Raw genomic sequence first — 42,725 nt, forward strand, 5'->3', positions numbered from 1 at the left:
GCGGCAACGGCTCTGGCGGCAACGGCTCTGGCGGCAACGGCTCTGGCGGCAACGGCTCTGGCGGCAACGGCTCTGGCGGCAACGGCTCTGGCGGCAACGGCTCTGGCAGCAATGGTTCTGGTGGCAACGGTTCTGATGGCAGCGGCTCTGGCGGCAATGGCTCTGGCGGCAGTGGTTCTGACGGTAACGGTTCTGGTGGCAACGGTTCTGATGGCAGTGGCGGCAATGGCTCTGGCAGCAGTGGTTCTGACGGTAACGGTTCTGGTGGCAGCGGCTCTAGCGGCAACGGTTCTGATGGCAGCGGCTCTGGCGGCAACGGTTCTGGCGGCAGTGGTTCTGACGGTAACGGTTCTGGTGGCAACGGTTCTGATGGCAGTGGCGGCAATGGCTCTGGCGGCAGTGGTTCTGACGGTAACGGTTCTGGTGGCAGCGACTCTGGTGGCAGCGGCTCTGGCGGCAGTGGTTCTGACGGCAATCGTGGTAAAGGCGATAGCAGTTCTCAAGGGGGAAATGACTCTCATGGAGGTAACCGTGGTAAAGGCGATAGCAGTTCTCAAGGAGGAAATGGCTCTCAAGGTGGTAACGTAAAAGATAACGCGAAAAAACAAGGCGATAAGTTACCGAATACTGCAACACATTATCCTGCATCTATTTTAATGGGACTTTCAACATTCCTAATTGGTATGTTACTATTCATTCGCCGTAAAAACGCAAAATAAAAACATATCCTTCCATCTTAAAAATACATGAAACAAATTGTAAAACTAAAAAGGACTTTGGATTGCATTTTATTATGCAGCCCAAAGTCCTTTTCATCCTTCCTATCCAAAAGAGCATTAATACGCTTTTCCCCAATACACCATTTGTTTAGCTTCTTTACCACAACAAATACATTCATCAGTTATATGTTCTTGTTCAAAAGGCATACAGCGAGAAGATACTCCGACTTCTTCTTTTAATTTCTCTTCACAGGCTAGTTCCCCGCACCACATCGCCTTAATAAATCCTTGCTTTTCATCAGCTACTTTTTTCATCTCTTCAAACTTCGTCACACTATACGTATTTTCATCACGAAATACTTTTGCTTTATTAAATAAAGAGTTATGAATTTCCTCAAGTAGTGCTGGAATGCGTTCTTCTAATTGATCCATTGCTATAAACTCTTTTTCTTTCGTATCTCTTCTTACGAGTACAACTTGATTCTTTTCAATATCTTTCGGACCAACTTCTAATCGAATTGGAATTCCCTTCATTTCATACTCATTAAATTTCCAACCAGGTGTTTTATTGCTAGCATCTATTTTTACTCGTGCAACCTTTTGAATATGTTCTTGTAACTCTGTTGCTTTCGCTAAAACGCCTTCTTTATGCTGAGCAATCGGTACAATAACAACTTGCACTGGTGCGACTTTAGGAGGCATTACAAGCCCATTATTATCACTATGAACCATAATCAGTCCACCTATCATTCTTGTTGATACGCCCCAAGATGTTTGGTGTACATATTGCCACTTACCGTTACGATCTAAAAACTTAATATCAAATGCTTCAGAGAAATTCGTTCCAAAGTTATGGGATGTTCCTGTTTGAAGTGCTTTCCCATCATGCATTAAGCTTTCAATCGTATAAGTCGCCTTTGCGCCCGCAAATTTTTCTTTTTCTGTTTTTTGTCCTTTAATTACTGGTATCGCTAAGTAGTCTTCACAGAAAGAAGCATATAGATTTAAAATATTTAATGTTTCAGCTTGAGATTCTTCTGCTGTTTCATGAATTGTATGACCCTCTTGCCATAAGAATTCCGTTGTACGAAGAAATGGCCTCGTGGTCTTTTCCCAACGAACTACTGAACACCACTGATTATATAACTTTGGCAAATCATTATAGGATTGCACAATTTTTGAAAAATGCTCACAGAATAAAGTTTCGGATGTAGGGCGTATACAAAGTCTTTCTGCTAACTTTTCATCCCCACCATGTGTCACCCATGCTACTTCAGGAGCAAATCCTTCTACATGATCCTTCTCTTTTTGTAATAAGCTCTCTGGGATAAACATTGGCATATACACATTTTCATGACCAGTTGCTTTTAACTTCTCATCCATCACTTTCTGCATATTTTCCCATAAGGCATAGCCGTACGGGCGTAGAATCATACATCCTTTTACACTTGAATAATCAACAAGTTCTGCTTTTTTTACAATATCTGTGTACCACTGTGCAAAGTCCTCTTCCATCTTCGTAATCGCTTGTACTTGTTCTTTTGCCATAGTCAGTCTTCCTCCTTCTAGAAAATACAAAAAAGCCCGCGCCCCTAAATAGGGACCGAGCTTTGCCGGCGTTACCACCCTGATTCATGCACAAAAATTGCGCATGCTCTCTTTTTGATAACGGGAAATTCCCGCTGCATATGCAGAACGCAAAGGTAGGTTCCATATCGCCTTTTTAAGAATCTTTCAGCCTGACGGATTCTCTCTCTGCTAAAAAGGTTGAACATGTACTAGTCCTTTTTCATCGTTATAACGAAGTAAATTTGTTGAATATCATAATATAAATTTCACCCTAAAACAAGAGTGAATTTTCTTATTTTTTATATATTCTTTTCATTTTTTACAGTTTTATACGTAGCTTTTTCTCGTAATTTTCACAAGTTGATGTGCAATCATACCGATAAGTGTACCAAGTAGGACGAAGAAACCAATAAATCCATATCCCATTCCTTCCCATCCACCAATAACCATCATTGTAACGGGAAAGGATGCTAAGCAAAGAAGTATTAAACTAAGTGCAAATATAATATCAAACTGCTTGTCTGGAAACCTTTTCTTTAGTAAATACGAAATAGCAAATACAAGAATAATCGTAATTCCGCCAATGATGTAAAAGATACTAAATCCATCTAGCAGATCCACAGTATTCCCTCCTTTCATTCATTCCCTTATACTTAATTATATGTTTAACTTTTCTGAAAATAAATAATAAATTTTATTTAAAAACATATTTTTATTACTAGGTATTAATAGTAATATATAGTAATAGGTTTTATATAATTAGGAGGATTACTTTATGGATAAAGCATTAACGAATCGTGTCATCATTTTATCATTCGACTGTTTATCAGCTTTAGATTTTCCTATACTACAAAAATTACCTCACTTCCAATCTCTAATCAAAAAGGGTACGGTTGTCGAAAAAGTAGAGCCCATCTATCCTTCTGTAACCTATCCAAGTCACTCAACAATCGTAACTGGTAATTATCCTAATAAACATGGTGTTGTTAGCAATACGTTACTTCAACCTGGACGTGAATCACCCGATTGGCATTGGTACCGAAAATCAATACAAGGAACAACATTATATGATGAAGCACATAAAGCAAATTTAACGACAGCTGCTCTTCTATGGCCTGTTACCGGCAGAGCAAATATTGATTACAATTTACCAGAAATCTTTCCAAATAGACCGTGGCAAAATCAAGTTTTAGTTTCATTATTTAGCGGTAGCCCGCTATACCAATTAGATTTAAATGGTCGTTTCGGTCATATACGAAATGGACTGTCACAACCTGAACTTGATGATTTCGTACTTGCTTCTGCTGTGCATACAATCCAGACAAAAAAGCCTAATGTCATGTTTGTACATTTCACCGATTTAGACACCCAAAGACACTATCACGGCTTTGAATCCAAAGAAACAATAGCCGCAATTCATAGACATGATGAGCGACTAGGGAAAATTATTCAAGCTTTAAAAGACAGTGGACTATACGAAGAGAGCACCATTATCGCTCTTGGTGATCATAGCGCTTTAAGTGAAAACAAAGCCATTCAATTAAATGTACTATTTCATCAAAAAGGGCTTATCTCTATAAATTCAAAAGGCAAATTAGTAGACTGGAATGCTTATTGCCAAAGTTGCGATGGATCCGCCTATGTATATGTGAAAGACAAAAACGATACCGATACAATTCGAGAAGTACAACTACTCCTTGAAGAACTGCTTCAAAATAAACAAAACGGTATTGAATTTATACTTCATGATGAAGATGCGAAGGAATGCGGTGCAGATGGTAACTGTTTATTTATGTTGGAAGCACGAGAAGGGTATTATTTCACTGAAAACTATACAGGAGATTTTATAAAAGAAATTACTGAAAAAGATGTTACGCCTAGTAAAAAATATACATTTGGTACGCATGGATACTCTCCAGCAAAACCTAACTATGAAACAATTTTTATAGCTGCCGGGAAAGGGATAAAAAGCGGCACTACCATACCGTATATGAGACTTATTGATGAAGGCCCAACTATCGCTAGACTACTCGGTTTACACTTAGGTGAAACAGACGGATCAATTGTAGAGGATTTACTCCAATTGTAAAGAACTGTGTATATATGTAAAAGTTATGTAAAATTCATCATTGTTTCTCTTTTTATAATTTTTATTTTTGTACACTGTTAGTAGAACAAATTTGAGGGGGAACATTATATGAAAAAAATGTCCAGACAAGAAAAAAGCTGGATATTATACGATTGGGCGAACTCCGTATATTCGCTCGTCATTACAACCGCATTATTCCCAATTTACTTTAAAGCAGCTGCAAAGGAAGCTGGGTTATCTGGTGCAACTTCAACAGCATATTGGGGATATGCAAACTCGTTCGCAACACTTTTAATTTCTATACTTGCTCCTATTCTCGGCACAGTTGCTGATTATAAAGGATTTAAAAAACGATTTTTCACATTCTTCTTTGGACTCGGTATCGTCTTTACAAGTATGCTAGCAGTCGTCCCAACATCTCAGTGGTACTTATTACTAGGATGCTATATGCTCGCATTAGTCGGTTTTGCTGGAGCAAATATTTTTTATGATGCATTTTTAGTAGATGTCACTTCTGAAGATAGAATGGATCGAATTTCTACGAGAGGTTTCGCTTTAGGCTATATTGGGAGTACTATTCCATTTATCGGTTGTATCGCTCTTATCATTCTTGCTCAAAAAGGAACTATCCCTTTATCAGTTGGCATTGCTAGTCAAATTTCATTTGCGATCACAGCTCTTTGGTGGGGATTATTCACAATTCCAATGCTAAAAAACGTAGAACAAACGCACTATATTGAACGTCACCCAAGACCAATTACAATGAGCTTCAAACGCCTTGCTGATACTTTTAAAAATATTAAAGAATATAAAACGGTCTTTATGTTCTTAATTGCTTACTTTTTCTATATTGATGGGGTCGATACAATTATTACTATGTCCACCGCTTACGGAACAGACCTCGGTATTAGTGCAACAAATCTATTAATCATATTATTCGTCACACAAATTGTAGCTTGTCCATTCGCTTTATTGTACGGAAAACTATCGGAGACATTTACCGGTAAAAAAATGCTATATGTCGGTATTATTATTTATATCATTATCTGCACATATGCTTATTTCTTAAAAACGACACTCGATTTCTGGATTTTAGCAATGTTAGTTGCCACTTCTCAGGGCGGGATTCAAGCACTTAGTCGTTCCTATTTTGCAAAACTAGTACCTAAAGAATCGGCAAATGAATTCTTCGGATTTTATAATATATTTGGCAAGTTTGCCGCGATTATGGGTCCAGTATTAGTCGGTGTTACAACGCAATTAACGGGAAAAACAAACGCCGGTGTCCTTAGTATTATTGTGTTGTTTATTATCGGTGGATTTTTATTAACTAAGGTCCCTGAAAATAATACATCCGTTACACCACCTAGTCCAAAAACTAAAATGCTATAAGAAGAAGATCCTCTTCATGCAAGAAGAGGATCTTTTTTATCTATAACGTCTTACAATTAAAAACTCAACAGCTGGCTTTACAACTATCGCAGCACATAACGCAAACAAAAGCGGTATGTTATGAAAATCAATCCATCTATTAAACCCTACCGATGCGAAAAACAAGCCAAAAATTAATACAACGAGTACATAATATGTAACATTGGCACTTGTTTTTAATACATGTTTTTCTAAATCCTCTTTCTCCTCAGTATCCCCTTCAACGCTATGTGATGCCAAACTTTTAAATAGATAATGTAACGCGATGCTACAAATAAATAGTGCATACCAGTTTACTTGAAGTTCAGTTAACCAATAGTAAAGTGCAAACACTAACGTACCTATAGCCACTAATACAGTAACGAAAAGGCTTATTTTCTCTTTCCCCAACAACTACTCCCCCTACTGCTTGTACAAAAATAGTTTATCAACAGTTGTTCCTAATACTTCCGCTAAACGAAAAGCTAATGCTAAGCTTGGATCATATTTATTATTCTCAATTGCATTTATCGTCTGTCTTGAAACTTTACACTTATCAGCTAATGCACCTTGTGAAATATTATTCTCAGTGCGTAATTCATAAATTTGATTTTTCACATCTTTTCTCCTAACATGTAAAATCGTTTTTACAACATTAGTATATAGTCGGTACATTTCATTGTCAAAAGACTGTCACAAGAAAAGGGAGCTATTCAGCTCCCTTACAATGGTTATTTCGAGGCTAATGAATTTGTTAGTTCCTCTTTATTAGCGACATCCCCTTTATTTATTTGCATGCGTAGAACTGGCCCTATCGCAAATAAAATAAGTGCCATCGCTATACAAAATACAGTAACTAATGAGGTCATCTCCTTTAATCCTCCAGCTATTGAAGTTCCGATTAACATTGCCCCCATAAACAGTGGTAAAATTGTTCCATTTACTCTTCCAATCATATTTTCTGGTACAAGTTGAATCATAAGCGTACCGACAACGATATTAACACAAGCTAGACAAATACCTGTTCCAAATCTCATGAAACTAGTAATCCAAAATGATGTAGATAGCCCTTCTACTAAAAACGATATCGCTAATATGCCCATACCGAATACGAACATCTTTTTCGGGTTCACTTTTGAAGTGAAAATCGCAGCAACAATACCACCAATTAACATACCTATTCCATCAGCTGCAGCTAAATATTGAACTGCTTCCTTTTCCATTCCAAGGCGTTCTATTACAAGAAACACCTCTAACGGATTCGTTAGTCCAACAGCTAAGCCCATAATGGTGAAAGTGATTGTAATCATACGTAAATTTTTCGTATGAAGAACGTATTTCCAACCCTCTTTTATATCATTTTTTAATGAATCTCTTGCCACTTGCTCTTGTTCAACCCATTTCGGTAAAAATGAAAGAGCGATAGCAGATAACAAAAATAAAATGATTAAACTATATAGCGACGTAAATAAACCAAGTTGTGTATACACAAGCGATCCTACCACTGGTCCAAAGATCAGAAATAATGACTGTAATGTTTGGTTAAATGCAATCGCATTTGCTATCTGTTCTTCTTTCACGTAGCGCTTAAATATACGCGAAGATGATGGCTGAGAGAACTGACCTACAATTGCGGAAATGAGTGTTGCAAAAAATATAGCCTGCCAATAATCCAGTTTTAACAACAGGACAATTCCTATAATAGACATTACACTTAATACATCTCCAGCGACCATTGTTCTTTTCGGATTCCAGCGATCAGCTAGCGCACCACCGATAAACGAGAAAATAAAAATAGGTGCATATTCCATAACCGATAACAATGAAACGGAAACTGGATCATTATTCGTTCGCTCCATTATGAAATACAAAAGAGCCATATTTCTAATCCAAATTGCAAATTGTTGTAAAATATCAGATGCCATAACGAGCATAAATGCTCGGTTTTTAAATAAAGTGTTCATTTTCATTCCCCTTTCATAAACCGACCGTTCGGTCTAATTTATTTTATAGAAAAGCAACTGACTTATTATTCAGCTGCCATTCCTTTTAACAATACATCTATTGCCTTTTTATAAATACGTTTCAACTCTTTATAATCTAACTCGTAGTAAAGTACTCCAAGCCCTGATAATAATCCATTCACAATATACATAAGATCGCGCGTATTATCTTCACGAAACTCTCCAGACTGTATGCCTGCTTCAATTAGTTTCTCAAACATAACATATGATTCTCTAGTTAAAGCTAATAGTTCATCCAAAATCTCTTTACTTACAACTTGGCTCATAGAGAATTCCTCTATTGCATTTGAAATTGGTTGCTGTATGTCCGCTACATGATATTCCGCGAGACCATATAATTTTTCAGTATTCGTACTATACGACTTCTCTTTTTCATTCCATTTTTCAAGCCAATCATACGTATGCTGTTTTACTACAAATAAAAATAATTCTTCTTTACTTTTAAAGTGATAATAAATACTTCCTTTACTTCGCTCTGTAATTTCACAAATCTCTTCCATAGATGTAGCTGCGTAGCCCTTCTGTGAAAACAGACTTTCTGCTTTATATGCAATTTCTTTCTTTATCTCTTCTGCACTTCTTCTCATATTCACACCTCTTTAAACCGACCGTTCAGTCTAATAATAACAAATTAAAAACCTCTATTACAAGAGGCTATATTTCTTATTTAAGAAAACGTACTCTCAAACCACGTTCGAATCATGTGTATTGTTCCAATTTTAAATCCTAATTTAACAAGAAATATGCCTCCCGCAGCTACTAAAAATAACATTACTTTCCCCTTGTTTTTCACTTTCGGTTCTCTTTCCATTTCCATTCCCCTTAGTATATTAAAAATATTTAATCAAACGTTTGTTTAACTGTTTTTATGCATATGTAAACCAACTAATCAAACGTTTGTTTAAAAAGAAATACGCCCCTTATAGGGCGTATTCTCATCAATCACCGCCACCTCCGCCACCATCGCAGCTGCCTCCGCTATCTCCACCGAAAGATCCTCCACAATCATGTGAACCTCCATGCGAGCTATCATTATCAGATCCCGCAAAGAAAAATAATGGTGATGAGTTGTTAGATGAGTTATGAATGTTATTTTGTTTTGTAAGATTTACCTTCTTTTTGTTTGATCGAACTGCTGTTAAGATTGTTCCAACTACAACAAATAATAGTATGAAAATAATAAATTCCATATAAAAGCCTCCCTTATTCCTCGAATAATTGAATGGTTCTCTCTAGATTTTCAAGCGAAATGAAGCGTGATTCACGAAGAATTTCTTTTCCATTATAAAATAATAAAACTGTTGGACCTGTAAATACAGCATATCGCCCCGCAATCTCTTGCATGTCTTGTAGCAATATCTCTATTTTCTCTACGTAATTATAATTCTCTAATACGTAATTTACTTTCCTTAACATAACATCACAAACACCACAATTTTCTGTTTTAATAAACAGAAGTACTAATTGTTGTTCTTCAATATATGTCGCTAATTCTTCTATCGTTTTAAATGTATTCATCTTATCCCTCTTAGCGTAATTTACGAAATACTTTATCTTGATACATACGAAAAGCTGAACTATCTTTAATCTTTCTCTTTTCCATTACCTGCTGAAAACGAAGCGTTTTTGCTGTTAACTCTTCTTGTAACTTTATTCTCTCTACTTCATCATAACAGCACGCAATTAAGTCTTCTATTTTTAATATATCTTTTTGTAGTTCCATTTCTGGTGGAATCATGCCCGCGTTTTTTAAAATTTTATAACTCATTCTAAGTTCTGGAGGTACCATTGAAAGGTCTTCTAATTGTAGTGGTTTTCCTTTTCCCGGAATATGATCAAGGTCTCCATTCCGTATTGCTTGTCGAATCTTTTCTTCGGCAATATTCAAAAACACATCCACAATACTCCCCCCCTTACATATTTTTACTATTATTTTACATGAAATTTCATTATCTTGCTACGCTATTACAAATTGACCTCATACAATTTTTTCTCAAATTTAACTCCAAGAAGCCCTTTCCTCCCTAATCGATATTTTATTTTCATGTGTAATCTGTATTAGAGCCATTTCATATTGAGAAAGTCTTTTCGAATTCAATAAAGCGTTTACACCAAATCTTACATTTGCTACGATTTAATCAGCTTCAGCTCCTTGTATAGACTTCGTGATGTCTGATCATTTTTGTCTAGATTCATTTTGATTTATTGGCGCATGCCTTTAAATATATCTTTTACTTTGAAAGGAGAAATGACTATGAAATCAAAAAAATTCACACTGCTATTACTATCCCTACTACTCTTCTTACCTCTTTTTCTCACAAACTTTATTACTCCAAATTTCGCATTAGCAGAGTCACCAAAGCAAGGTCAAAAAGTTGTTGGGTATTTTCCTTCGTGGGGCATTTACGGACGTAATTATCAAGTTGCAGACATTGATGCATCAAAACTAACTCATTTAAACTACGCTTTCGCTGATATTTGCTGGAATGGAAAACATGGAAACCCTTCTACTCACCCCGATAATCCAAATAAACAAACGTGGAACTGTAAAGAATCTGGTGTACCACTGCAAAATAAAGAAGTCCCTAATGGTACTCTCGTACTCGGTGAACCATGGGCCGATGTCACAAAATCTTATCCTGGCTCAGGTACAACTTGGGAAGATTGTGATAAATACGCACGCTGCGGAAATTTCGGCGAACTGAAACGATTAAAAGCTAAGTATCCTCACTTAAAAACAATTATTTCTGTTGGTGGCTGGACTTGGTCTAACCGCTTTTCTGACATGGCCGCTGATGAAAAAACAAGAAAAGTATTCGCTGAATCTACAGTCGATTTCCTACGCGAATATGGATTTAACGGCGTTGATTTAGATTGGGAATATCCGGGCGTAGAAACGATTCCTGGTGGTAGTTATCGTCCTGAAGATAAGCAAAACTTCACTCTACTCCTTCAAGAAGTTCGAAATGCATTAACAAAAGCTGGTGCAGAAGATGGCAAACAATATTTACTAACAATCGCATCAGGTGCAAGCCAACGTTATGCTGATCATACAGAGCTAAAGAAAATCTCTCAAATACTGGATTGGATTAATATTATGACATATGATTTCCACGGTGGATGGGAAGCTACTTCTAACCATAATGCAGCTCTATACAAAGATCCAAATGACCCAGCAGCGGATACGAAATTTTACGTAGATGGTGCGATAGACATTTATACAAATGAAGGGGTTCCAGCAGATAAACTCGTATTAGGTGTACCTTTTTACGGACGTGGATGGAAAAGTTGCGGAAAAGAAAATAACGGCCAATACCAACCTTGTAAGCCAGGTAGTGATGGAAAACTCGCTTCTAAAGGTACTTGGGATGATTATTCTACCGGTGATACAGGTGTATACGATTATGGTGATTTAGCGGCTAATTATGTTAATAAAAATGGTTTTGTTCGCGGATGGAACGATGCAGCGAAAGTACCTTATTTATATAATGCTACTACAGGTATGTTTATTAGCTATGATGACAACGAATCTATGAAATATAAAACAGACTATATAAAGACAAAAGGTTTAAGTGGCGCAATGTTTTGGGAACTCAGCGGAGATTGCCGTACAAGTCCAAAATATAGTTGTAGTGGACCTAAATTACTTGATACGTTAGTAAAAGAATTACTAGGTGGACCTATTAGTCAAAAAGATACTGAGTCACCAACAAACGTAAAAAATATTGCTGTTACAAATAAAAATTCAAACTCAGTTCAATTAAACTGGACTGCATCTACTGATAACGTAGGAGTTACGGAATATGAAATTACTGCTGGGGAAGAGAAATGGAGTACAACAACAAATAGCATTATAATTAAAAACTTAAAATCTAATACAGAATACAAATTTTCAATAATAGCAAAAGATGCCGCTGGGAATAAATCACAGCCCACTTCTATTATTGTAAAAACAGACGATGCTAGCACAACACCTCCTGGTGGAAATAACAATGCTACCTTTTCAGTCACTTCAAATTGGGGAAGTGGTTACAACTTCTCGATTGTAATTAAAAATAGTGGAACGACCCCTATTAAAAGCTGGAAATTAGAATTTGATTATAACGGCAATTTAACACAAGTTTGGGATTCTAAAATTAGTAGTAAAATAAATAATCATTACGTAATTACGAATGCAGGATGGAATGGTGAAATTCCTCCTGGTGGATCGATTACAATCGGAGGAGCAGGAACAGGCACTCCTGCTGAACTTACAAATGCATCCATTAGTGAAAACTAAACGTAACTTCCACTAATTATTTCACTAAAGTTTGAATTTAGGTTTGATTCCTCTCTCCTAAATTCAAACTTTTAATTTTATGAAAAATCACAAATAAACATTATAATAACCTATTATAATCATATTTAGTTTCCAATATGAAGTTCGCGTGAAGTTCATCTGAATTTTACATGAATTTCCTTTAAGCTCTATTGTCTTCCTATACTAATCACATTATCCTTTACATATAGGAATTATTTTCATTCCATTTCAAACTATCTATATATATAAAGAAAGATAGTCGCCTATTAGGGAAAGGCATCTAGTATTATTATAAATATAAACATAACAAAAGAAAAAGCACGCTTATAAGCGCACCATAAGAGTGCTTCTTCATACAATTCTCATGTAAAAGTTCTCGAAAATCATGTTAATCACAAAGAAAAGGCATTAGCTTATACAAGCTAATGCCTTTTCTTTATTCATATTGTTCAGCGTTCCATTCTTCTATATTCCATACTTTTGTTATCCATCCTTCATAAAAAGCAGGTTCATGTGAGACAAGTAAAACTGTTCCTGTATATTGTTGTAACGCTTCCTGCAAAGACTTCTTTGTTTCTATATCTAAATGATTAGTTGGTTCATCTAAAATTAAAACATTACTTTTCGTTACGATAAGTTCGCATAAACGTACTTTCGTTTGTTCTCCGCCGCTTAATAAACGAATAGGTTTTAATACGTGTTCTTCTTTTAATCCACACTTTGCTAACGCTTGGCGTACTTCTTTCATTGTCATATCTGGTCGCTCTGCCCAAATTTTCTCTAACGGTGTTGTTTCTAAAGCAAACTCTTCCTGTGCAAAATAAGCAGGATTTACTCGTTCTCCAACAGAAATGGAACCACTTAGCGGCTTTATTTGACCTAATAAAGTTTTTAACATCGTCGTTTTTCCAATTCCATTATGACCAACAATCGCTATCTTTTCTCCTTTTTTCACTTGTAAATTCAGCTCTGGAAATAACGGATCACTATAACCTATCCTTAGTTTCTTAGCTTGCAATATACGACTCACCGGCTCCTCATAAACATTGAAATCAAAACGGGATCGAGGTACAGGATGAATCTTTTCAATCCTTTGCATTTTCTCCAATACTTTCTCTCGACTTTTAGCCTGTTTCGCTTTACGAATTTTATTTTTTTGAATAAATGTTTCTAACTGAGAGATTTCTTTTTGTTGTTTCACATACGCCGATTGCAATTGTTTCTTTTGCACTTGATAACTTTGTACAAACTTTTCATAGTTTCCTACGTATCGCTTCACTTTCCCTCCTTCTAGATGAAAAATAACATTTGTAATACTGTTCAAAAATAATTCGTCATGCGAAATGATTACATAAGCTTTTTCATATAGTCTCAAATACGATTGCAACCATTCTATATGGGCTGTGTCTAAATAATTTGTTGGCTCATCTAGTAATAAAACATCAGCTTTTTCTAAAAGAAGCTTCCCAAGTAATAACTTTGTTCGCTGTCCCCCACTTAACTTCGATACATCCTTTTTCAAACCTATTTCAAATAAACCTAAACCGATTGCTACTTCTTCAACTTCTGTATGAATGTGATAGAAATTAGAGCTTTCCAATATAGTTTGTAATTCTCCATACTTTACTAACAGTTTTTCTACTTCTCCTGCTCCATTCATTTCTTCAGCAATTTTTAACATTTCGCATTCAATCACATACAAATCAGCAAATGCACTTTGCAAGTATCCCTCAATTGTAATTCCTTCTTGTAAATCTATATGCTGCTGTAAAAAACCTACCTTCACATGAGGAAACCATTCAATATTCCCCTCATCATGTATAAGTTCTCCTGTTAAAATCTTTAACAATGTTGATTTTCCAATTCCATTTTGCCCTACTAACCCAACATGTTCGCCCTTCAATAATCGAAAACATGCATTATATAAAATGGTCTTCTCACCATACGAATGACTTACATTTTCTACCGTTAATATACTCATTTTTTTCTCTCCTCTACTTATAGTCCATAAGCTAAATAGAGAGAGCAACAGTATAAAGCCTTATTTAATTGTGCATATAAAAAATGGGTAAGGTGAATACACCTTACCCATTACATATTATCGTAAAAAAGGATTAAGGTTCTTTACCTGCTGTCTTCAATTTAGCTTAACCGATAAAAATGGGCAGACTTCTCCCTTATCAAGCTAAAACCATTTGAAGAACAGTTGATAAAGTCATTTTATCCTTTCACTCCTTTAACATTCGTTATATTAAGAGTATAAACTACTCTTTTATATTCTATTCTCTATTGTTCTTTTTGTTCCTTCTACGTTTTATCGTTCTCTGCATAAATTTCTTTATACATCTTTTCTAATGCATATGGACTTGTAAAGATAATTGTTAACGATTTCCACATATAAATTCTTCTTTGTAATTCTATCCCATACTCTTTACTCACTATATTTTTCACTTCTGGGATATGATCTTCAGTTTGAAATTGTTGCACAGACTTCAATTCATTCGTTTTAAAATCTGTTAAAAATCCTATTACACTTCGCCCATGTTCCTGTGACCTTTCTTCTAAATCAAACTGAACCGAATGAATGAAACCTAAAACGTGAAAGATTTGAGCATGTAACCCGACAGCAGCACGCTGTTCCATTAAGTTGTAGCACTCTCGTTTCAACTCTTCTACCATTTCTAAAGAATTTCTATTAACTTTCCTTTTGCCAATAAACATAATTTTTACAATATGAGCGACTGCCCCCATACTTTTTAATACACTCTCTAGAATTTCTACCGCGTCTTCTACATAACCATTTAAAATTATTGAATGAATAAATTCATCTAATACCGCTTGAAACTTTTTAATTAAATGTAAATCACGTAATTCTGGAACATCTTTTCTCAATTGATCCCGGCCTTGAACCCACTTTAAAATTTCTGTCATTTCTTCTTCGTTTAATTCATGATGTTCCATACCATACTTCATTAATAAAATATGATTTTTTAATAAAGATTTTCCTTCTTCGAGATTATCTGCTGTTAATTCATCCACTATTTGCTCTATAGATTTCATCTTTCTCCCCCTATATAAAAAAGCCTCTTAACAGTAATTATACTAAAAACTGTTAAAAGACTTTTTCTATTTTTTCATATAAGGTGCTAATACTCTCAAAATTTCTTCCTTATCCTTCTTTAACTCAAGTGATGTTAACATATCCATCGTTCTCGGCCTAGGTAATTTCACTTGTACCTCACCAACTATTGATGCTGGTCTTTGAGATAAAATAAATACGCGATCCGAAAGCAAGATTGCCTCATCTAAGTCGTGTGTAACCATAACGATTGTTTGCTTCTCTTGGTGCCAAGAGTTTAAAAGCCAGCTATGTACTTCCATTTTTGTAAAAGCATCTAATTTACCAAAAGGCTCATCAAGTAACATAATTGGCTTTTCACATAAATATGTGCGCAGAAAACTAATTCTTTGACGCATACCACCAGACAATTCATCTGGATAATGGTCTGCATATTCATCTAGTTCAAACTGCTTTAATGCTTCCATTCCTTCTGTTAGCCTTTGTTTTTTGGGCTTTCCTTCAATTTCTAACGGAAGGACGATATTTTGCAAAGCTGACCGCCACGGTAGTAATAAATCCTGCTGCGGCATATAACTTACAACATCTTGCTCTTGCATTTGCTTATCGTTATACGTTACACTTCCACTTGTTGGATTTTCAACATTTGCGATCATATTTAATAGTGTACTTTTCCCGCAACCACTCGGTCCTACAAAAGAAACGAACTCTCCCTCTCGTATAGAAGCACTAATATTTGCTAATACATTCTTTCCATCGAAAGATTTCACAATATCTTTTATTTGTAATCCGCTCATTTTTCACTTGGAAGGAACTCATTTGTAAAGGCATCTTTCACATCAATTTTCTTCTTAATAACTTTGTTATCATATAAGAAATTCATGTAATTCGTCCAAACTTCTTCCTTCTGTACTCCCCATGCTTTTGCATCATCTTGATACTTCGTACTTAACCATTTTTGACTTTCTTGTACTAACTCTTTATTTACATCTGGAACGGCTTTAATTAAAATATCAGCAGCTTCTTTCGGTTCTTTAATTGCAAAATTATACCCCTCTGTCGTTGCACTCATAAACTTTTTCACAAAGTCTTTATCTTGCTTCGTATGTTTTTCACTCGTAATAATAACAGGACTATAGAAATCAAGCGCTGGGTCTAAGTCTTTCACCATAATCGTATTTAACTCTTTTCCTTGGCGCTTCGCTTCAATACCGTCCCATCCGTAATATATCCATTCAAAGTCTGCATCACGACCAATTGATTTAAAGAAATCTGTTTGTCCTAAGATGATTTTTTCCACTTTATTAAAATCGGCTTGATTTTTCTCCATAATTGTCTTTAATGTGGCTTCTTCCGCTGGTCCTCCCCAGCCACCATAACGTTTACCTTCAAAATCTTTCGGCGAAGTCATGTTATCTTTCTTAAGCGATGCAAAAGCTGAAGTATTATGCTGAATAATCGCTCCTACTGATACAACAGGAATACCTTCCACACGAGCCAACGTTACATTTTCTTGCGCGCTTATTGCGAAGTCAGCTTTTCCTGAAGCTATCATTTGCTCTGCCGTCACATTATCACCAGGCTGAATAATTTCTACATCTAAGCCTTGCTTTTTATAATAATCTTTCGCTTTCGCTACATATAAGCCAGTATGATTCGTATTTGGAAACCAATCTAGCACTACTTTTACTTTTTGATCTTTACTTGCACTTTCTTCTTTCTTCGCCGGATTACATCCAGCCACACCTACCGCTAATAAGGCAGCCAACATAACTTTTAAACCTTTTTTCATTTTCTGCCGTCCTTTCTATATATCCATGGTGCTGTTATTCTTGCCATAAACTCCACGATAAAATACAGACATAATGTCACCATTACAATAATTGCTGCAACACCAAATACTCGGGCTGTTAAAAAGGATTTCGTAGCCCTTGTAAGCATAACTCCTAATCCTTCACTGGCACCGAGCCATTCTCCAATAATCGCTCCCATTACGCTATATGTAACTGCAATTTTTAAACCGGAGAAAAAGTATGGAAGCACTGCTGGAAACTTTACTTTCTGGTAAACTTGCCATTTCGTTGCCTTCATCGTTTGCAACAACTTCAACATATTTTTATCTACCGTTTGAAAACCTTCTAAAATGCTAAGCGCAATCGGGAAGAAACAAACGAGTATGACTACCATTACTTTCGGTAGCATTCCATATCCAAACCAAATAATAAATAACGGTGCAAGTACAACGATTGGAATCGTTTGCGAAATAACAAGCAACGGATTTATTAAAATACGAAATAAAGGGATAACGTCCATAAGAATTGCAATGCTTGTCCCAATTAAAATCGCAAAGAACAGTCCAATTATAACCTCTTGCAGCGTCTGCATCGTATTCGGTAATAGTAAATCTTTCATTCCAATTAATTCTTGAACAATGGCAGAAGGCTTCGGTAAAATCCACGGTTCAATTTTAAATAATGAAACAGATCCTTCCCATATCGCAATGAGAAGGATAAGCCAAATTGCTGTAATTATTTTAGATTGCTTCTGGTTTTGCATATTCATCACGGTACTTCCAAACTTTTTCATCTATCGTTACACCAGTGCTTGGACGATAATGGATTTTAATAGAAGTAATCACTTCTTCTGCTCCAGCGTCCACACAAGCTTGTTGTGCACGTTTAATGATATCAAGAAGTACATCTAATTCTCCTTCCAGCGTCGTTTCCATTGCCCCTACTTCATAACGAACTCCCGATTGTTGTACAACCTCAATCGCTTTATCAACAACAGAATACACATCTTTGTTCTTTGCTTGTGGTACTACTGAAAACGAAATTGTAACTTGTTGTGACATAATAAAATCCCCCTTATGAAATTAAATTTTAAAACAAGAAAAGGCTTTCCTACTGCGTAGGAAAGCCTTGTATGCAAGTTATTATAGAATAACATATGCTACATCACTTTAAGTAACTCCCTACGCTGGCATTATCCAGATCAGGTTGAGGGTCGATGTTTGCTCACATCCTCTCAGCCAATTGGCTCCCCGGTCCTTAATTCGTTTTCATTGTAGCATGATTTATTTTATTGAACAAACAAAAGCATGTATAATCATTTCATTTAACTTTTGAATTCCCCAATTAACTCTTGTAACTCCTGTGAGAGCCAGCTTAAAGAACTGGCTAATTCAGCAATATCCTGTACAGACATTTCCTGTTCTTTCATGATTTCTTCAACATTACTACTACTATTCGCATACTTATTTGCAATAAGTGATAGTTCATTTACAACACGAACAATATTTTGGCTATTTTGCAATATATTATTTGAATTGCTAGAAACAACTCCAACTTGATTGGTAACAGTTTGTGCTGATTTCGAAATTTTTTCAAAGAAAGCACCACTACTTTCAACAAGTTTCATTCCAGACTCTACTTCTTTTGAGGTTTTTTGCATTGAAACAACAGCTTCTTCCGTTCCTGCTTGTGTTTCCCCTATTAATTTTGCTATATCTTTTGCTGATACTTCCGTCTGCTCTGCTAATTTACGCACTTCATCAGCAACAACGGCAAATCCCTCTCCAGTTTCCTCAGCACGTGAAGCTTCAATAGTAGCATGTAAAGCTAGCGAATTCGCTTGATTTGAAATACTTGTAATTACAGTTACAATATCACTAATTTCTTTTGATCTTACTTCCAAAGAATAAATGATAGAAGATAAATCTTGTACTGCATTTTGTATTATGTTCATTTGATTCATCGTCTTTTCAATAATACCATTTCCTTTTTCTGAATGATGCTTTGTACCTTCAGACTCTTTCGTCATTTGTTTTGCAATATTAGTTATCTCTTCCATCCTATTTTCCATTTCATATACAATATCTAAATACTTTGGTACTGACGTTTCTTGCAATTGAACGCCAGCCCTTAACTCAACTATAGAACTTACGATTCCTTGGACTGCCATGCTATTTTCTTTCGTACTCACTGACAATTCTTGTGAAGATGAGGAAACCTGTTCTGCTGTCTGCTTCACTTTATCTATAATTCCTTTAAACTTCTCGATGGTATTATTAAAATACGCATTAATAATACCAATATCATCTGGTCTTTCCTCTAATTTAATACTTAAATCACCTTCACCAACTCTGCGTAATCCTTCACGTAAATCCCGCAATGGAGCAAGTGCGTTACGTACGATTAAGAATTGAATAACAGTTGCAATTAAAACAGAAATACAAATAAACATTAAACCTTGTATAATGAATTTTTCCTTTGTAATAGGAACAATAGAAGCATCTACATCGGCTGCAACAATTGCCACAATATTTCCGTCTCCATCTTTAATTGGCTCTAATATCGTTACCCATGATCCTAATAGATCTTCATATACTACTGTCATGTTTGCTTTTTTCGTGCTCATTACCTTATCGTATGCTTTCATCCAAAGATCTGGTTGTTTATAATATTCTCCCGGCCTTACTTCAACAACATTTGCTAAGTCTGTAGACAAGTCGACGATTAGTAACTCACCTTTTTCATTTTTTTTTGCTCCAACAATGTACGTTTGTCCAACACTATTCAATTCTTCCGTTGCTTCATCTAATTTCTCTGTTAACTTCTCTCTCTTTTCTCTTTGTGCCACTGGGTCTTTTGTAACATCTCTCACTATTTCTTCGTCTAATTTATGTAATACCGTATCTCCTGTTTCAAAAGAATGCCTTTCAAATATAGACATCATGCTATTTTGAAACATGTTAAAACTTAACGCTCCCATAGTACCAACAAGCGTCAAAATAACTAACACAGTTAACAATACATTCTTTTGAAGAAATGATAGCTTGTGCCAATATTTTTTCATTCACATCACCTTTCTTAATTAACTTAATATAAAGGAAAACTATTAAAATAGAAACCTTATCAACAACTGATAAGGTTTCTCATTTGTTTGCAAATAAAAAAAGACCAATGAAAAAGCATTGGTCAAGACCAACCCTATCCGTCCGGTAACTGGCTAGCGTAGCCTTTCGGCCTTAGCTCCTGTAGTTTTGCGTCCTAATGTTTCCATCAGTTTGCCTTTCTCGCTGAACGAGTTGAACGATATGGGAGTTCTATGAGAATTACATTATTCTCTATCAAAGATTACAACATAAAAATTAAAATGTCCACCTATTTAGAGATACAAATGTAAAATTTGGCTGTATTATTTTTTCAAAATAATTTAACAAAGTACGTGAATGTTACATTTCTTGTGTTATATAATAAAAAATGTATATAACACAAGGATTGTTTTGAATATTTATTTTAATTTTCTTTTAAATTAAATTATTCGAATATATCTTAACTAATGAATTTCGGAGGTAGTTTATCATGTTTTGGCTACAATTTCTTACGTTACTACTCTGCATTTTTATTGGCGCACGTCTAGGCGGAGTTGGTCTAGGAGTAATGGGTGGCGTTGGTATGGCAATACTTGTTTTCGTCTTCCACTTACAACCTACAGCTCCTCCTATTGATGTCATGCTTATGATTTTAGCAGTAATTACAGCTGCTGGTGCACTCCAAGCCTCTGGAGGAATGGACTACCTTGTTCATCTGGCCGAGAAAGCATTACGAAAAAATCCAAAACGCATTACATTCTTTGCTCCAATTGTTACTTATCTATTTACACTTTGTGCAGGAACTGGTCACGTTGCTTATTCTGTACTTCCTGTTATCGCAGAAGTCTCTCGCGAATCTGGAATTAGACCGGAACGACCAATGTCAATTGCCGTAATTGCTTCCCAACAAGCAATTACAGCTAGTCCTATATCAGCTGCAACAGTTGCACTTTTAGCAATGTTAGCTGACTATAAAATCACCTTATTAGATATTTTAAAAGTAAGTATCCCTTCTACTTTTATCGCTTGTATGATAGCTGCATTTGTTGCTAGCAAAATGGGGAAAGAATTAAATAAAGACCCTGAATACTTAAAACGATTAAAAGAAGGAATGATTCCTAAGATTGAAGAGAAAAAAGAATTCGTTGGTGTAAAAGGCGCTAAATTATCAGTTATCCTTTTCTTAGTAGGAACTTTCCTTGTCGTACTTCTCGGTTCATTTGAAGCACTTCGTCCAGGATGGATAGTTGATGGGAAGTTAGCCCGTCTTTCCATGCCAAACACAATTGAAATGGTTATGTTAACGATCGCAGCTCTTATTATTATTTTCTGTAAACCAAATGTAGAAAGCATCGTGTCTGGTAACGTCTTTAAAGCGGGGGCAACAGCAGTTGTTGCTATTTTCGGGATCGCTTGGATGGGAGATACTTTCTTTAACGGAAACTTAAATATGATTCAAGGATCCATTCAGCATCTAGTAACAAGTGCACCATGGCTATTTGCCATCGCATTATTCATTCTATCTATTTTACTATATAGCCAAGCCGCAACAGTACGCGCTTTAATGCCTCTGGGATTATCACTCGGTATTCCACCAGCACTACTAATCGCGATGTTCCCTGCAGTAAATGGATACTTCTTCATTCCAAACTATGGAACAATCGTTGCTGCCATTAACTTTGATCGTACTGGTACAACTGGCATTGGTAAATATGTTTTAAATCATAGCTTTATGATTCCAGGACTAATCGCAACATTCACTTCTATCGGAATTGGAATGCTCTTAATTTCAATTATGTTTTAAAGAAAAAGCACAAACCTACAAATTTACAGGGTTTGTGCTTTTTTAATCAAACGTTTGTTTAAATATTTTTAACTGTCCATGCTTCCATTATGTTCTTTACTATTTGTGTGAAATACCCTTTTTCTACAAATTCTTACTTACTTCCTCTACTAGCTTCTTCGTACTTTCATACGCAGATTCCGCTAAACTAATCGCAGAAATAATGGAAACACCGTCCGCACCTGCTTCTATAACCGAAGCGGTATTTTCAATTGAAATGCCTCCAATTCCGACAATAGGTATTGTAATTCCTTGTTCTCTAAAATGAGCTAAACCTTTCGTTCCTTGCACTGCTTTCGTATCTTTTTTCGTACTCGTTGGGAAAATAGGGCCAACCCCTAAATAATCCGCTCCGTTTTCAATTGCCCAGCGCGCTTCTTCAATTGTATGTGTAGATACACCGATAATTTTATCCCCCATTTTTTCACGAACAGAAGTAATTCCTTCATCATCTTGCCCTACATGCACACCATCCGCATCTAACTCGAGTGCTAGTTCCACATCATCATTTACGATGAATGGTATACCATACTCCTTACAAATTGCTTGTAATTCTTTTGCGAAACAAATACGTTCTTCTCCTGTTAAAGCCCCTTCTCCCTTTTCACGAAATTGAAAAATTGTTATACCGCCTTCAAGTGCATCTTTCAATATTTGTAGTGGATCCTTCGTACAATTGTTACTTCCCATAATAAAATATACGGATAACAACCTAGACATTTCTGCCTTTGAAATACGCGACATTTATTTTCCCTCCTTACTATATAACCTCAATCTTCCCATACTTCTCTATATCACCCGAAGTAGTATTCGCTAACTGATTTAAAAATTCAATTTGGAAACTACCAGGTCCTTTTTCTACTGTCTTAGCAGCTGCTAGTTCCGCGGCTACACCATAAAACGTTAATGCCGCTACCGCTGCCTTTACATAATCCTTTTCTACCGCTACAAATGCTCCTATTACAGAAGTTAGCAAACAACCAGTTCCCGTAACTTTTGTTAAAATAGAGTGACCATTTTGAATAACAATCGTTCGCTCTCCATCTGTAACAACATCTTCTTCTCCAGTAATTACTGCAACTGTATTCAATTCATCCGCTGCCTGCTTTGCAATACTTACGACATTACCATTTCCAGCACCAGCGTCTACCCCTTTAATTTCCCATCTCTCATTAATAACGTTCGCTATTTCAGCTGCATTTCCGCGAATAATTGCTAATTCGATTTCAGCCGGAATATGTCTCGCAACTTCTGTTCGATAAGACGTTGCTCCTGCGCCAACTGGATCAAACAGTACTGGTACATTGTTCACATTTGCAGATTTACCAGCAAGTAACATCGCTTCTACTTCTTCAGGACGAAGCGTCCCCATATTTAATACTAGCGCTCCAGCAATACTAGCCATTTCTGCCACTTCTTCTTTTGCATACGCCATTACAGGTGATGCCCCTAACGCTAACAAACCGTTAGCTGTAAAATTTGTTACAACAACATTTGTAATATTATGAACGAGTGGATTAGATTCTCTCACCAAATCCACTACTTTACTAATTTCTTTCACATTCATCCTTCTCATCTCCTAACTATAGTGATGGGAGATACACAAAAAGGCACTTTGCGCGTACGCAAAGTGCCTGAACATGTGCTTTTACACTCTCCCTACGCTGGCATTATCCAACAGGTTCAAATGGTCAATGACGGACTAGTCATACTCTCAGTTTGTATCCACAAACTCCCATGTGTTTAGTATTCATCTACTTCAAAGTCTACTCTTATTCTAGTAAAATAACAAGTTCTTTACTTTTCTATTTAATATAGAAGCAACTGATAAAACAATAAGCATAATAACTATCTATTTCTCACAGTCTCATCATGGTGCATATTATGTTCTGTCACCATCGTTCACTTTCAAACAGATGTTATTCCATTAAAAAACGTTCAAATCTGGAGCGAAACTGAATCTCAAGAAGATGTATGCTATAGTTAACGTATGGAAATTTGAAAGGATGTTTTAAATATGTCAAAAAGCGTTGTAATCGCTGAAAAGCCTTCCGTTGCACGAGATATTGCACGTGTACTGAAGTGTGATAAAAAAGGAAATGGCTACCTTGAAGGTAGTAAATATATTGTAACTTGGGCTTTAGGTCATCTTGTTACATTAGCAGATCCAGAAAGCTATGATGTGAAATATAAAAAGTGGAATTTAGAAGATTTACCGATGCTACCTGAGCGTTTGAAATTAACAGTTATTAAACAAACAGGGAAACAATTTAATACTGTAAAAAGTCAGCTTCTTAGAAAAGATGTAAATGAAATCATTGTAGCAACAGACGCTGGACGTGAAGGAGAATTGGTTGCTCGCTGGATTATTGATAAGGTTCGAATTAACAAACCAATCAAACGTCTATGGATTTCATCTGTTACTGATAAAGCAATTAAAGATGGTTTCGCAAATTTAAAACCAGGTAAAGCATATGACAATTTATACGCTTCAGCAGTTGCACGTTCAGAAGCTGACTGGTATATCGGTCTTAACGCGACTCGAGCTTTAACGACTCGCTTTAATGCCCAGCTTAACTGTGGCCGTGTGCAAACACCTACTGTCGCTATGATTGCTAATCGTGAAGATGAAATAAAGAACTTCAAAGCGCAAACTTACTACGGCATCGAAGCTCAAACAACGAATCAGTTAAAACTAACTTGGCAAGATGCAAACGGCAATAGCCGTAGTTTTAATAAAGAAAAAATTGATGGTATTGTAAAAGTTTTAGATAAACATAATGCTACTGTTGTGGAAATTGATAAAAAACAGAAGAAATCATTTTCTCCTGGTCTTTACGATTTAACTGAATTACAACGTGATGCCAATAAAAAGTTCGGTTACTCTGCGAAAGAAACATTAAACATTATGCAGAAATTATATGAGCAACACAAAGTGCTAACGTACCCTCGTACAGATTCACGCTATATTTCATCTGATATCGTTGGAACACTTCCAGAACGTCTAAAAGCATGTGGTGTTGGAGAGTACCGTCCTTTAGCACATAAAGTATTACAAAAGCCTATCAAGGCTAATAAATCATTTGTTGATGATAGTAAAGTAAGCGATCACCACGCAATTATTCCGACAGAAGGATACGTTAACTTCTCAGCCTTCACAGATAAAGAACGTAAAATTTATGATTTAGTTGTAAAACGCTTCTTAGCTGTTTTATTCCCAGCATTCGAATACGAACAACTAACGTTACGCACAAAGGTTGGTAATGAAACATTCATTGCACGCGGAAAAACAATTTTACATGCCGGCTGGAAGGAAGTATACGAAAATCGCTTTGAAGATGATGATGTAACTGATGATGTTAAAGAGCAGCTTTTACCTCGCATCGAAAAAGGCGATACATTAACTGTAAAATTAATTATGCAAACATCAGGCCAAACGAAAGCACCTGCACGTTTTAACGAGGCTACTTTACTTTCAGCAATGGAAAACCCTACAAAATATATGGATACGCAAAATAAACAACTTGCTGATACATTAAAATCAACTGGTGGATTAGGTACTGTAGCAACGCGTGCTGATATTATCGACAAGCTATTCAATTCGTTCTTAATTGAAAAACGTGGTAAAGATATTCACATTACTTCAAAAGGCCGTCAGTTACTTGATTTAGTACCAGAAGAGTTAAAATCACCTACACTAACTGGTGAGTGGGAACAAAAGCTAGAGGCAATTGCAAAGGGTAAACTGAAAAAAGAAGTATTCATTTCAGAAATGAAGAACTATACGAAAGAAATTGTTTCTGAAATTAAATCGAGTGATAAAAAATATAAACATGACAACATTTCAACAAAGTCTTGTCCAGACTGCGGGAAACCAATGCTAGAGGTAAACGGCAAAAAAGGAAAGATGCTCGTTTGCCAAGACCGTGAATGTGGTCATCGTAAAAACGTATCTCGTACAACAAACGCTCGCTGCCCTCAGTGTAAGAAGAAGTTAGAATTACGTGGTGAAGGCGCAGGACAAATCTTCGCATGTAAATGTGGCTATCGCGAGAAATTATCCACATTCCAAGAAAGACGTAAAAAGGAATCTGGAAACAAAGCTGATAAGCGTGATGTTCAAAAATATATGAAACAACAAAACAAAGAAGAAGAACCATTAAACAACCCATTCGCAGAAGCATTAAAAAAATTAAAATTTGATTAAACAAAAAAGTTCCTACCTCTATCGGTAGGAACTTTTTATTTTAGTGAATGATTTTACTTCCTTTTGCATTCTCAACAAATTTTTCACTTGATTTGTTAATTGGTGTTTTCAATAATAACGCAGCAACAATCATAACTACTACGAAAGCACTTAACACAAGTAAATCTCGCGTTACAATATCCCAAAGCATTCCGCCTACTGTTTCACGAATTGCGCTAATTGCGTATGTGAATGGTAAGAACGGATAAATCGCTTGGAAGAACGCCGGTGTCATTTGAATTGGGAATGTTCCGCCCGATCCTGCTACTTGCAGTACAAGTAAAATGATCGCCATCGATTTCCCAACGTTTCCGAAAATAGAAACGAGTGAGTATACGATACAAACGAAGACTCCACCAATAAATAAACTAAATAACACAAACCAAAACTTATCGACTACGTACGTACCAAGTAAGAATATATCTCCCATTGATACGATAAACGCTTGTGAAAGACCTATCGTTAAGAATGTTAATAAACGTCCGAAGTAAATTTCATGGCTCTTATAATTCGCGCCCTCTTCATGTACTTCTACTGTTAATAATGAAACCATTAATAATGCTCCTACCCATAATGCAAGCACTGTATAGAATGGTGACATTGCTGAACCGTAGTTCGGCATTGCAAATAATTTATTCTCTTTTAAATTTACTGGATTCGCAAAATAATCACTTTGCTTCTCAACATCGTTTTTCAATAAGCGTATGATATCTTTTAAATCCTCTTCAGATTCAAAATCACGAATTTTATCTGCCAATTCTTTAATCTTTTTCTCAGTAGCTGGCATTTCAGCTTTAATGTCTGCTAATTTCTTTTTACCATCTACTAAGCCTTTTGATGAATCTTCTAGTATTTTTTTAACATCCGGAAGCTTTTTGTCTGCTTCTTTTAAAATTTGAGATGTGTTTTTAGACATCTCTTTCGTACGAGCAATAGCCGCATTGAAATTTGGAGTGATTTCTGAATCATATTTAGCTAAAATGTCACCAATTTGACCCGAAACACTCTTAGATACTTCATTAATACTCTCAATAACATCTGCTGCTGGTTTTTGCCCTTTATTAATAGAGTCAATTCCTTTATCAGTTAAATTGATTCCTTTTTGAAGACCATCTTTTACTTTATTTAATTTAGAAATAGTGTTATTCGTGTTCTTATCACTATTTACATCTGCTAAAACTTTATTTGTATTTTCCAGAACTGGAATCATATCATTAACTAAATTCCATGCTGCTTTGAACTGTCCATTTAAATCATTTAAGGCTACTTTTGTAGAGTCTAATCCATTAACACCTGCGTTGCTTAAGTCTTCTCTTGCTTTTCCAAGTTCTGTTTTTACTCTGCTGTAATCACTTACAGCCTTATCGTACTTTTCTCTACCACTGTCTAATGCCTCATTTGTTTGATTTACTAACTCATTCGCTTTTTTTATATCTTGATTTAAATTACCTCTAAGTTGTTGCGCATCTTCTTTTACACCTTCAGCCTTATCTTTCAATTGCTCGGCTGTACTTACTGCTTTTTCAAAATCAGTTACGAATGTTGCATTATAATCTGCTTCTGCTTGATTTACCAAGTTATTTATTGCATCTAACTTTTTATTAGTAGCATCTCTTACATCTTTTTTCACTTCTTGCCCTGTACCAATAATATTAGCAATATCTTTAACGCCACCATTTGCATTTTCGATAGCTGATTTAAGGTTTGTTAATCTTTCTATTCTCTTTTGGAAGAATTCTTTTCCAAAATCAGTTGATGCCGACTCTTTAAATTTAGTAAAGACATCAATTACATATGAAACACTATCCGCACGTCCTTGCAGCGTCTCAGAAACATTATTAAGATCTTGTTTCGCTTTTTCTGGATCAAAATTACCATTTTGTAACCCGTTTATAACACCTTGTGCATAAGTTGTTCCAACACGTATTGAGCTGAAAACATTATTTACAGTTTGATCAATATTTTTAGCAATATTCTTATACCCATCACCATTCACTTGCGGTAACGCTGGAATTTCTGGTATTTGCGGTATTTGTGGAAGAGTTATATTAGGTAACACTGGGAATTTAGCTGGATCTGGAAGTGTCAGATTAAAATCAAATGAAGGATTTTTTAAGTAATCCGTAATTTTCGCTGCAGCATCCAAGCCCTGCTTCGTTACAATTAAATTATTCTTAATAGTTCCCGGAGCACGATTCAATGTTTCATCATTTCTCGCAAAGAACGCATCTAAACTCTTAAGTGTATCCTGCCCATCATTAATAACACTTTCCACAACTGGCAACTCTTTCTGCGCTACTTTCACAACATCTTCTGCTCGAGTCGCATCATCTAACGCCTTATCCATCAGTGTATTCATTTCTGGGAACTGCGCTTCTAGCTTAAAGACAAGATCTTTTACTTTCTCGATACTTGGTAAGTTTGTTTCTAAATCGATTCCAAGGTCATTGAAGATTTTAAAAATCTCACCGTTCGCTGTTTTAACAAAGTTTTTACTAATTTCTTCTGTAATACCTGATGCACCTTTTGCTGTAATTTTCGGCGCAATCGCATTTACCTTTTCATTTACATAGTAATCAAGTTCTGGCTTCTGCGGATTTTCATCCAGAACAGTTGCAATCTTTTCAGAGAAATCTTTTGGGATTGTAATGCTCGCATAGTAATCCCCGCGTTCAACTCCATAAATTGCTTGTTTTTCATCTACAAATTTCCACCCAAGATTTTTGTTTTTCTTCAGGGAATCTACAATTTCTTTTCCAATATTAATATCTTTCCCTCTCAAGTTAGAGCCTGCATCTTGGTTAGAAACTGCAATGGGAACTTCTTTTGTATTTCCATATGGATCCCAAGAAGCCTTAATGTTAAACCATGCATATAACGATGGTAAAATCATTAACCCTAAAACAATAACAATTGCAGCCCAATGTTTAGCTACATTCCGTAAATCTGTCTTATAAATACGCCAAATTTGTTTCATAGAAGTTATCACCTAATTATATATTTTTCCTTCTTTAGAAAATGATACATACATTTTGCAATTATATCACTTTCTACACCGTGGATTAACCAAAAACGAACTATTTTTTCCCATTAACTTTAACTTACTACATTATATAACGAAGTAAGTCAAAGTATGAATACAAAATGACCAAATCGGTTTTACATTCAATAATAACAAATATATAGGAAATGTCATAAAAAATACAAGTATTTTCTCTTGGAAATACTTGTATTCCTAAAAAAATCCTCACAGCTTTTTATCATCTGTGAGGATTTCTTCTATTATATATCTACTTGTACTTCTACACCGAAATGATCTGAAATTACATTTCGGTTTGTACCATTAAAAATAACTTTTGAAGAACGAACTTTTTCACTTCGGTTACACAATATTAGATCGATTCGCAAATTATGTTTATTTTCATCCCAACCAGCAATCTCACCTTGGACAGTTGTTCCTTCATCCTTCTCTATTGCTAGTTCATATGTGTCATACAAACCTTTTTGCATCATATATTCATAACCCTCCCCTTGCAAACGGGCGTTATTATTAAAATCACCCATTAAAAAGGAAAGTTCATCGCTATCTACACGCTCCATCAAACGATTCACTTGATCTTTAAATGATTCTTCTTCATCATTCCACCAACCGAGGTGGCAAGAGTAAAACGTGATGTTCTTACCATTATAAGCAATTGTTGCACTTACAATCTTGCGTGTTTTCCAATACGTTGTATCCTTATTTTCTGAAATAAAGAACATATCTTCTTTTACAACATTATGCTTCGTTATAATCGCTAATCCTTCTTCATACACATCATAACCAATATGAGAGAAATCCCAAATAATATTGTAATCTTTTACATGTAACGCTTTTAACTCTTCTAATAGTAAAAGTCCAAAATTATCTTCTTTCTTGTTACCGCATACATTTTTAGCCCCTATCGACTGACTTACTTCTTGCAATGCGATGACATCGTACTCTTCTTCTTGAATGACTTTAGCAAGATATTTTATCTTTTCTATTTGATTGTCTTCTTGCCAAGAGTGACAGTTTAAAGTTAGCAATTTCATATTATTACGCACCTAACATATCTTGAATGTCTGACTTTAATACGTCAGCTTTCGGACCATATACAGCTTGTACACCTTTATCTTTTACGATAAGTCCTAAAGCGCCATTTTGTTTCCACTGTGCTTCTGGTGCAACAACATCTAAATCTTTTACTGTTACACGTAAACGTGTCATACAAGCGTCTACGTCAGCAATATTTTCTTTTCCACCTAATAAATCAATAACCTTTGTTGCTAATGAACCATCTTGTACATTTCCTGTCCCTTCTGATGACTCATCTTCGTTATCAATATAGTTACCTGCACGTCCTGGTGTTGGTAAGTTGAACTTTTTAATTAAGAAATTGAATAATGTAAAGTTCAGACCGAAGAATACTAATGAAACGATAACGAAATTGATTAAATCTCTAGTTAGTCCTGCATTCACCATCATCGGTGTACGAGTAATTAGCTCAATAAATCCGAATGCGTGAACACGTAAGTTAATTAAATCTGCTAATGCGAATGCAAGTCCTGTTGTAATTGCATATACAACATATAATACTGGAGCAATAAACATGAACATGAATTCAATTGGTTCTGTTACACCTGTTAAAAATACTGCTAACGCTGCTGATAAGAACATTGGTTTATATTTTGCACGTTTTTCTTTATCAACATTACGGAACATTGCGAATGCAATACCCATTAACGCTGCTGATGAACCGATAACTTGTCCAGCTTTGAAACGAGCTGGTACAACATTATTTAGTAGATCGTTATATGCTTTTGTATCCCCATTTGCTAATAAGTTATTTAAATCTGTAATCCATGCAAGCCATAAAGGATCTTGTCCTGCTACAACTTGTCCAATTTTTGAGCCAGTTAACATCGTATATGTTCCACCCAGCTCTGTATAGTTCATCGGAATCGTTAACATATGGTGTAAACCGAATGGTAATAGTAAACGCTCTAACGTTCCATATACAAATGGTGCAACAATTGGTGCACTATCTTTTGAAGCTGCAATCCAGCGACCAAATTCATTTAATCCACTTTGGATGAATGGCCATAAAAGTGATAATACAATTGCAGTTACTGTAGACCAAACAATTACAACGAATGGTACGAATCGTTTTCCGTTAAAGAATGCTAATGCTTGTGGTAGTTTGTTATAGTTATAATATTTGTTATATAAAGTAGCTCCTAAGAAACCTGTGATAATCCCTACGAAAACTCCCATGTTTAATGCTGGTGCACCAAGTACAGAAGTAAAGTAATCTTTTACAATTAAATCTCCTGCTAATACTGAAGAAACTTTCGCTTTTGAATCCGCTAACATTTCAGCGTTTACGCCAAATATAGCTCCTGTAATTCTGTTTGTTAAGACGAATGCTAATAGCGCTGCAAATGCACCACCTGCGCGATCTTTCGCCCAAGATCCCCCGATTGCTACTGCGAATAAGATGTGTAGATTTGTAATAATTGCCCAACCGATGTCTTCCATTACGCGAGCGATTGTATGAACTGCGTTAATATCCCCAGCAGACATCCCAATTAATTTACCGATAGAAATCATTAAACCAGCTGCTGGCATTACAGCTACAACAACTAATAACGCTTTCCCGAACTTTTGCCAAAAATCAAAAGACGTAATTTTCATCTGTTCTTCCTCCCCTTTATTTATAACAACATAATGATTTAAATTATAATTTCTGTTCCCTTTATGAAAACGATTCCCTATTTTAATTTGTTTTTATCTTTACGCAACCGTTTTCATAAATCTATTTTAATAAAAGCGTTTTCACTTTGCAATAGAAATTTATTTTTTTTCATAAAAAAAGATGCTCTTAGAGCATCCTTTTTTATTATGAAATACGATAAACCCTTGTTTCATAAGGCTTTAACGTGATTGTAGTTACTTGTTCATGTTCCGCAACTTCATAGTTATTTAAAAGCAAACGTTTGCGTTCTAATCCGAATGACTCCTCATTATATACAGCTTCCTCTTTTGAAATATTACTAATTACAATGATTTTTTCATCGTTTAATGTACGAGTATATGCATAAATTTGCGGATCATCTTCTAAAATTAAATCGTACGTACCGTAATTCAGTACATCGTGCTCTTTTTTCAAGGCAATCATTTTCTTATAGAAATTGAAAATAGAGTTCTCTTCATTCTTTTGCTTTTCAACATTAATTTCTTTGTAGTTTGGATTCATCCCAAACCAAGTTGTACCTGTTGTGAAGCCAGCATTCACCTCATCGTTCCACTGCATAGGTGTACGTGAATTATCGCGGCAAGAAGCCCATATAATTTCCATCATATCTTGATGAGATACACCTTCTGCAATTTTCTCACGATATAAATTTTTGATTGCTACATCATCGTAATCTTCAATATTTGGGAATTGAACATTTGTCATCCCAATTTCTTGTCCTTGATAAATAAACGGTGTACCGTGCATAAAGAAATACATCGCTCCAAGAGCTGTCGCACTTTCACGCCAATATTGTTTATCATCTCCCCAAGTTGAAACGATACGTGGCTTATCGTGATTCTCAATATATAAAGCATTCCATCCTTTATTTTCTAGGCCTTTTTGCCATTTCGTTAATACTTTTTTCAGCCCTACAACATCAAGATCTTTCTTCTTTTCTGCATCCCATAAGCTTAAATGTTCGAATTGGAATACCATATTGAACTTACCTTGCTCTTCTCCAACCCAAAGCTCAGCATCTTCAATCTTAACACCATTCGCTTCACCGACAGTCATAATATCGTACTTAGAAAATGTATTTTCTTTTAACTCTTCTAATAAAGGTTGAATACCATCTACATTCATATGTTTATCAAAAGATGGTACATACTTTAGTTCTTTTGGATTTGGCATATCTTTAAAGCCATCTTCTTTTTTAATATGGCTGATCGCATCCACGCGGAAACCATCAATTCCTTTATCAAGCCACCAATTAACTGTATCGTATAACACTTCACGGACTTCTTTATTCTCCCAGTTTAAATCTGGTTGTTTACGCGAGAATAAGTGTAAATAATATTGTCCTGTTACTTCGTCGTATTCCCATGCCGAACCATTAAAAATACTCTCCCAGTTGTTTGGTTCCGCACCATCTTTACCATCGTGCCAAATATACCAATCGCGCTTCGGATTGTCTTTAGATGAACGAGACTCAATAAACCATGGATGTTCATCACTTGTATGATTAATAACTAAATCAATAATAAGCTTCATATCACGCTTATGAACTTCATCTAGTAAAGCATCAAAGTCTTCCATCGTACCAAACTCATCCATAATATCTTGATAATCACTAATGTCATAACCATTATCATCATTAGGTGACTTATACATTGGACAAATCCAAATTACATCTATACCTAAATCTTTTAAATAATCCAGTTTTGCAATAATCCCTTGTAAATCCCCAATACCATCACCATTTGAATCCATAAAGCTACGTGGATAAATTTGATAAGCAACCGCTTCTTTCCACCATGTTTTATTCATAGTCATTCTCTCCTTTTGCATCCCATCGGAAATTTTATGCAAACGTTTTCGTAACACTATCATAACAAAATATGAATAGTTTGCAACTGTTTTCATTGAACTCTATGTAGTTTCTTCATTCTTATGCTTTATTTATTTCTCGCAAAGGCAAATCTCATTCCTCAACGGCTCTTGTCCACGCACGTTACACACACTAATTTATTTAATACTTAGGTAGGTTAAATAAATACGAAAAAGGAAGAACAAAATGCTGTTCTTCCTTTTTACATTGAAAATCGTTCAATTGTTTGTTTCAAGTTCTCTGCTTGTTGCTCTAAATCCTTTAATAATTGATCAATTACTACCATATTTTTAGATTGTTGCAACGTTACACGTGCTACTTCTTGTGAACCAGCTGACGTTTCTTCAGCAATTGCTGCTACAGCCTTCGTCTGTGCACCTGTTTGATGAATGTGACTCACTTGTTCATTCATATAGATACTAATTTGCTTCGTTGCATCCGCTACTTCCATAACACTTGATGACATTTCTTTTAAAATTAATTCGGTAGCTGCCCCACGTTTCGCCTCTTCTTTAGCTATTTTCACTTGTTCTGTCATTTTCGTTGCAACTTGTTGCACTTCCTCTTGCATATTCCGTAATAACTGCGATATATTTCTTGCAGAATGGTCACTTTCATCTGCAAGTTTACGTACTTCTTCAGCTACAACGGCAAAGCCCCGTCCATGCTCTCCAGCACGAGCAGCCTCAATAGAAGCATTAAGTGCTAATAAATTTGTTTGGCTAGCAATCTCACTCACAACAGATACAATATGTTCTACTTGTTTCATTCTTTCCTCTAACTTCTGTACATTTTGCATTGAATCTTCATTTTCTTTCGCCAATGTTTGAATACCTTGAATTAAAGACGTAAAGACACGCGTACTATGCCCTAAAGCTTGAACCATTTCTGAAGACAACTCATCAGACTGTTTTGCTTTCTCTTCTACTTCACTTGCAATAGAAGTTGTTGTATCAACAGCGGAAACAATCGCTTGAATTGATGCCGCTGATTGCTCAGCGCCAGAAGAAATCTCTGCAAGAGTTTCAGAAACACCTTGTGCTTGTTTCGTTGCTTCGCCAGTTTGTTTTCTAATTTGCTGTACTTGATTGTTTGTATACGAAAATGTTGTATCAATATTTTTTACCATGCCCCTTAAGTTCCCAAGCATCATATTAAATGCAACACTTAAAGATTTAATTTCATCATCAGTCTTCGGTAACGGAACATCTTCACGAATGTCTCCTTCAGCCGCTTTTCTCGCCGCCTCCTCTAACTTTCGAAGCGGTTTAATTAAAAATATGGCTGCTCCATATGCTAAAATTCCAGACCATACTACCCCTAATAACATAACGATAATATTATATGCAGTTTGACTTACATAACTTTGAAAATAATCATATATCACATAAATAAAAAATATACTTGTTGAATATGTAATTAAAGCTAAAACTGTAGTGAATAGCATAAGTTGTGTACGTAAGCCAAAGGAAAATGCCTTCCTTTCTTTTTCCATCTCTTCTTTCCCCCTTTTTATAAGTAATATAAGTACTACCTATATATTATTATCCATATTTTCGTTATAGAAAGATATAGGGATTTTAAAAATCATTATTCCCTTGAATATCAAATCAACTAAAAAAAATAAAGGATTCTGACAATTTGTGACTAATAACAGAAATAAGGGGCAACATTTGTAAAATATATTTTTGACTGGGGGTTTTGTATGATTCAGGTTCGAAATCTAGTAAAATCATTTGGCTCACTTGACGTTTTAAAAGGAATTGATTTAGAAGTACAAGAAAAAGAAGTTGTCGTTTTAATTGGTGCCAGTGGTTCCGGTAAAAGTACATTACTTCGCTGTCTTAACTTTTTAGAAATGTACGATGAAGGTGAAATTCACTTACAAGGTGAACGAATTGATCCAAAGCATTCAAATTTAAACAAAGTCCGCGAAAATGTCGGTATGGTTTTTCAGCACTTTAACCTCTTTCCCCATATGACCTCACTAGAAAACATCATAGAAGCACCTATTCATGTAAAAAAATTAGAAGCAGCAAATGCAAAAGAAATCGGAAATCTGCTTCTGCAAAAAGTCGGCCTACAAGATAAAGCAGATGTAACGCCCCATCTCCTATCAGGTGGTCAAAAACAGCGTATTGCTATTGCACGAGCTCTTGCTATGAATCCTAAAATTATGCTATTTGATGAACCTACCTCAGCTTTAGACCCTGAACTTGTTGGAGAAGTATTGCAAGTTATGAAAGAACTTGCTGAAGAAGGAATGACCATGGTTATTGTTACTCATGAAATGAATTTCGCAAGAGATGTAGCTGATCGCGTCATTTTTATGGATGATGGAAAAATTGTAGAAGATGCTCCGCCAGCACAATTCTTTTCAGCTCCATCACATGAACGAGCGAAACAATTTTTACGTAACGTTTTATAATATAACTTCTGTTTCAAACGAAAAGAAATACATTCATACGGTGCACAACTAATCATCTAAATAAAATATTTCAATAACATACTTAAAACCATCCGTATGATCAATATATAGGAGGGGTTTTATGAAAAGAAAACTATTAACCATTGTTGCGAGTATTACATTATGCACATCCTTTATACTAGGAGCCTGTAGTAAGGAAAGTGCTACTACTTCTTCAAATGGTGAAAAAGAATTTCGTTATGCGATGAGTGGCTTATATAAACCTTTTAACTATAAAGAAAATGACGGAAAACTTGTCGGTTTTGATGTAGAACTAGGTGAAGCACTTGCGAAAAAAATGAATATGAAACCAACCCCTATTACAAATCCATGGGAAACGCTAATCCAAGGTCTCAAAGCGAAAAAGTATGATGTAATACTGGGCAGTATGGCAATTACAGAAGAACGCTTAAAAGCTGTTAATTTCTCAAATCCTTATTATCGTTCTGGTGCCCAAATTTTTGTAGCTAAAAAGAATACATCTATCTCTTCTCCAGAAGATTTAAAGGGTAAGAAAATTGGTGTTGTAAAAGCTAGTACCTTTAAAGACCTCGTTGCAAAATATACAGATCAAATTACAGAATACGATAGCGATATTACTGCACTTATGGACTTAGAGCCTGGACGTATCGACGCAGTAATTACAGATCAAATGGTTGGTTTACGCATGATCAAAGAAGGTAAATCAAATATAAAAGAAGCTGGAAAACCACTAAACCTTGATGAAATGGGAATTGCTATTCGTAAAGATGATAAAGAAATGGTCGAGAAAGTAAATAAAGCTTTAGATGAAATTATTAAAGATGGTACGTATGAAAAGATCAGTAAAAAATGGTTTGGGCGTAATATTCTTGGTGAAGAGGAAAAAACGAAGTAATTTAGCCCTTCAAAGTTTCCATAAATCATGCCCCACTTTGTGTGGGGCATTTCATTCTCTACTAAAATCTATACAATATGAGGTGAAACGCATGTTTGAAATTTTTATCTCTACCTATCCCACACTCTTAAAAGCTACTATTGTCACATTACAATTAACACTAACATCCCTATTACTCGGTTCACTAATTGGATTACTATTCGCTTTCTTTCGAATCTCTAACAATAAAGTTTTAAATAGTATTGCTCACGTATATATCGCCATTATTCGTGGTACACCTTTAATTGTTCAAATCGCCATTCTCTATTTTGGGATTACATCCGTTGTTGTTTTTACTCCTTTTTGGGCAGGAGCCATTGCTTTAGCAATCCATAACGGTGCATATATTACTGAAATTTTCCGCGGCTCTATCCAATCTGTCGATCGTGGACAAATGGAAGCTGCTCGCTCTCTAGGGATGCCGTATTCTTTAGCAATGCGACGTATTGTATTACCGCAAGCATTTCGTCAATCTATTCCTCCTTTAGGAAATCAATTTATTATTGGATTAAAAGATTCTTCACTTGTTGCTTACGTAGGATTGTCCGAATTATGGGGGTCAGGTTTATCAATCGCTGCAGGGAACTTCCAACAATTAGATACATATATAATCGTTGGTTTATATTATCTCGTGCTCGTTCTCCTATTCACTTACCTTGTTAATCTTTTAGAAAAACGATTACAGCGAAAAGAAACAAACTCCGTTCAAATTAATACAAAGAATAAAAAAGAAGTCTCTTTATAAGAAAAAGCAAGCCTGAGATGGCTTGCTTTTTCACTGCAACATATATCAATTTTTACTGATTTACTTTTTTAATACTCTCTTCTTCCTCTATATGTTCCTCACGATATGAAATATTATGAGGATCTAGCCCATTTCCTAAAGAACCATAGAAATGCTCTCTATGCGGATCCACTAATTCACTTCCTTGATAATACACACGTGGTGTATTCCATAGCGCTGCCAAAGCTTTTGTCATCGGCATCTCATGATAGCGTTCCGGCCACATTTCTTTAATTTTCTCTTTTACTAACGGGTAGTATTTAGAGCTCATAGCAGGGAACAAATGATGTTCTGTATGATATGAGAAATTGAAATGTAAAACGTCTACCCAACGCGGCACTGTTACTGATAAACAGTTTGCTAACGGATCATTTACTGGAACAATTGGATTTAAGCGGTGATTTGTTGCGATATATGCCATTACAATAAAGTTAGCAATTAACAATGGAATCACATATGCAAATAACCATTTTCCAGGTCCCATAATAAACAATAAACTAATCCAAACAGTCCAAGGCAAAAGAAGTTGAAGCCATACAGATTTTTGATTGGATGACTTAAACTCTTTTATAAAATGAAAGAACATTCGAGTCGAATGCAATGTAAATTGAATTGTTAGTGACAGAAAACTAAAGAATGAACGTACATGAAGAGGCATGCGATATACCCAGCTCAAAAACTTACTCTTTTTAAGCTTCTCAAGTGTAGGCCATGCATCTGGATCATTCTCTTCATGTTGTGTATGAACGTGATGCGTTGCATTATGCCACTTTCGCCAAAGTTTAGGACCTGTTGATAATGGCATAAATGCAATCGCTCCTAGGAAATCACGAAGCCATGCCTTTCTTACAACAGTTCCATGTAAAATTTCATGCCCTAAAAACCCAAGTGAAGCAAAACATAATCCAAGAACGATCGCAATTCCTAGATTAGCCCACACATTCAATTCAAATACACCAATCGATATTAACCCCGCCAATGCCACAAGCAAATAAGCCAGTCCACCAAACAGACGAGTAGGAACTGGTTTAAATGCCTTTTTCGGCAAATGTGGTGATACACGTGCTGCATACCACCCAAACGTATGAAGCTCCTTCATCCTTTTGCCCCTTTCTTATGCCGCGCCTTGCGCAACTTACATATATCAATTCTTGCTTCCAGATTGATTTTACTAGGTGATTAAAAAAGCCTCTATTATAAGGAAAATATACTCACTCTATCGTCACTTACTTTTCGCTTTTATTATCAATGAAAAACATTTCTCTTTTTACTCTCTATCAACCTTTCCACATGATAAATCATATCAATAGAATTTCCACATTGTCAATAACTTTTATGACCTAGTAATAAAAGTTGGTTATATTTTTATAATTATACTTTATTTCACTAAAGAAAAAACATAGATTTTATAAGGTTTCATCCATTATGCATATACGTACTTTTCCATGCTATAGACTCTATCTTATTCAAGAACTCTCTATGTAAACAACAAATACACTCATCTAAATCTAGTTTTACACAACTTCTACCTCTTCATACCGACAACATCTGATAATTATATTAAGATAATTTCATCTTTCTTTTAAATAAAAATAGCCTCCCTCTCAAACAGCACACATGAATTTCATATCATATGGAAATATTAAAAGGAAAATTGTTCTAAATCAGGAGGTTTCCTTAATGACAAGCGATACATTTCCACAATTCCCATCATCTTATTGGATTGAATCTACTCAAATCCCGACTTTTCCCCCTTTATCTGAAAATATAAAGACAAAAGTTGCTGTTATCGGTGCTGGTATTACAGGTATTACTACTGCCTATTTACTTGCAAAAGAAGGCATCGATGTTGTATTACTTGATTCTGGTCTTATTTTAAACGGGACGACTGGGCATACAACAGCAAAGATAACAGCGCAACATGATCTTATTTATGATGAATTAATCAATCATTTCGGTATGGAAAAAGCCGGGCTTTACTATGAATCAAATAATCATGCTCTACAATTTATTAATGAAACTGTGCAAACATATAAAATCGACTGTAATTTCTCAAATGAAGATTCATATTTATATACAACTACCGATAAGGGATTAAGAAGTTTATCGAAAGAATATGAAGCCTATCAAAAATTAAATATACCTTGTGACTATGTTCAATCTCTATCGATTCCAATTCCAGTACAATCTGCACTTGTCATGAAAAATCAAGCCCAGTTTCATCCCCTTCTTTATTTGAAAACACTTTTAGAAAAGTTTGTGGAGATGGGCGGAAAAGTTTACGAACAAACGACTGCTATGGATGTAGAAAAAGGAGATTCTCCACAAGTCATTACAAAGGGCGGACATCGCATTACTTGTGAATATGTTGTCTCTTGTTCACACTTTCCTTTTTATGATGCGAATAGCTTTTTCTTTACGCGAATGTACGCAGAACGCTCTTATGCTCTTGCTATTAAAGCAAAAACAGATTATCCAGGTGGCATGTATTTAAGTATTGATGACCCAAAACGCTCCTTACGCTACACAACAAGCAATGGGGAAAAATTAATTTTAATTGGCGGAGAAAGTCATAAAACAGGACAAGGAATAAACACGATGCTTCATTACGAAGCACTTTATTCTTTTGCGGAAGCAACGTTTGGAATAGATGAAGTTCCTTATAGATGGTCAGCACAAGATTTAATTACGCTAGATAAGCTCCCTTATATCGGACATATTAACGAAAGTAATCCAAATATATTTGTTGCAACTGGATATCGTAAATGGGGAATGACAACTGGAACTGCTGCCGCTCATTTACTGAAGGATTCCATTCTAAAAGTAGACAGTCCATATAAAGAACTGTATGCACCATCACGCTTCCATGCAAATCCAGATATAAAAACGTTCCTCTCCCAAAACCTTGATGTTGCGAAACATTTAATTGAAGGAAAGATTGAAACTGCATTACGTAAACCAGAAGACCTCGAAGTTGGTGAAGGATCTGTCGTACATGTTAATGGGAAACGAGCAGGTGCTTATAAGGACAAAGATGGAAAATTACATATTGTCGATACAACTTGTACACATCTCGGCTGCGAAGTTGAATGGAATAATGGTGATTGTACTTGGGACTGTCCTTGCCACGGTTCACGCTTTTCAATTGAGGGAGATGTTATTGAAGGTCCGGCAGATCAACCGTTAAAACGAGTTGATAATGAGTAAACAAATAAAGAAGTTCAACAGAATGACTGTTGAGCTTCTTTATTTGTTATAAAACCTTTTCATATAAATTCCGATACAAGAAGGAAAATATTAACACCAAATAAAATAATATACTCATCTACAAATAAAAAGGGGGAATACTATGCAACCTTCAGCTCCACCTCATCTAGAATTTACAGAAACTATCTTTTCGAGCTCTATTACAAAACTTGTTGTTTTTATTTGTTGGCTAGCTATTCTAGCTGATGGATATGATTTAGGTATTTACGGTGCCGTTCTGCCAAAGCTCCTAGAAGACAAAAGCTGGGCACTTTCGCCGGCACATGCTGGTACAATTGCTAGCTATGCTTTATTTGGTATGTTTATTGGCGCTATTCTAGTTGGAACCATTACAGATCTAATTGGACGGAAATGGACGCTTATATGCTGCTTAGCACTTTTTTCTATCACAATGGGCCTAGCTGCACTTGCTCCTTCTCCCGAATTATTTGGTTTATCTCGGTTTATCGGAGGAATCGGATTAGGTGGTGTTATTCCAACAGCTTCAGCACTTACTGTTGAATATTCACCAAAAAAGCGACAATCTTTTATTTATGCTCTTATGTTTACTGGCTATCCTTTAGGGATCGTGTTAGGCGCTATTTTGTCGATGTTTATGTTAGAAGGTTTCGGATGGAGAACTATGTTTGGCATCGGAATGATTCCACTACTCCTTATTCCTTTCATTATTCGTTATTTACCTGAATCCATTCAATTTTTATTATCACGTAATCGCCAAAAAGAAGTTGACCAAATCCTTAATCGTTTTCAAATTGAATTCTATGTGAAAGATGAAACGCATCAACCCTCATCTAATATGCGAAAGAGAAATGGATTTCTTACTTTATTCTCAAAAGAATACAGAAAAGCAACGCTGCTCTTTTGGATCACTTATATAATGGGTATGTTTTTAATATACGGTTTAAATACTTGGTTACCTCAGATGATGCGACAGGCAGGATACCCTCTTGGATCTAGTTTATCATTCCTACTTATGCTAAATATTACTGCCGCTATCGGTGCATTATTTGCTGGAGCAATCGCCGATCGTATAGGAGCTAAAATTGTTATTAGCATCTCCTATCTTATGGCAGCTATATGTATTGGACTATTAACAATTAAACCATCTGTTACAATCATCTATCTTTTAATTGGTCTTGCTGGAATTGGATCAGTTGGCATTACCCAAATATTAAATGCATATGTAACACAATACTTCCCATCACATATCCGAGCTACTTCCTTAGGCTGGGGACTTGGACTTGGCCGAGTTGGCGCAATTACTGGTCCTATTCTTGTCGGTATTATTATGACAATGCAATATGACTTAGCATGGAATTTTTACTTATTCTCATTTGCAGGTCTTCTTGCAGCTATATCTGTTTTCATTATTCCTACAAAATAAAAAGAGCACAAACTTATGAACTGCACCTCCAATTGTTAGACACAGTCTAACAATTGGAGGTGCAGTTTTTCTATGGCTAAATTTACAGCTGATGAAAAAATACAA

The 42,725-nt window shown here is 35.6% G+C and carries 36 protein-coding genes, 3 riboswitches and 1 other annotated feature; of the genes, 11 read left to right on the plus strand and 25 right to left on the minus strand.

Going from position 1 to position 42,725, the window contains the following annotated elements; translation table 11 throughout:
• Positions 1-719: LPXTG cell wall anchor domain-containing protein (locus PDK19_RS25115; protein ID WP_270708166.1), on the plus strand; the 719-nt coding region annotated here is incomplete at its 5' end.
• 117 nt (positions 720-836) lie between these two features.
• Here PDK19_RS25115 and proS read toward each other — a convergent pair.
• Complete coding sequence (gene proS / locus PDK19_RS25120) at positions 837-2,267, minus strand: proline--tRNA ligase (RefSeq protein ID WP_001040949.1); 1,431 nt, start codon at positions 2,265-2,267, stop codon at positions 837-839.
• A 47-nt stretch (positions 2,268-2,314) separates the two neighbouring features.
• Positions 2,315-2,521: a binding site (T-box leader), on the minus strand.
• Positions 2,522-2,615: 94 nt separating this feature from the next.
• Positions 2,616-2,909 carry a YesK-like family protein gene (locus tag PDK19_RS25125; RefSeq protein ID WP_000364817.1) on the minus strand — a complete coding sequence of 98 codons (294 nt, stop codon included), beginning with the start codon at positions 2,907-2,909 and terminating at the stop codon, positions 2,616-2,618.
• Between the two features lie 154 nt (positions 2,910-3,063).
• On the opposite strand from PDK19_RS25125, the gene PDK19_RS25130 reads away from it, so the two are divergent.
• Together PDK19_RS25130 and PDK19_RS25135 are read left to right on the plus strand one after the other, a co-directional pair.
• Complete coding sequence (locus PDK19_RS25130; RefSeq protein WP_049114349.1) at positions 3,064-4,377, plus strand: alkaline phosphatase family protein; 1,314 nt, start codon at positions 3,064-3,066, stop codon at positions 4,375-4,377.
• 108 nt (positions 4,378-4,485) lie between these two features.
• On the plus strand, positions 4,486-5,769 hold the full coding sequence (locus tag PDK19_RS25135) for an MFS transporter (protein ID WP_000738823.1): 1,284 nt from the start codon (positions 4,486-4,488) through the stop codon (positions 5,767-5,769).
• Between the two features lie 36 nt (positions 5,770-5,805).
• Here the strand turns inward: PDK19_RS25135 and PDK19_RS25140 are convergent, their stop codons facing one another.
• The 8 genes from PDK19_RS25140 to PDK19_RS25175 form a co-directional block, all read right to left on the minus strand.
• Positions 5,806-6,198: a hypothetical protein gene (locus tag PDK19_RS25140; RefSeq protein ID WP_014893342.1), complete on the minus strand. Its 393-nt coding sequence runs from the start codon at positions 6,196-6,198 to the stop codon at positions 5,806-5,808.
• Between the two features lie 12 nt (positions 6,199-6,210).
• Positions 6,211-6,462, minus strand: a complete 252-nt coding sequence (locus PDK19_RS25145) for a helix-turn-helix transcriptional regulator (protein WP_001974760.1) — start codon at positions 6,460-6,462, stop codon at positions 6,211-6,213.
• A gap of 56 nt (positions 6,463-6,518) precedes the next feature.
• Positions 6,519-7,751, minus strand: coding sequence for an MFS transporter (locus PDK19_RS25150; protein ID WP_001093905.1), 1,233 nt, complete (start codon positions 7,749-7,751; stop codon positions 6,519-6,521).
• A gap of 65 nt (positions 7,752-7,816) precedes the next feature.
• A complete protein-coding gene (locus tag PDK19_RS25155) occupies positions 7,817-8,398 on the minus strand; it encodes a TetR/AcrR family transcriptional regulator (protein ID WP_088106326.1) in 582 nt (193 codons plus the stop codon).
• Positions 8,399-8,478: 80 nt separating this feature from the next.
• Positions 8,479-8,622: a hypothetical protein gene (locus tag PDK19_RS25160; protein ID WP_014893343.1), complete on the minus strand. Its 144-nt coding sequence runs from the start codon at positions 8,620-8,622 to the stop codon at positions 8,479-8,481.
• A 127-nt stretch (positions 8,623-8,749) separates the two neighbouring features.
• Positions 8,750-9,001 (minus strand): hypothetical protein, encoded by a 252-nt coding sequence (locus PDK19_RS25165; protein WP_000394354.1) that lies wholly within the window; start codon positions 8,999-9,001, stop codon positions 8,750-8,752.
• 13 nt (positions 9,002-9,014) lie between these two features.
• Positions 9,015-9,329 carry a thioredoxin family protein gene (locus tag PDK19_RS25170; RefSeq protein ID WP_001091337.1) on the minus strand — a complete coding sequence of 105 codons (315 nt, stop codon included), beginning with the start codon at positions 9,327-9,329 and terminating at the stop codon, positions 9,015-9,017.
• Between the two features lie 10 nt (positions 9,330-9,339).
• Positions 9,340-9,711, minus strand: coding sequence for a J-domain-containing protein (locus PDK19_RS25175; RefSeq protein ID WP_000382358.1), 372 nt, complete (start codon positions 9,709-9,711; stop codon positions 9,340-9,342).
• A gap of 354 nt (positions 9,712-10,065) precedes the next feature.
• Here PDK19_RS25175 and PDK19_RS25180 point away from each other — a divergent pair, with 354 nt between their 5' ends.
• Positions 10,066-12,090, plus strand: coding sequence for a glycosyl hydrolase family 18 protein (locus PDK19_RS25180; protein WP_270708167.1), 2,025 nt, complete (start codon positions 10,066-10,068; stop codon positions 12,088-12,090).
• 457 nt (positions 12,091-12,547) lie between these two features.
• On the opposite strand, the gene PDK19_RS25185 is transcribed toward PDK19_RS25180, so the two are convergent.
• From PDK19_RS25185 to PDK19_RS25215, 7 genes are all read right to left on the minus strand, one after another.
• A complete protein-coding gene (locus PDK19_RS25185; protein WP_074615470.1) occupies positions 12,548-14,092 on the minus strand; it encodes an ABC-F family ATP-binding cassette domain-containing protein in 1,545 nt (514 codons plus the stop codon).
• 326 nt (positions 14,093-14,418) lie between these two features.
• Positions 14,419-15,171: a hypothetical protein gene (locus tag PDK19_RS25190; protein ID WP_000835394.1), complete on the minus strand. Its 753-nt coding sequence runs from the start codon at positions 15,169-15,171 to the stop codon at positions 14,419-14,421.
• Between the two features lie 66 nt (positions 15,172-15,237).
• Positions 15,238-15,987 (minus strand): ABC transporter ATP-binding protein, encoded by a 750-nt coding sequence (locus PDK19_RS25195; RefSeq protein WP_049114345.1) that lies wholly within the window; start codon positions 15,985-15,987, stop codon positions 15,238-15,240.
• On the minus strand, positions 15,984-16,982 hold the full coding sequence (locus PDK19_RS25200) for an ABC transporter substrate-binding protein (protein WP_049114343.1): 999 nt from the start codon (positions 16,980-16,982) through the stop codon (positions 15,984-15,986). Before PDK19_RS25200 ends, PDK19_RS25195 begins: the two co-directional genes overlap by 4 nt.
• Positions 16,979-17,752: an ABC transporter permease gene (locus PDK19_RS25205; RefSeq protein WP_001057149.1), complete on the minus strand. Its 774-nt coding sequence runs from the start codon at positions 17,750-17,752 to the stop codon at positions 16,979-16,981. Before PDK19_RS25205 ends, PDK19_RS25200 begins: the two co-directional genes overlap by 4 nt.
• Positions 17,724-18,044: an MTH1187 family thiamine-binding protein gene (locus PDK19_RS25210; protein ID WP_000082897.1), complete on the minus strand. Its 321-nt coding sequence runs from the start codon at positions 18,042-18,044 to the stop codon at positions 17,724-17,726. The genes PDK19_RS25205 and PDK19_RS25210 overlap by 29 nt, the downstream gene beginning before the upstream one ends.
• Before the next feature lie 100 nt (positions 18,045-18,144).
• A riboswitch (TPP riboswitch) is annotated at positions 18,145-18,246 on the minus strand.
• 61 nt (positions 18,247-18,307) lie between these two features.
• Positions 18,308-20,047 (minus strand): methyl-accepting chemotaxis protein, encoded by a 1,740-nt coding sequence (locus tag PDK19_RS25215; protein WP_049122601.1) that lies wholly within the window; start codon positions 20,045-20,047, stop codon positions 18,308-18,310.
• Between the two features lie 141 nt (positions 20,048-20,188).
• Positions 20,189-20,273: riboswitch (cyclic di-GMP riboswitch) on the minus strand.
• A gap of 283 nt (positions 20,274-20,556) precedes the next feature.
• On the opposite strand from PDK19_RS25215, the gene PDK19_RS25220 reads away from it, so the two are divergent.
• Positions 20,557-21,870, plus strand: coding sequence for an anaerobic C4-dicarboxylate transporter (locus PDK19_RS25220; RefSeq protein WP_270708168.1), 1,314 nt, complete (start codon positions 20,557-20,559; stop codon positions 21,868-21,870).
• Between the two features lie 123 nt (positions 21,871-21,993).
• Here the strand turns inward: PDK19_RS25220 and thiE are convergent, their stop codons facing one another.
• Both thiE and thiM read right to left on the minus strand, forming a co-directional pair.
• The gene (thiE, locus tag PDK19_RS25225; RefSeq protein WP_048657131.1) at positions 21,994-22,653 is read right to left on the minus strand and encodes a thiamine phosphate synthase; all 660 of its coding nucleotides are present in this window, start codon (positions 22,651-22,653) and stop codon (positions 21,994-21,996) included.
• Positions 22,654-22,669: 16 nt separating this feature from the next.
• Positions 22,670-23,476: a hydroxyethylthiazole kinase gene (thiM, locus tag PDK19_RS25230; protein ID WP_062822013.1), complete on the minus strand. Its 807-nt coding sequence runs from the start codon at positions 23,474-23,476 to the stop codon at positions 22,670-22,672.
• 72 nt (positions 23,477-23,548) lie between these two features.
• Positions 23,549-23,658: riboswitch (TPP riboswitch) on the minus strand.
• A 268-nt stretch (positions 23,659-23,926) separates the two neighbouring features.
• On the opposite strand from thiM, the gene topB reads away from it, so the two are divergent.
• Entirely contained in the window at positions 23,927-26,116 is a 2,190-nt protein-coding gene (topB, locus tag PDK19_RS25235; RefSeq protein ID WP_062822014.1) for a DNA topoisomerase III, read from the plus strand.
• Positions 26,117-26,156: 40 nt separating this feature from the next.
• Here the strand turns inward: topB and PDK19_RS25240 are convergent, their stop codons facing one another.
• From PDK19_RS25240 to PDK19_RS25260, 5 genes are all read right to left on the minus strand, one after another.
• The gene (locus PDK19_RS25240) at positions 26,157-29,132 is read right to left on the minus strand and encodes a YhgE/Pip domain-containing protein (RefSeq protein ID WP_270700270.1); all 2,976 of its coding nucleotides are present in this window, start codon (positions 29,130-29,132) and stop codon (positions 26,157-26,159) included.
• 305 nt (positions 29,133-29,437) lie between these two features.
• Positions 29,438-30,229: an endonuclease/exonuclease/phosphatase family protein gene (locus PDK19_RS25245; protein ID WP_062822016.1), complete on the minus strand. Its 792-nt coding sequence runs from the start codon at positions 30,227-30,229 to the stop codon at positions 29,438-29,440.
• 4 nt (positions 30,230-30,233) lie between these two features.
• A complete protein-coding gene (locus PDK19_RS25250; protein WP_000705534.1) occupies positions 30,234-31,871 on the minus strand; it encodes a PTS transporter subunit IIBC in 1,638 nt (545 codons plus the stop codon).
• A gap of 205 nt (positions 31,872-32,076) precedes the next feature.
• Complete coding sequence (locus PDK19_RS25255) at positions 32,077-33,741, minus strand: glycoside hydrolase family 13 protein (RefSeq protein ID WP_062822017.1); 1,665 nt, start codon at positions 33,739-33,741, stop codon at positions 32,077-32,079.
• Between the two features lie 263 nt (positions 33,742-34,004).
• Positions 34,005-35,297 (minus strand): methyl-accepting chemotaxis protein, encoded by a 1,293-nt coding sequence (locus tag PDK19_RS25260; RefSeq protein WP_074615384.1) that lies wholly within the window; start codon positions 35,295-35,297, stop codon positions 34,005-34,007.
• Positions 35,298-35,507: 210 nt separating this feature from the next.
• On the opposite strand from PDK19_RS25260, the gene PDK19_RS25265 reads away from it, so the two are divergent.
• The 3 genes from PDK19_RS25265 to PDK19_RS25275 all read left to right on the plus strand — a co-directional run bounded on the left by PDK19_RS25265 (position 35,508) and on the right by PDK19_RS25275 (position 37,930).
• Positions 35,508-36,230: an amino acid ABC transporter ATP-binding protein gene (locus PDK19_RS25265; protein ID WP_000616942.1), complete on the plus strand. Its 723-nt coding sequence runs from the start codon at positions 35,508-35,510 to the stop codon at positions 36,228-36,230.
• A 121-nt stretch (positions 36,231-36,351) separates the two neighbouring features.
• The gene (locus tag PDK19_RS25270; RefSeq protein ID WP_000823738.1) at positions 36,352-37,146 is read left to right on the plus strand and encodes an ABC transporter substrate-binding protein; all 795 of its coding nucleotides are present in this window, start codon (positions 36,352-36,354) and stop codon (positions 37,144-37,146) included.
• A gap of 91 nt (positions 37,147-37,237) precedes the next feature.
• Positions 37,238-37,930: an amino acid ABC transporter permease gene (locus PDK19_RS25275; protein WP_000461543.1), complete on the plus strand. Its 693-nt coding sequence runs from the start codon at positions 37,238-37,240 to the stop codon at positions 37,928-37,930.
• A gap of 52 nt (positions 37,931-37,982) precedes the next feature.
• Here PDK19_RS25275 and PDK19_RS25280 read toward each other — a convergent pair whose 3' ends face one another.
• Positions 37,983-39,068, minus strand: a complete 1,086-nt coding sequence (locus tag PDK19_RS25280) for a fatty acid desaturase family protein (RefSeq protein WP_000661225.1) — start codon at positions 39,066-39,068, stop codon at positions 37,983-37,985.
• 581 nt (positions 39,069-39,649) lie between these two features.
• On the opposite strand from PDK19_RS25280, the gene PDK19_RS25285 reads away from it, so the two are divergent.
• On the plus strand, positions 39,650-41,176 hold the full coding sequence (locus PDK19_RS25285) for an FAD-dependent oxidoreductase (RefSeq protein WP_000199953.1): 1,527 nt from the start codon (positions 39,650-39,652) through the stop codon (positions 41,174-41,176).
• Between the two features lie 142 nt (positions 41,177-41,318).
• A complete protein-coding gene (locus PDK19_RS25290; RefSeq protein ID WP_001183071.1) occupies positions 41,319-42,620 on the plus strand; it encodes an MFS transporter in 1,302 nt (433 codons plus the stop codon).
• The last annotated feature ends 105 nt before the right edge of the window (positions 42,621-42,725 follow it).

Origin of the sequence: Bacillus cereus group sp. BcHK124 (assembly GCF_027712065.1) — a bacterium.
Lineage (GTDB): Bacteria > Bacillota > Bacilli > Bacillales > Bacillaceae_G > Bacillus_A > Bacillus_A pacificus.

What these genes read in the sequence shown, in the direction of transcription:
- proS (WP_001040949.1), bottom strand. Translation starts at nt 2,267, where the DNA reads ATGGCAAAAGAACAAGTACAAGCGATTACGAAGATGGAAGAGGACTTT.
- PDK19_RS25130 (WP_049114349.1), top strand. Translation starts at nt 3,064, where the DNA reads ATGGATAAAGCATTAACGAATCGTGTCATCATTTTATCATTCGACTGT.
- PDK19_RS25135 (WP_000738823.1), top strand. Translation starts at nt 4,486, where the DNA reads ATGAAAAAAATGTCCAGACAAGAAAAAAGCTGGATATTATACGATTGG.
- PDK19_RS25145 (WP_001974760.1), bottom strand. Translation starts at nt 6,462, where the DNA reads ATGTACCGACTATATACTAATGTTGTAAAAACGATTTTACATGTTAGG.
- PDK19_RS25150 (WP_001093905.1), bottom strand. Translation starts at nt 7,751, where the DNA reads ATGAACACTTTATTTAAAAACCGAGCATTTATGCTCGTTATGGCATCT.
- PDK19_RS25155 (WP_088106326.1), bottom strand. Translation starts at nt 8,398, where the DNA reads ATGAGAAGAAGTGCAGAAGAGATAAAGAAAGAAATTGCATATAAAGCA.
- PDK19_RS25160 (WP_014893343.1), bottom strand. Translation starts at nt 8,622, where the DNA reads ATGGAAAGAGAACCGAAAGTGAAAAACAAGGGGAAAGTAATGTTATTT.
- PDK19_RS25165 (WP_000394354.1), bottom strand. Translation starts at nt 9,001, where the DNA reads ATGGAATTTATTATTTTCATACTATTATTTGTTGTAGTTGGAACAATC.
- PDK19_RS25170 (WP_001091337.1), bottom strand. Translation starts at nt 9,329, where the DNA reads ATGAATACATTTAAAACGATAGAAGAATTAGCGACATATATTGAAGAA.
- PDK19_RS25180 (WP_270708167.1), top strand. Translation starts at nt 10,066, where the DNA reads ATGAAATCAAAAAAATTCACACTGCTATTACTATCCCTACTACTCTTC.
- PDK19_RS25185 (WP_074615470.1), bottom strand. Translation starts at nt 14,092, where the DNA reads ATGAGTATATTAACGGTAGAAAATGTAAGTCATTCGTATGGTGAGAAG.
- PDK19_RS25190 (WP_000835394.1), bottom strand. Translation starts at nt 15,171, where the DNA reads ATGAAATCTATAGAGCAAATAGTGGATGAATTAACAGCAGATAATCTC.
- PDK19_RS25195 (WP_049114345.1), bottom strand. Translation starts at nt 15,987, where the DNA reads ATGAGCGGATTACAAATAAAAGATATTGTGAAATCTTTCGATGGAAAG.
- PDK19_RS25200 (WP_049114343.1), bottom strand. Translation starts at nt 16,982, where the DNA reads ATGAAAAAAGGTTTAAAAGTTATGTTGGCTGCCTTATTAGCGGTAGGT.
- PDK19_RS25205 (WP_001057149.1), bottom strand. Translation starts at nt 17,752, where the DNA reads ATGAATATGCAAAACCAGAAGCAATCTAAAATAATTACAGCAATTTGG.
- PDK19_RS25210 (WP_000082897.1), bottom strand. Translation starts at nt 18,044, where the DNA reads ATGTCACAACAAGTTACAATTTCGTTTTCAGTAGTACCACAAGCAAAG.
- PDK19_RS25215 (WP_049122601.1), bottom strand. Translation starts at nt 20,047, where the DNA reads ATGAAAAAATATTGGCACAAGCTATCATTTCTTCAAAAGAATGTATTG.
- PDK19_RS25220 (WP_270708168.1), top strand. Translation starts at nt 20,557, where the DNA reads ATGTTTTGGCTACAATTTCTTACGTTACTACTCTGCATTTTTATTGGC.
- thiE (WP_048657131.1), bottom strand. Translation starts at nt 22,653, where the DNA reads ATGTCGCGTATTTCAAAGGCAGAAATGTCTAGGTTGTTATCCGTATAT.
- thiM (WP_062822013.1), bottom strand. Translation starts at nt 23,476, where the DNA reads ATGAATGTGAAAGAAATTAGTAAAGTAGTGGATTTGGTGAGAGAATCT.
- topB (WP_062822014.1), top strand. Translation starts at nt 23,927, where the DNA reads ATGTCAAAAAGCGTTGTAATCGCTGAAAAGCCTTCCGTTGCACGAGAT.
- PDK19_RS25240 (WP_270700270.1), bottom strand. Translation starts at nt 29,132, where the DNA reads ATGAAACAAATTTGGCGTATTTATAAGACAGATTTACGGAATGTAGCT.
- PDK19_RS25245 (WP_062822016.1), bottom strand. Translation starts at nt 30,229, where the DNA reads ATGAAATTGCTAACTTTAAACTGTCACTCTTGGCAAGAAGACAATCAA.
- PDK19_RS25250 (WP_000705534.1), bottom strand. Translation starts at nt 31,871, where the DNA reads ATGAAAATTACGTCTTTTGATTTTTGGCAAAAGTTCGGGAAAGCGTTA.
- PDK19_RS25255 (WP_062822017.1), bottom strand. Translation starts at nt 33,741, where the DNA reads ATGAATAAAACATGGTGGAAAGAAGCGGTTGCTTATCAAATTTATCCA.
- PDK19_RS25260 (WP_074615384.1), bottom strand. Translation starts at nt 35,297, where the DNA reads ATGGAAAAAGAAAGGAAGGCATTTTCCTTTGGCTTACGTACACAACTT.
- PDK19_RS25265 (WP_000616942.1), top strand. Translation starts at nt 35,508, where the DNA reads ATGATTCAGGTTCGAAATCTAGTAAAATCATTTGGCTCACTTGACGTT.
- PDK19_RS25270 (WP_000823738.1), top strand. Translation starts at nt 36,352, where the DNA reads ATGAAAAGAAAACTATTAACCATTGTTGCGAGTATTACATTATGCACA.
- PDK19_RS25275 (WP_000461543.1), top strand. Translation starts at nt 37,238, where the DNA reads ATGTTTGAAATTTTTATCTCTACCTATCCCACACTCTTAAAAGCTACT.
- PDK19_RS25280 (WP_000661225.1), bottom strand. Translation starts at nt 39,068, where the DNA reads ATGAAGGAGCTTCATACGTTTGGGTGGTATGCAGCACGTGTATCACCA.
- PDK19_RS25285 (WP_000199953.1), top strand. Translation starts at nt 39,650, where the DNA reads ATGACAAGCGATACATTTCCACAATTCCCATCATCTTATTGGATTGAA.
- PDK19_RS25290 (WP_001183071.1), top strand. Translation starts at nt 41,319, where the DNA reads ATGCAACCTTCAGCTCCACCTCATCTAGAATTTACAGAAACTATCTTT.